The following is a 55,074-nucleotide window of genomic DNA, read 5'->3' as shown; positions in this document are numbered from 1 at the left end:
GACGGGGGGCCAGCGCGGTCATCGGGTCTCCTTGTGCACAACCTGTCGTTACAGGTTCGGATTCGGCTAATGTAATGACAGCCGCGGAGGATGTCAAAGCACCCCGCATCGACGACGATCAGGAGTGCCATGACAGCCGCCACCTCGCCCGATCGCACCGGCGTCGTCATCGTCGGCAGCGTGACCGCAGACGTGACGACCTTCTCGACCAGGCTCCCCGCCCGCGGAGAGACCATCCTCGGCGACGAGTTCACCCTGATGCTCGGCGGCAAGGGCGCGAATCAGGCGGTCGCCGCCGGACGATCGGGGGCCCGCACGAGCTTCGTCGGATGCGTGGGAGACGACCTCTTCCACGACCTCGTCGTCGACGGGCTGAGCGAGGCCGGAGTCGACCTCACGCACCTCCGCACGGTGCCGGGGCCGACGGGCATCGCGCACATCCGCGTCGACGCCTCGGCGCAGAACGACATCGTCATGGTGCCTCTGGCCAACGCCGCGCTCAGCACCGAGCAGATCGACGCGGCGCTCGAAGCCCTCGCGCCGACCACGTCGGTGCTGCTCACCCAGCTCGAGACGCCCTCGGCGCTCACCGCGCACATCACGTCACGAGGACGCGAGCACGGCATGACCGTCATCCTCGACCCCGCCCCCGCCGCTCCGCTGGATGACGCCGTGTGGGCGAGCATCGACATCGTCACCCCGAACGAGACCGAGGCCTCGGTGCTCAGCGGCGTCGAGGTGACGGATGCCGCGTCGGCGGAGATCGCCGGACGCTGGTTCCTCGACCGGGGCGTCGGCGCCGCCGTGATCACGCTCGCGGGTCAGGGCTCGTGCGTCGTGACCGCAGCGGGAGCATCCGTCATCCCGCCCTTCCCGGTCGAGGCCGTCGACACCACCGCGGCCGGCGACGCCTACGCCGGGTATCTCGGCGCCGCCCTCGCCAACGGCTGGGAGCTGACGGATGCCGTTCGCCTGGCGACCGCCGCCGGAGCCCTCGCCGTCACGAAGCAGGGCGCGTCGCCCAGCCTGCCGCTGCGGGCCGAGGTCGACGCCTTCCTGGCCGCCCGAGAAGCCCACTGACATCCCCGAGGAGACATCATGCGCAAGACAGCGACGACCATCAACCCCGCACTCTCGCGCGTGATCAGCGAGACCGGCCACACCGATCTGCTGGTGGTCACCGATGCCGGCCTGCCCATCCCGCCCGGATCCGAGCGCATCGACCTCGCCTATCGTCCCGGCGCTCCGGCCTTCTTCGACGTGCTCGACACCGTGCTCGCCGAGCTCGTCGTGGAGGGAGCGACGGTGTCGGCCGAGGTCGCCGAGAAGAGCCCCGAGGTGCTGGCCGCGCTGCGCGAGCGCTTCGCCGACCAGGACTTCGAGATCGAGCTCATCCCGCACGTCGACTTCAAGAAGCTGACCCACTCGGCGCGCGCGTTCGTGCGCTCGGGAGAGTTCACCCCCTACGCGAACGTGATCCTGCACGCGGGAGTGGCGTACTGATATGAACGACACGATCGACCGCCACTCCGCCGCGCCCATGTACGACCAGCTGCGTCAGCTGATCGTCGACGGCATCTCGAGAGACGGCCTGCAGCCCGGCGACCCGCTGCCCGGCGAGCACCGCCTCTGCGAGCGGTACGGCATCTCGCGCACCGTGGTGCGCCAGGCGTTGGCCCAGCTCGAGCACGAGGGGCTCGTCGAACGCGTCAAGGGCAAGGGCACGTTCGTGTCGCGCCCCCGCACGAGCGAGAGCCTGGTGCACACGCTGATCGGCCTCTACGACGACGTCGAGCGCCGCGGCGGGCACGTGCACAGCGACGTCCTGCGCCACGAGCAGACTCTCGCCGACGACGAGATCGCGGCGGCACTCGAGGTCGACCCTGGCGCACCGGTCGTGGTGCTCGACCGTCTGCGTCACGTCGACGGCGAACCCTGGTCGCTCTCGACCACCTGGATGCCGGATGCCGTCGGCGGAGTCACGCTCGGCGTCGACCTCTCGGAGCGGTCCCTGTACCGCCTGCTCGCCGATCACGACATCGTGGCGACCAGCGGCGTCCGCTCGGCCGAGGCCACCGTCGCGACCCACGAGCAGGCGCAGCATCTGGGGGTGAGCGCCGGCTCCGCCCTGCTGCGACTGCGCAGCGTGAGCCGTTCCTCCGACGGCACGCCGATCGAGTACTTCGTGGCGCACCACCGCGGCGACCGCTCGCGCTTCGAGTTCCAGCTGCAGCAGGAGCAGTCGCAGGCGTCGCTGCTGCACGTCGACGGCGACGGCAGCACCTCGCGCGCTGGCACCGTCCGCTAGCCGCATCCGCATGCGGCATCCACTCACAGGTGGGTCGGCCGAGCACGGGTCGCGGACTAGCCTGGAACGAGAGCACGCATCGCACGGGGCGATGCGATCGGGGGGAAGACACGATGGTCGACGACGCGCATCCACCGGCATCCGACTCCGACCCGGTCATCCCTCCGCCGCCCGCCGCGGCGCCGGGACAGCTCGGATCCTCCGTCCCGCTGGCCCCGCCGCTGGGCGGGATCCCCGGGCCGCCCGCGCCGCTGCCGCCGTACGCCTCTGCCTCCCAGCCGGGGCAGCATCCGCAGATGGCCGCGTACCCGCCGCCGCACCCGGGGCAGCCGTCGCCTCCCTACGGCGCCGCATATCCTTCCCCGTCCGCGCCTCCTCCTCCGCGTTCAGGACGGACCGTCGGCATCGTCATCGCAGCGGTCGCGGCGTTCGTGCTGATCGTCGTCGTGGGCATCGCGGTGGCCGTGAGCCTGCTGCTGAGCTCGCGCACCGAACCGGCGACCGCGCCTCCGGCCACGAGCGTCACGGAAGAGCCCGCAGCGCCTTCCGAGGCACCGCAGGGCGACCCGGACTCCGACGGCTCGGGCGACGCCGATGCCTCCGCCATCGCCGACGCGCTCCAGGCGAAGATCGACGAGTACAAGCGCCTGCGCGACAGCGGCGCGCTCTGGCAGAGCATCCCCGACACCGAGTTCAACCGCACGGCCGTCTCCGCCTTCCTCTACTTCCTCACCGACATGAAGGTCGCCACCATCTGGGGTGTCGACGATGCGCAGGCGCAGGAGTACGAGGAGCGCATGACGATGCTCGAGGAGCGTCTGCTCGCCGAGCAGCCCCTCGGCGACGACATCCAGATCACCCTCGAGGACGAGGTCTTCACGTACGACGGCGAGACGGGCGAGGGCGGCTACACGCCCCGCTAGAGGAGCGTTACGCTCGAAGCATGAGCGACTGGACCAGCACCGCGATCGCCCTGCTGGAAGCCGACGCCAACCGCAGCGCCGACACCCATCTGCACCTCTTCCCGCTGCCACCCGAGTGGGGCATCGACCTGTACCTGAAAGACGAGTCGGTGCATCCGACCGGGTCGCTCAAGCACCGTCTCGCGCGCTCGCTGATCCTGTACGGACTCGTCAACGGACGCATCACCGAGGACTCCACTCTCGTCGAGTCGTCCAGCGGATCGACGGCCGTCTCCGAGGCGTACTTCGCGCGGATGCTGGGGCTGCCCTTCGTCACCGTCGTACCGCGCTCGACCAGCCAGGAGAAGATCGACCTCATCGAGTTCTACGGCGGACGCTGTCACTTCGTCGACCGCGCCGAGGACATGTCTCCTGAGGCTCAGCGCCTGGCCTCCGAATGCCATGGCCACTACCTCGACCAGTTCACGTTCGCCGAGCGGGCGACCGACTGGCGCGGCAACAACAACATCGCCGAGAGCGTGTTCAGCCAGCTGTCGCAGGAACGCCACCCGATCCCCCGCTGGATCGTCGTGGGCGCAGGCACCGGCGGCACGAGCGCCACCTTCGGCCGGTACGTGAAGTACCGCCGCCACGAGACGCAGATCGCGGTCGTCGACCCCGAGGGTTCGGCGTTCTACGACGGATGGGCGGGCACCGTCGACGCGCCGGCCGGACGCCCCAGTCGCATCGAGGGCATCGGCCGTCCGCGCGTCGAGGCCTCGTTCGTGCCCAGCGTGATCGACGAGATGATCCGCGTTCCCGACGCGGGGTCGATCGCCGCGATCCGGATGCTGCGCGAGCGCACCCTGCACTGGGCCGGAGGTTCGACCGGCACCAACCTGTACGGCGCATTCCAGCTGATCGCGCGCATGCGCGCGGCGGGCGAGACCGGCAGCATCGTCACGCTCATCTGCGACAGCGGCATCCGCTACGCCGGCACGTACTTCAACGATGAGTGGGTCGCCGAGCAGGGCTGGGACCTCGACCCGCATCGCACCCGCCTCGATCACTTCCTCGAGACCGGGGTCTGGGTCGACTGACCCTCGTTCCGCTTCCATGACTCCGGAGATCCGGGCAGGTCACCCGGGAGAACACGCTTCCTCGGGTTCGAGCCGCCACATTCTCCGGAGTCACGGCACGTCGCGGGCCGAGGCGCTCCGGCTACGCTGGCCGCATGACTACTCTCATCCTCACTGTCGCGGGTGCCGATCGCCCCGGACTCGTCGCAGCCGTCGCCGATGTCGTCGATGCCCACGGCGGAAACTGGGAGAACAGCTCGCTGGCCGAGCTCGCGGGCACCTTCGCCGGAGTGATCGAGGTCTCGGTCGCCGCCGACCGTTCCGACGAGCTGCAGACGGCGCTCCGCGGACTTCAGGGACAGGGGCTCCTGACGCTCGCCGTCCTCACCGGAACGCCTGATGACGACGCGGAGGACGAGCAGCGACTCGAGATCCGGGTGCTGGGCAACGACCGATCCGGCATCGTCCGCGAGGTCTCGAACGTGCTGAACGCGCACGAACTCAGCATCGAGGAGCTCGCGACCGAGACCCGGGATGCCGCGATGGCCGGCGGCCGTCTGTTCGAGGCCTCCGTGATCGCACGGGTTCCGTCGTCGGTCGACATCGATGCCCTGCGTCGCGACCTCGAGCGCATCGCCACGGAGATCCAGGTCGACATCACCCTCGCCTGACCGCAGCGTCCCCTCCGCCCGATACGCACACAGCGCCCCGCACGGCCCACGGGGCGACCGCACGCCTGTGCAGACCGAGGCGAACTGTGCAGAACGGGAGAAATGAGAGGGCGATCGTCGTCACTCAGGGCGACTCGACGGACGATCCTTCGGCGCGCAGATCCGTATCGGTGTACCGGCGCACCCAGTACTCGGTCTGAGCCACGTGGGCGGATGCCGCAGCCGACGCCGCGACCGGGTCCGCCGCCGCGAGTCCGCGGAGGATCGCCCGGTGCCCGGCATCCGAGTGGAGCTTGAGTTCGGCGGCGTCGCCGGCATCCGGGATCCGATAGGCCCGCGAGCGAGAGCGCAGCACGTCGATCAGGCTCGTGAGCGCGTCGTTGCCGGCGACCTCCGAGATCGTCATGTGGAAGGCGTGGTCGAGGCGGGAGTGGTCCTCGAAGTCGTCGCTCGCCTCGATCTCATCGAGCACGCCACTGAGCGTCTCGATCGTGGCGGCGTCGATGCGGGCCGCGGCGAGCGCAGCCGCGTGGGGCTCGAGCACCCGGCGAAGCTCCGTCAGTTCGAGCACCCCGGCCATGGGCAGGAGTCCGACCGTGAGAGAGAGGCTGCCGATCAGGTCGGCGGCGCGCAGCTCGCTGACGTAGCTGCCCGAGCCGTGCCGGGTCTCGAGCACACCGAGGGCGGCCAGCATGCGGATGGCTTCGCGCAGCGATCCGCGTGAGACGCCGAGCGTCTCGCACAGCTCACCCTCGCTCGGCAGACGGTCGCCGGGACGCAGCTCGCCGTCCGCGATCAGCGCACGCAGCCCGTGCAGCGCTGTGTCCAGTGCGCTCATCGTCATCCTCCTGACACCGCCCGATCCCCTTGCTGAGTCTGTCGGACGCAGACCCTTCGTCAAATTCGTATGACAACTATGTTTCATCCTCGCCTTTTCGTAGCCATTTCGAAAGCCGTGTGGCAAAGTTGTGCAACAACTCCCCCACTGCACCGACGAGGACCGATGCCCGCACCACTCTTCCCCGCACCGCTCACGCTGAACTCCGGCATCCGAGCCCGTGATGCGTGGCCGCTCGATCCCGACGTGATCCACCTGAACCACGGCTCGTTCGGCGCGGTTCCCACGGCCGTCGTCGAGCAGCAGGATGCCCTGCGACGTCGCGCCGACCTCAGCCCGGTCGAGTGGTTCCCCCGCATCGCCGAGCGGGTGCGCGACGCTCGCGAGCGCACGGCTCCGTTCCTCGGCGCCCATGCCGAAGACAGCGTCTTCGTCCCGAACGCCTCCGCCGCTGCGACCGTCGTCTACAACGCCCTGCACCTCGAGCGCGGCGACGAGATCCTCGTCACCGACCAGGGCTACGGAGCGATCACCATGGGCGCGCAGCGCCTGGCCCGCCGCTTCGGAGCATCCGTCCGCGCCGTCGAGCTGCCGCTGCTCGCCTCCGACGACGAGGTCGTGCAGCGCTTCGCCGACGCACTCACTCCGGCCACCCGCCTGATCGTGGTCGACCAGATCACCTCGCCGACCGCGCGGATGCTGCCGACCCGGCGCATCGCCGAGCTCGCGGCGGAACGGGGCATCCGCACCCTCGTCGACGGCGCTCATGCTCCCGGTCTCGTCGCCGATGCCGCCGCGGTCGCCGGCGGCGACTGGTGGTTCGGCAACCTGCACAAGTGGCCCTGCGCCCCGCGCGGTTCCGCCCTGCTCGTCACCAACGCCCCCGACCGCGACGACCTGTGGCCGCTCATCGACTCGTGGGCGGCGAACGAGCCCTACCCCGAGCGCTTCGACACCCAGGGCACGATCGACGCGACGACCTACCTCGCCACCCCGGCATCGATCGAGTTCATCGAGTCCGAGTTCGGGTGGCACAACGCCCGTCAGGCGATGGCGCAGATGGCGGATGCCGGGGCCGAGATCATCGCCGAGGGCCTGCGCCCCTACGGCGACGAAGACCCCCTCACTCCGTTGCCCTCGCCCGTGCCGTCGATGCGACTCGTGCGTCTGCCGCTCGGACTCGGCTCGACCCGCGAAGAGGCCGATGCCCTGCGCATGGACCTGCTCGACGAGACCGGCGTCGAGACCGCGTTCACCAGCTTCCGCGGCGTCGGCTACTTCCGCCTGTCGGCGCACCTCTACACAGAGGCGTCCGACTTCGAGGCCTTCGTCGAGCGCTGCATCCCGCAGATCCTCCGCCGTGCCGGCATCCGCACCGCCGACTCCATCATCGTCTCCTGACCCGACCCACCCCTCCACCCACCACCCGACCCACCACCATCACCAACTGAGAGGCACCTCGTGAAGAAGAACAGAATCTTGACGACCGCCGCGGGAATCGGCACCGTCGCCGCACTCGCGCTCACCGGCTGTTCCGCAGGCGGCGGCGAGTCCGCCGACGGCACCGTCACCCTGCAGATGGTCGAGAGCCTGACCAATCCTGCCCGCACCGACCTGCTGCGCGGACTCCTCGACGACTTCGAGAAGGAGAACCCCGACATCAAGGTCAAGCTCGTCTCGCCGCCCACCGAGCAGGCCGACGCGAAGATCCAGCAGATGCTGCAGTCGGGCAAGGGCGTCGACGTCCTCGAGGTCCGCGACATCACCGTCGGACCGTTCGCGAACAACGGCTGGCTGCACGACATCTCGGCCGACCTCGAGAAGTGGGACGGCTGGGATGCCCTCACCGACAACGCGCAGTCGGCGTCCGTGGCCGCAGACGGCAAGAGCTACTTCGTGCCGTACGGCTTCTACGGCCTCTCGCTGTTCTATCGCACCGACCTCGTCGAGGAGGCGGGCTTCGACGGCCCGCCGCACAGCTGGAAGGATCTGCTCGAGCAGGCCAGCGCCATCCAGGACCCCGCGAACAACATCTACGGCTACGCGTTCCGCGGTGGCCAGAACGCGAACAGCAATGTGGTCGCGGCTATCGAGGCCTACACGATCGACGGCCTCGACGTCGATGACGCCTTCCTGATGGAGGACGGGTCGACGATCTTCGCCGCTCCCGAGGCGCAGGAAGCCGTCGACGACTACTTCGACCTCTTCAAGGAGGCGTCGCCGCCGTCCGCCGTGTCGTGGGGCTACCCCGAGATGGTCGCCGGTTTCACCAACGGCACCACGGCGTTCCTGCTGCAGGACCCCGAGGTCATCGCGACCGTGCAGGACTCCTCTCTGACCGAGGATCAGTGGGACACCGCCCCGCTGCTCGTCGGGCCGTCGGGCAAGGCCGCGCAGCCGCTGGCCGTCGCCGGCTGGGGCGTCGCGGAGAACAGCGAGCACCAGGATGCCGCGGTCAAGCTCGTCGAGTTCCTCTCGTCGGCCGAGCCGGCCACCGAGTTCGCGCAGGCCAACAGCCTCGTGCCGATCATCTCCGAGGCAGCCGATGACGAGTTCTACTCCTCGGGCCCGTGGACGAGCTACGTCACGATGACCGAGGATCCCGAGACCTACGTCAACGTCAAGCAGCCTCGCGGCGTCAGCTGGTGGACCGAGTGGATCCAGAAGTCCGACCAGGACGTGCAGAACGTGCTGCTCGGCAACATGTCGACCACCGAGCTGCTCGAGTCGTGGGACACCTTCTGGACCGAGAAGTACGCTGCGGAAAAGGGCTGATCCGTGACCCGGACCACTCTCGAAGGGGGCTCCGTCGGCACCGCCGGCGGGGCCTCCCCGGCATCCCGCCGGCGCCGCCCCTTCCGTGGCCGCCACGCGCTGACGCTGCTGGCCTTCATGGCCCCGGCGATCGTGTTCGTGTGCTGGTTCACCTACTGGCCGATGCTGCAGGGCGCACGCATGGCCTTCCACGACTGGAACCTGTGGGATCTCACCTCCACCCCGTGGGTGGGTTTCGACAACTTCGTCACCGTCTTCCAGGACCCCGCCTTCCCGATCGTCGCCTGGAACTCCGTCCTGTGGGTCGTCGGCTCGCTCGTGCCTCAGCTCGTGATCGGCTTCCTGATCGCGCTCGCCCTGCGCAAGCGCTTCCGCTTCCGCGGCCTCTACCAGGCGCTCGTGTTCTTCCCGTGGGCCGTCTCGGGCTTCCTGATCGGGATGCTGTTCCGCTGGATGTTCAACGCCGAGTTCGGCGTCGTGAACGACCTGCTCATGAAGGCCGGCCTGATCGACGCCCCGCTGCCCTGGCTGGCGGATCCGAAGCTCGCGATGTTCGCGGTCATCGTCGCCAACATCTGGTACGGCGTGACCTTCTTCGCGATCATGATCCTCGCGGCTCTGCAGTCCGTGCCCGATGAGATGCTCGAGGCCGCGAGCCTCGACGGCGCAGGCAAGGTGCGTCAGCTGTTCTCGATCATCATCCCGTACATCTCGATGACGCTGCTGCTGACGATCCTGCTGCGCATCATCTGGATCTTCAACTTCCCCGACATCATCTACGCGATGACCAACGGCGGGCCGGCGAACCAGACCCACATCATCACGACGTGGATGATCAACTACACGCAGCAGGGCAACTACGGCATCGCGAGCGCCATCGGACTCATCGTCGTCGCGTTCCTGTTCGTGTTCTGCGCGTTCTACCTCATGGCGATGCGGAGGGTCCAGCGATGACCATCACCGGAACCACGGTCACCGAGACCCGGCGTCTCACCGTCCCCGACATCGCGAAGGCACCGCGTCCGAAGCGCAAGGTCTCGGCCGGCGGCGTCGTGCGCGTCGTCGGTCTCGCCCTCTGGCTCGTCATCACGCTCTTCCCGCTGTACTGGATCGCGCTGACGTCGTTCAAGTCGCCGGGAACGATCAACTCCTTCCCGATCGAGTACTGGCCCAGCGAGCCGTCGCTCGACAACTACGTGAGCCTGTTCGAGCAGAGCTCGTTCGGGGTCTTCCTCGGCAACTCGGCTCTGGTGGCGACGATCGCGGGTGCGGTCGCGACGCTCATCGCTCTGCTCAGCGCCTATGTGATCGCGCGCTTCGAGTTCCGCGGCAAGGGGACGGTGCTGGTGGCGTTCCTGCTCACGCAGATGATCCCCGCGTTCATCGCGCTGGGGCCGCTGTACTCGATGATGACCGACCTGGGCCTCGTCGACACCAAGCCCGGCCTGATCCTCGTGTACATCGCGGTCTGCATCCCGTTCTCCACGGTCATGCTGCGCGGTTTCTTCGAGAACGTGCCGGACGCGCTCGAAGAGGCGGCGATGATCGACGGATGCTCGCGCTTCGGCGCGCTGTTCCGGGTGCTCGTGCCGGTGATGACCCCGGGCATCATCGCGGCCTTCATCTTCAACTTCGTCAACTGCTGGAACGAGCTGTTCCTGTCGGTCGTGCTGATGAACACCGACGAGAACCGCACCGTGCCGTCGGCGCTGAACGGGTTCATCTCGACCTTCAACATCGACTGGGGCTCGATGAGCGCCGCAGCCGTGCTGACGATCCTGCCGACCATGGTGATGTTCGCACTCGCGAGCCGCTGGATCGTGCAGGGCCTGACCGCCGGCGCCGTCAAGGAGTAGGCGCATCCGGACATGACGAAGGCCGCCGCCTCTCAGGGACGGCGGCCTTCGTCAAGCATCCGTCAGACCAGGCGGGCCTTCGGCGACACCGAGTACGTGGCCTCTGCATCGCGGTTGACCGTGTCGCCCAGTGCGGTGTCGATCGCCGCGAGCGTGTCGGCGTCGAGCGTCACTCCCGAGGCCTTGACCGTCTCGGCGAGCTGCTCGGGGCGCGAGGCCCCGACGAGAGCTGCGGCGACGTTCGGGTTCTGCAGCACCCAGGCGATCGCGAGCTGCGGCATCGACAGGCCGGCCTGCTCGGCGATCGGCTTGAGCTTCTGCACGGCGGTGAGGATGTCGTCCTGCAGGAACCCCTTGATGAAGTCGGAGCCGCTGTGCGGATCCGTCGCGCGGGAGCCCTCGGGAACCGGCTGACCCGGCAGGTACTTGCCCGACAGCACGCCCTGCGCCATCGGCGACCAGACGATCTGCGAGATGCCGAGCTCCTCCGATGCGGGCACGACCTTGCCCTCGATCACACGGTGCAGCATCGAGTACTGCGGCTGGTTCGAGATCAGCTGCACGCCGAGCTGCTTCGCGAGGGCGTGCCCCTCGCGCAGCTGCTCGGCCGTCCACTCCGAGACGCCGATGTAGAGGGCCTTGCCCTGGCGCACGACGTCGGCGAACGCCTGGAACGTCTCCTCGAGCGGGGTCTCGTAGTCGAAGCGGTGCGCCTGGTAGAGGTCGACGTAGTCGGTGCCGAGGCGCGTCAGCGAGCCGTTGATCGATTCGAGGATGTGCTTGCGGCTCAGCCCGGTGTCGTTCGGACCCTTGGGGCCGGTCGGGAAGTAGACCTTCGTGAAGATCTCGAGACCCTCGCGGCGCTGACCCTCGAGCGCCTTGCCAAGCACGACCTCTGCCGCGGTGTTCGCGTAGGTGTCTGCGGTGTCGAATGTGGTGATGCCGGCGTCGAGCGCCGCGTGCACCGTCTTGACGGCGGCGTCGTCGCCGACCTGCGAAGCGTGCGTGACCCAGTTGCCGTAGGTGATCTCAGAGACCTTGAGACCGCTGTTGCCGAGATAGCGATAGTTGACCATGCCATAACGCTACCGGCCGTGGCAGACGCCGGGCCCGGATCAGACGCGCGGTTCGACCAGCTGCTCCTGCTCGGCGAGCGTCTGCGCCTGGGCGCGCTTCTCGGCGAGCTCGCGCTCCTGCGCCGCGTCACGCGCTTCGGCGGCCTGGGCGGCCTCCTTGCGCTCGGCGCGGGTCTGCGGCTCGCCTGATCCGGCATCCGCCTGGATCCCCTGCGACTGCACGGTGACGATCGCCGCGCGGTCGCGGAACCCCTCGGCGGTCACCTTGTCGAGCGCGACCTGCTTGCGGATCGCGACGGCCTTCTCGTAGAGCGACGGGTCGCCGTAGGAGGTGAGCACCTTCACGAGCACGGGCAGCAGCTCGATCATGAAGAACAGTGCGGCGATGAGGATGTGCGCCCACAGGATCGTCGGCTCCTTCTCGCTGAGCCTGTTCAGAGCGCTGATCTGGCTGAGCAGACCGATCGCGCCGGCGTTGCCGGATGCCACCGATTCGGCGCGCGCGTTGTACGCGGCGAGCGCGGTGTCATAGCTGTCGCGCGCGGCGGGCAGCTGAGACTGCGCCTCTTCACGGTTCTGCGACTCCGACGTGCTGGTGTTCTCCTTCGCGGCGGTGCCCGCGGCTGCCAGCTCTTCGTTGGCGGTGCGCAGCTGCGCGGCGAGCGCGTCGTAGGTCTGCTGCGCCTCGGCGAGCTGGGCCTGGGCGGCATCCGAGCTCGCACCCTCGCCGTTCACGCCGGTGCAGCCGGGAACCGTGCCTGCACCTTCGCCGGTGAGCTCGCACTGGTAGAGGACGCGGGCCTGGTCGATCACGGCCTGCTGCTCGGTCATCTTGGCCGTGAGGTCGTCGACCGTGGCCTGCGCGGCCGATTCGGTCGCCGACGACGAGTCGGTGCCGGCGACGATTCCGGTCGCCGCCTGGTTCTCGAGCTCGGCGACGCGGTCCGATGCGGCGTCGAGCGCCTTCTTCTCGGGGCCGGTCTCGAGTGCATCCTGGTCGGCCTGCGCCTGGGTGATGTTCGTCGAGGCGACCTCGCGCGCGATGTCGTTGTGGAAGATCTGCAGCACGAGCGGCTCGGCGACGACGAAGCCGATGATCGCGGCCATGATCACACGTGGAATCGCGAGGCCGATGAGCTTCCAGACGTTGCGGGTCGACGTCATGGTCGAGGTGAGGAAGCGATCGAGGTTGAAGATGATGAGCGCCCAGACGACCGCCAGCGGCACGGCCAGCCAGATCGCGGCCTGCACGCCCGTGGTCAGTGCGAACAGCATGGAGATCGCCGAGACCAGTGCGGTTCCGGCCAGCACGAAGAACATCTGCACGAAGCGCGGGGTCTCGCCGGGGACGCGGTCGAGGATCTCGCCCTCGGCTCCGCCGAGGATGGCGAGCTTGCGCAGACGCGAACCCGGCACGCGCGGTGCGCGCTCGCGCGGCTGACGCCGGGGCTTGGGCTCACGCACGGGACGGGCGGATGCCGCGGCATCCTGCTCCTGCTCCGGCGCATCGGGCACCTCGGGTGCCTGCTGCGGTTGCGGCAGATCGGCGCCCGTGGGCTCGTACGCGCGCAGGAAGTCGAGGTCGTCCGTGTCAGCGTTCGGGTCGCTGTCGAGGATGATCCGACCCTGCGAATCGAACCGTCCTGGGCGGTGAGCGGAATAGGGCATTCCGACAATCTACGAAATGTCGCCTGTGGAAAACGTGCACGAACCCTGTGTTTCCGCCTCCGCGGGCCTCGTCAGGGTCAGCGCGGCAGCATGCGGACGAGCGCATCGGCGCTCGCGGCGAGCGCGTCATCGAGCGAGAAATGCCCGGCGGCGCACAGCGTTCCGAGTCCGTGCACGAGGCCCCACACTCCGGTGACGCTCTGCGCGTCGAGGCCCGCGGCCACGGACGCCTCCGACAGCAGCTGCTCGAGTTCATCGATCAGGGGGGCCATGGTCTCGCTCGGCTCACCGGGGATGCACACCGTCGGGTCGTAGATCACGTCGAAGCCGTGCGGATGCTCGACCGCGTAGCGGATGTACGCGGCACCGCCTTCGATCACGGCGGATGCGGAGTCCGGCGCCTGACCGATCCCGCCGCGCACCGCGTCCACCAGGTCGGCCATGCTGCGCTCGGCGAGGACCTTGAGCAGACCGCGCCGGTCGGAGAAGTGGTGGTACGGGGCGTTATGGCTCACGTCGGCGGCGCGGGCGACCTCGCGCAGGCTGATCTCCCCCGCGGGCTTCTCGGCGAGCAGCTGCATCGCCGCCGCCTCGAGGGCGTGGGCGAGGTCACCGTGGTGATAGCCGGATCGGGAACTTGACACAAGCAACATTGTTGCTTATCTTGACAGTGTCCACCATTGCTTGACACTGTCAACATAGGAGCGCACATGTCATCCGCACTGATCATCGACGGCCACCCCGATGCCGGATCCCTCACCGCAGAACTGGCCCGACGCTATGCCGCCGCGCATGGCGACGCCCGTGTCCTCGCTCTGCGCGATCTCGACTTCGATCCGTCGCTGCGCTTCGGCTACCGCCGGCGCATGCAGCTCGAGCCCGACCTGATCGACGCGAAGCGCGCACTGGCCGAAGCGCGGACGGTCGTGGTGTTCACCCCGCTCTGGTGGGGGTCGGTGCCCGCGCTGCTGAAGGGGTTCTTCGATCGGTCGCTGCTGCCGCAGCAGGAGTACCGGTACTCGAAGCTCGGGATGCCCGAAGGCCTGTTGACGGCCGCGAACGGACGCCTGTTCCTGCTGGCGGACACCCCGTGGTTCCTCACGCCCTTCACCGGGCTCCCCGCACAGACGCACGTCGCCCGCGGGACGATGAGGTTCTGCGGCATCCGCTCGGTGCGCACCACGCGGATGCTGGGAATCAAGGACGCGAGTCCCGCGCGCATCGAGTCCTGGCTGTCGCGCGCCGAGACTCTCGGTCGCCGCGACGGCCTTCGCGATCGCGGCACCGGCCCTCAGGCCATGGCGGCGGAGGCAGCCTCGTCTTCGGTCGTCGCGACGAGCTGACCGCAGGCACCGTCGATCTCCTTGCCGCGAGTGTCGCGGAGGGTCGTCGGGATGCCTGCGTCGTTGAGGCGGCGCACGAACTCGTTCTGCACCGAGGGCTCGGACGACGTCCAGATCGAGCCGGGCGTCGGGTTCAGCGGGATCGGGTTGACGTGCACCCAGCCGCGGCCGCGCTCGTTGAGCTTGTCGGCGAGCAGGTCGGCGCGCCAGGCGTGGTCGTTCATGTCCTTGATCAGCGCGTACTCGATCGAGACACGGCGGCCGGTCTTGGCGTAGTAGTCGTAGGCGGCGTCGAGCGCCTCGTCGACCTTCCAGCGGGAGTTCACCGGGATGAGCTCGTCACGCAGGTGGTCATCCGGTGCGTGCAGCGACAGCGCGAAGGTGACGGGGATGCCCTCGTCGGCCAGCTTCTTGATGGCCGGCACGAGTCCGACAGTAGACACCGTGATGCCGCGCGCGCTCATGCCCAGGCCGTCGGGCTGGGGCGCGACCATCGAGCGCACCGCGTCCATCACGCGCTTGTAGTTGGCGAGCGGCTCACCCATGCCCATGAAGACGATGTTCGACACGCGCTCCATCGAGTGGTCGTCGGCCTTCTTGCCGCCGAGACCGCCCTCGGCGATCAGGCGGTTGGCGCGGACGATCTGCTCGATGATCTCGGCGGTCGACATGTTGCGGGTGAGACCCGCCTGGCCGGTGGCGCAGAACGGGCAGTTCATGCCGCACCCGGCCTGCGACGAGACGCACAGGGTGATGCGGCCCGGGTAGCGCATGAGCACCGACTCGACCAGCGCGCCGTCGTGCAGACGCCAGAGGAACTTGATCGTGTCGCCGCGGTCGGTCTCCAGGCGGCGCACCTCGGTGAGCAGCGGCGGCAGCATGCCGGCGACGAGCTGCTCCCGGGTGTCGGCCGGAAGATCCGTCATCTCCGCAGCGTCCGACGTGTAGTGCCGGAAATAGTGGGTCGAGAGCTGCTTCGCGCGGAAGCCGGGCAGGCCGAGCTCCTTGACCTTCTCGACGCGCTCGGCGGGCGTGAGGTCGGCGAGATGCACCGGCGGCTTGCCGCGCTTCGGGCTCGCGAACTGCAGCAGCGGCCGCCCCTCGGCATCCTTCTGCTGCGTCCACCCCTCGGTCGCAGGACGCACCTGCGGGGTGCCGGTCGAGCGGACTGCCCCCGAACGGGACGACGCGGGTGCCGTGGCGGGGCGCGTCTCGCGCGTGCGGGGAGTCTCGGTCATACCTCCAGGGTACGCGGTGCCGGGTGGGAAGCGCCTGGGGCGCCGGCCCCGGCGTCCCTAGACTGACCCCATGGACATCATCATCGCTGTCGGCGCGGTCATCGCAGCTGTCGTCGTGGGCGTGGTGATCATCGGCGCCGCCCTGCGATCGATGCGCCCGAAGGCACCGGAGCCGCACGTGTTCACCCCGTCGCCGACGATGGCCCGATCCGTGGCATCCGCTTCGACGTCGACCGCCTCGGCATCGCAGCTGACGCCTGCGGCGATCGCCGAGATCGATCGTCTCGTCGCCGCCGGGCAGAAGATCCACGCGATCAAGCTCTACCGGCAGCACACGGGCGTGCGCCTGCAGGAGGCCAAGGACCGGATCGACCACTGGTCCGTCAGCACCACGGCACCGCACCTCGCGGCCGTCTCGAACGCCTCGGCCGCCCACTCGTCGATCACGGCGACGCCGTCGTCGGTGCGGGGTGCGCTGCCGGCATCCGTCGCCTCCGAGGTCGACCGGCTCATCGCCGCCGAGCAGAAGATCCAGGCGATCAAGCTGGTCAGGGAGCACACCGGGCTCGGCCTCAAGCAGGCGAAGGACGTCGTCGAGGCCTGGCCACACCCGCGCCACTTGTAGTTACAGGCTGCGGTCGGGGAGAATGGAGCCGATCCCCTATCGAAGGAGTCTTCGCCATGCCCGACCGCCTCTCCCGCGCCCGTTCCGCCGGCGTCCTCGCCGTCTTGCGCGCACCCTCGCCCGAGCTCGCACTCGAGGCGTCCGAGGCGATCATCCGCGGTGGCGTGACCGGCATCGAGGTCACCTTCTCGACCCCCGACGCCCCCTCGGTGATCCGCGAACTCATCGCGCGCCACGGCGACGCGGCCTACATCGGCGCGGGCACAGTGACGACTGCCGAGCAGGCCGCCCTCGCCGCCGATGCCGGTGCGGAGTTCCTCGTCAGCCCCGGAACCCTGCCCGCTCTGACCCGAGCGATGCTCGAGACCGGCCGCGTCGTGATGACAGGTGCCATGACCCCGACCGAGGTCATGGGCGCGCTCGAGCTCGGCGTCGACGTGGTCAAGATCTTCCCCGCGTCCCTCGGCGGGCCCTCGTACCTCGGCGCGCTGCGCGGACCGTTCCCGGATGCTCCGCTGATGCCGACCGGAGGCGTCAGCCCCGACAACCTCGCCGACTGGTTCCGCGCCGGAGCCGTGGCGGTCGGAGCGGGCGGCGACCTCGCGAACGGCGCCTCGCTCGCTGCATCCGACTGGGCCGACATCGAACAGCGCTCGGCCCGCTTCGCCGCGGCGCTCGCTGCGACCCGCCGCTGAGTCGGCCGATGACCCGGTGATCGAACTCGCACCCCTCGCCTGGGCGGCGCTCGGCCTCGCCGCCGTCACGATCGGCATCTCGAAGACCGCGCTCCCCGGCGGCAGCATCCTGGCCATCGCACTGTTCGCGACCGTGCTCCCCGCGCGCACGTCGACCGCCGCGATGCTCCTGCTGCTCATCGTCGGCGACGTGTTCGCGTTGATCACCTATCGCCGCCACGCGCACTGGCCGACGCTGCTGCGCCTCGCGCCCGCCGTGCTCGCGGGACTGCTGGCCGGCTTCGCGTTCCTCGCGCTCGCGGGCGACGGCATCGTACGTCGGGCGATCGGCGTGATCCTGCTGGCGATGATCGCAGTCACCCTGTGGCGGCGATGGCGGCAGGACCGGGCGGATGCCGCGTCGCCCGCACCGGGAGGCATCGTGCTCTCGGGCGTCTACGGCACTCTCGGTGGCTTCACGACCATGGTCGCCAATGCGGGCGGACCCGTGATGTCGATGTACTTCCTCGCCACCCGCACGCCCGTGCAGGTGTTCCTCGGCACCTCGGCCTGGTTCTTCGCGATCATCAACCTCGTGAAGATCCCGTTCCTCGCGGGCCTCGGCCTCTTCGAGGGCCACGTGCTGCTCATGGATGCCGTGCTCGCGCCGCTCGTGGTGCTCGGCGCTCTGGGCGGCATCCGCCTCGCGAAGCGCATGAACCAGGTGCTGTTCGACCGCATCGTGATCGTGCTGACGATCGCCGGCGCCGTCTACCTGCTGTTCTGACCGTCTGCTCCCCGCGGCAGGACCGCCTCAGTCGAGGAAGATGTCGGGGAACAGCCGGTCGTCGGGAGTGCCAGGGACGGCGGCGTAATGCGAGAAGTCGGTCACGCCGTCGGCCTCGAGCACGTCCTCGACGATCAGGGTCTGACCGCTGTACTCGGCCGCGGGCTTGAGCAGCACCGCGTAGGCGGCGTCGGCGTAGATGTCGGGCGTGCGGCTCGCCGCCATGACCTTGTCGCCGCCGAGCAGGTTCTGCACCGCGGCGGTGGCGATGGTGGTGCGCGGCCACAGGGTGTTGGCGGCGATGCCGTCGCGGGCGAACTCCGCGGCAAGGCCGAGCGTGACCATCGTCATGCCGAACTTCGCGAGCGTGTATCCGGTGTGCGCACCGAGCCACTTCGGCGTCGGGTTCAGGGGCGGCGACAGCGACAGGATGTGGGGGTTCTCGGCGTCCTTGAGGATCGGCACCGCCGCGCGCGAGAGCATGAAGGTGCCGCGGACGTTCACGTCCTGCATCAGGTCATACTTCTTCGCGCCGAGGTCGAGCGAGCGCGAGAGGTCGATGACGCTGGCGTTGTTGATGACGATGTCGATGCCGCCGAACTCGCCCTGCGTCTTGAGCACGGCCTCGGTGATGTCGTCGTCGTCGCGCACGTCCCCGACGATCGGCAGCGCCTGACCGCCCGCCGCCCTGATCTGGTCGGCGGCCGTGTGCACCGTTCCCTCGAGCTTCGGATGCGGGGTGTCGGTCTTCGCCAGCATCGCGATGTTCGCGCCGTCAGCCGCGGCACGCAGCGCGATCGCGAGTCCGATGCCGCGGCTGCCGCCGGACATCAGGATGGTCTTGCCTGCCAGTGACATGGATTCTCCTTGGAGCGTCGGGGCTTCGGGACTTCGGGGTTCGGGCTTACTTCGGTGCCATGCGGATCGCGCCGTCGAGGCGGATCGTCTCGCCGTTGAGGTAGCCGTTCTCGACGATCTGCTGCACGAGAGAGGCGTACTCGTCGGGGCGTCCGAGACGCGAGGGGAACGGCACCTGCTGGCCCAGCGAGTCCTGCGCCGCCTGCGGCAGGCCCATCAGCATCGGGGTCTCCATGATGCCGGGAGCGATCGTGCAGACGCGGATGCCGTAACGCGCGAGCTCGCGAGCGACGGGAAGCGTCATGGCGTGTACGCCGCCCTTCGAGGCCGAGTATGCCGGCTGGCCGATCTGCCCGTCGAAAGCGGCCACGCTCGCGGTGTTCACGATGACGCCACGGTCGCCGGTGTCGGTCACGTCGTTCTTCGTGATCACGGCGGAGGCCTGGGACAGGACATTGAAGGTGCCGACGAGGTTGATGCGGACGACGCGCTCGAAGTCGGCGAGCACGGCCGGGTTGCCCTCGCGGTCGAGCACCTTCGCCGGCGGGGCGATGCCCGCGCAGTTGACGACGATCCGCAGCGGAGCGGCGGCCTGCGCTGCGGCCACGGCGGCAGCGGCATCCTCGGCGCTCGTGACGTCTCCGGCCGAGAACACCCCGCCGAGGTCTGCGGCGATCTCGGCCCCGGCCGACGAGGGCAGGTCGAGGATGGTGACGACGGCGCCGGCGGCGGCGAGCGTTCGCGCGGTGGCGAGGCCCAGACCGGACGCACCGCCGGTGATGAGAGCACTCGAGCCCTGGATCTGCATGCGGTTCTCCTTCGAAACGTGTGCGACTCAGTGTCAGTTTAGCTGATTCCGAGTTTCAGGCGACACATCGCCAGAGGCCTCGCGACGGTGTCGACCCCGAGCCTACGCCGCGCACGTCGAAGGGGCGGGGCCATGACGGCCCCGCCCCTTCGGAATGACTCGCGAGATCAGACCTGGATCTGCGCGGCGATGCCCTTCAGCTTGTGGCGTGCGAGCGCGAGGTTCGCCGACGCACTGTTGAGCACGAGGTAGATGAAGAGCCCGCTCGCACCGGTCGTGTTGAGCACGTTGATCAGGTGATACTGCGAGCTCAGGGTGATGAGGATGTCGTCGATCTCATCCGTGATGCCGAGGTCGCGCATCGTCGCCAGCTTGGCGCGCACGACGTTCGAGTTGCCCGCGGCGGCGATCCCCAGGTCGAATGAGGGGTTGCCGCCCTGGGCGAGTGCCATTCCGCTGCCGTAGTCGACGATCGCGGCGCCGGTGGCGCCCTCGATGGCCAGCAGCTGCGGCAGGGCGTCGTCAAGTGAACTCATGTTGTACTGCTCCTCTATGGTGATGCGTGTGCGCTCGACGCTGGCGTCAGGTGCCTGTGCGGATGCCGGGGCGTCGCCGCTCCAGATCCACTCGACGAACTGGTCGAGATCCCGTTCGCCGGATTCCTGCGACGAGATCGCCGGAGCCTTCGGCAGCCCGACCGCGGTAGCGTGAGCGGCATCGGAATCGGCACCGGGTGCGACCTCGGGAGCCGCGGATGCGGACGAGGAGGCATCGGCATCGCTGCCCTGCCGCCGCCACCACTGTGACCGGGACGAAACGCGCACGAAGACCTCTGATGTGTCGAGTGGGATGGATGATGCGGCCGCCGACGGCGACCGCGACTGAGACTAACCGCGTCCCGCCGCCCGGAGCCGGAAAAATACACGCATACCGATATACGTTCGAACATGAGATGAGCGCCCCATGAGCATCCCCTCCACGACGACGGAGATCCCGCCGATCGTGCGGTCACTGGCCGCGGGCGCCACGCTCACGCCGGTATGGCTGAACGGCATCGGCGGGCTCACCTTTCGCACCGACGACGGGCGCTACATCAAGTGGGGCCCGCATGACGCCGAGGCGAACATGCGGGACGAAGCGGAGCGGATGCGGTGGGCACGGCGTTGGATCGCGGTTCCCGAGGTGATCGATCAGGGTGAGGACGCCACGCACGAGTGGCTCGTCACGGCTGCACTCCCGGGCCGCAGCGCTGTGGACCCCCGATGGATCGACGACCCCGAGACCGCCGTACGCGCGGTCGGAACCGCGCTGCGCGCGATGCACGACTCGCTGCCCGTCGAGCAGTGCCCCTGGACCTGGAGCTCCGCATGGAGGATCGCGAACGCGGTCGAGCGCGGCGTCACGGTGCCGGCCGACCTGCACGAGCCGCCTCGGCTCGAGTACTACCGCCGACTCTGGAACGAGACCTGAGACTCGACTCAGTCGGTCGGCGAGGCGTCCTCGTGCACGGCCACTCGGATCTCCGAGATCCGGCGACGATCGACGGCCGTCACGCGGATCGTCGCACCGGGCACCTCGACCGAATCACCGACCACCGCGAGGCGGCCGAGCATCTCGGTGACGAAGCCCGCGACCGTGTCCGATGCGCCACGGGGCAGCGCGATCCCGGTGATCTCGGCGAAGTCCTGCAGATTGAGGCGGCCGTCGAGTGCGCCGCCGGCGTCCGGCATCCGGTCCTCCGTGTCGTACTCGTCGAAGATCTCGCCCACGACCTCTTCGACGAGGTCCTCGAGCGTCACGATGCCGTCGGTGCCGCCGTACTCGTCGACCACGACGGCGATCTGGTGACCGGCCGCCCGCATGCGGGTCAGGGTGGGTAGCACGCCCGCGGTCGAGGGCACGTACTCGACGGGACGCATGAGTCCGAGCACCGCGCGCGTCGCGTCGTCGGCGGCGGCCTCGAAGAGGTCGCGCACATGCACGAAGCCCACGATGTCGTCGAGCGAGGCGTCGATCACCGGGTACCGCGAGAACGGCAGCTCGCGCACGTCCGCGATGGCCTCGGCGAGCGTCGCGGCGCCGTCGAGCGCGACGACCTCGGGACGGGGCCGCATGACCTCGCTCACCTGACGTCCGCGCAGCGACAGCACGTCGTCGAGGATGCGTCGCTCGTCGTCGGGGAGGCTCTGATGCGTCGCGACGATGTCGCGCAGCTCCTCCTCGCTGAGCTCGTCCGCCGCCTTGTGCGGGTCGCCGCCCAGCAGACGCACGACCGCATTCGTCGACACCGACAGCAGCCAGATGACCGGCCTCATGACCACGGCGAAGCCGTCGAGCACCGGCGCGACGGCATACGCGAACTGGGCGTTGCGCTGGATGGCGAGCCGCTTGGGCACGAGCTCGCCGAGCACGAGCGACAGGTAGGCGATCACGAGCGTCAGCAGCACGGTCGAGAGGGTGAGAGCCAGCGGAGCGGCGACCCCGAGGCTCTCGAGCAGAGGCGCGACCGACGGGGCGATCGAGGTCGCACCGTAGGCGGCCGAGGCGAAGCCGGCGACCGTCACGCCGATCTGCACCGCCGAGAGGAAGGTGTTCGGGTTGCGAGCCAGGCTCGCGACCTTCTCGCCTCGTCTGCCACGAGCAGCGATCGCATTGATCTGACTCTCACGCAACGTGACGAGGGCCATCTCCGTCGCGGCGAACACGCCGCCGACGAGGACGAACACGAACACCAGAGCGATGTTCACCGCGAGGTCGCCCATCAGCGGGCCACCTCACGAGGTGCGGGGGTGCCCGAGGTCATTCGGGCGCCGGGTCTGTCGGGGTCTGCGGACGCGTCGGAGCGGCGCGACTGGTTCACGAGTGTTCCTTCTGGGTGTCGGTGGTGAGCGGTGCAGAGCTGGACGGATCAGGAGTGTCGAGCGCGTCGCGCTTGTCGTCGCGTCGCGTCTTCATGAGGCTCGCGACCGTGGCGACGGCGATCGTCGCGCCGATGAAGACGAGCGAGAACCAGATCGGGATCTCAGGCGCCCACAGCATCGGCTCTCCGCCGTTGATGAACGGAAGCTCGTTGACGTGCATCGCGTGCAGCACGAGCTTGACGCCGATGAACGCGAGGATGACCGCGAGGCCCTGCGCGAGGTACACGAGGCGCTGCAGCAGGCCGCCGATGAGGAAGTACAGCTGGCGCAGGCCCATGAGGGCGAAGGCGTTGGCCGTGAAGACGATGTAGGCCTCTTCGGTCAGACCGTAGATGGCGGGGATCGAGTCGACCGCGAAGATCAGGTCGACGAAGCCGATCGCGATGATCACGAGGAACATCGGCGTGAAGAATCGCTTGCCGTCACGCTGCACGGTCAGGCGGTCGCCGTTGTACTCGTCGCTCACCGGCAGGATACGGCGCACGAAGCGCATGAATCGGCCGTTGGCCGGGTTGTGGTCGCCCTGTGCGAACGCCTGGCGGTAGGCCAGGAACAGCAGCAGCGCACCGAAGAGGTAGAAGATCCAGGAGAAGTTCTCGATCAGCGTGGCGCCGAGCGCGATGAATCCACCGCGCATGATGAGCGCGATGACGATGCCGATCATCAGCACCTTCTGCTGATAGATGCGCGGCACGGCGAAGCCGGTCATCACGATGAGGAACACGAAGAGGTTGTCGATCGACAGCGCCTTCTCGGTCAGGTACCCGGCGAAGTACTCACCGCCGTACGTCCAGCCCGACACGGTGCCGATGCCGACGCCGAACAGCAGGGCCAGACCGATGTAGAACGCCGACCAGCGGGCGGACTCGCCGATGGTGGGCTCATGGGGCTTTCGCACGTGGGCGAAGAACTCGTACACGAAGAAGGCGATCGTGACGGCGATCGTGATGATCCACACGAGGGGGGTGATGTTCAAGGAGGTCTCCAGAAGACGAGGCGTGACGAGGTCGACGCCAAGGTCTTCTCCATCCTCGAGAACGAGGACCGGGGACCCGGGATGCAGGGACATCCGTAATGACGAGCCGCCCGTGGTGGAGTACTCCCCTTGGGTTCACTCGATGCTAGCGAATACATCGGCATTCCAGCTATGAGAAAGCTGAGTGGATGCTTCCGGTTCCGGTGGTTCGGGCGGGCGTCCGGTCGTGGGCTCGTCAGGCGGTCGGGCCGAGGATGAAGTTCCACGCACCCGTGAGCACCGCCGCCGCGATCGCCACCGCCGGGATCACCGCCGCGACGATGACCAGCGCCGTGTCGCGTCGGTCCCACCTCGACTCCCGCGCCCACGAACGCGGTGCCGCACCGCCGAAGCCGCGAGCCTCCATGGCCGTCGCCAGCGACGATCCACGACGGATCGCCAGCACGAACAGCGCGAACGCCATGCCGAGCGCACGACGGACCCGCCCCTCGTCGGCCACCCCGCGCGCACGCCGCGCGAGAGAGAGCGCCCGCCAGTCGTCGACGAGCAGGCCCAGCATCCGCATCCCCGCGAGCGCGCCGACGACGAATCGCGCCGGCAGCCTCACCCGCTGCGCCAGGTCGTCGGCGAGGTCGGTGGGGTCGACCGTGATGAAGAGCACCACCGCGGGGAGTCCGATCGCGAGCACGCGCACGGCGGTCGCCGCAGCGAGCGCGAGCGACCCGTCACTGATGCGCATGACGAGCCACTCGACATGCACGGTGCCGCTGGTCGCGCCGTAGAGAGCGATCGTGACCGCGCTGAGCGGCGCCGCGATCCACAGCACCGCGGTGCGGGTCCAGAACTCCTTCGCGCGCAGGCCTGCGAGCACGAGCAGAGGGATCTCGAGCAGCAGGGCGACGGATGCCGACACCGCGTCGATCGTCAGCACGAGGGGCAGGGCGATCAGAAGCGCCGCGATGAGTTTCGCGAGGGCCGAGCGCGGGGCGATCGGACCGGATCGTTCGACGCGGGCGGTCAGCGGATCGATCATCGTCCCACCTCGATGCGCCGAGCGTGCAGAGCCGCGAGCACGGCCTCGTCATGACTGATCGCCACGATCGCCGTGCCCTCGTCGCGCAGACGTGCGATCAGGCCGACGAGTTCGGCCCAGGTCGTCGCATCCTGCCCGAAGGTGGGCTCGTCGAGCACCAGCATCCGGGGTCGCGTGGCGAGGGCGGCGGCGACCGTGAGCCGCCGCTTCTCTCCGCCCGACAGGGTGTAGGGATTGGCTGCGGCGAGCGAGGTGAGCCGCAGTCTTTCGAGCAGGTCGTCGACTCGGGAGGCGATCTCGGCGTCCGGCAGCTTCAGCGCCCGCGGCCCGACCGACAGCTCGTCGCGCACGGTCTTGGCGAGCAGCTGGTGCTCGGGCGTCTGCATGACCGACGCGATGCGCGTGAGCAGGGCGCGCGACGACCAGTGGATGGGATCGGGCTTCTCTCCGGCGGCGAGGGGCGGCAGAGCGGCGACCCGACCTTCTTCGGCCGGGATCAATCCCGCGAGCGTGAGCCCGAGCGTCGATTTGCCTGCGCCGTTCGCGCCGGTGACCCCGAGCACCTCTCCGGCGCGCACATCGACGTCGAACGGACCGGCGACGGCGAGCCCGCGCCTGCGAGACACGGTGAGACCACGGGCCTCCAGCAGCGTCGCTCCCGGCCGCTGCGCCGGTGCGGGCGGGACGGCGGGCGGGTGCCCGGGAACCCAGACACCGGATGCCGCGAGCTCCGCGCCCCGAGCGCCGAGGACCGCGTCCGGGCTGCCGTCGGCGAGCACGACCGTTCCATCCGGCTCGGCGCCGAGCACGATCACCCGGGTCACGAGCGGCAGCCAGATGTCGATGCGATGCTCGATGACCACGAGGGTCGCACTCGTCGCATCGAGGGCGGCGGCCACGGCATCCCGTACGTCCCGCACCCCCTCGGGGTCGAGGTTCGCCGTCGGTTCGTCGAGCAGGATGGCACCCGGTCGCATCGCGAGCACGCCGGCGAGGGCGAGGCGCTGCTTCTGGCCGCCCGACAGCGCGGCCGTGGATCGATCGAGGGCGACGTCGAGCTCTACGGCGTCCAGCGCCGCGCGCACCCGCTGCCAGATCTCGTCTCGGGGTACGCCGAGGTTCTCGCAGCCGAAGGCGACGTCGTCGCCGACCCTCGCGAGGATCGTCTGCGTATCGGGATCCTGCAGGACCATCCCGACCCGTCCCCGGGCATCGGTGGGCGGCACGCCGTCGACGAGCAGCGCACCGTGCGTCTCGCCCTCATCCGCACCGCCGAGCACCCCACCGAACCCCTGGAGCAGCGTCGACTTGCCCGAGCCGGAGGCGCCGAGCAGCAGCACCCGCTCCCCCGGCTCGATGCGCAGGTCGACGTCGCGCACCGCCCAGCGCCGTCGCGTCGCGTACCGCCACCCCCAGCCACGGGCTTCGAGGGTGGCGGGCGTCGTGAGCGAGCTCACACCCGTGCGGTGACCTCGCGGCCGGCGGCGAACCGGCTGAGGGCGCCCGTGGCGGCGAGGCCTCGTGCGATCAACCACGCCCCGAGTCCGGCGATGACCGCGCCCGAGATGGTCGTCGAGACGATGTAGACGCTCGTGAAGAGCGTGTCGGCACCGGCGTACCAGAGGATGCGGTCGTTGATGCCGCAGGCGAGACCCGCACCGGCACCAGCCAGCATCGCGACAGGCAGCCGCCAGACGCCGTACAGGAAGATCAGGAACACCAGCTCTGCGCCGAGGCCCTGTACGAGGCCCGAGACGATCGTGAGCGGGCCCCACGCGTTGCCGACGAGTGCTGAGATGATCGCGGCGACCAGCTCGGTGTACAGAGCGGCACCGGGCTTGCGGATGATCAGGCCGCCGAGCACTCCGGCGATCAGCCAGGGGCCGGCGAGCAGGCCCTGCACACCGGGGAGCAGCGGCGTCAGGATGCTGCTCGGCACCTCGTAGCCGACGTTCCAGAGCAGGAAGATCATCGCGCATGCGACGGCGATGACACTCGCCACGACGATGTCGACGACCCGCCAGCGCCAGAGCTGCGGGCGACCGAGGCCCGTCGACGACTGCGTGGCCGATGCCGATCCCGTGGTGGATCCGGACGTGGATGTACTCATCTGTGACTCCTCCCTGCGCTGGCATGACCCAGATCAGGTTCGACGGTCGAAGCGCGATTCGCTCCCTCTCAGCCCGGCTCGCCGGACTCCCGTGGTTGTACCCACGATCTTACCCAGAGGCGACACCCCTCGTCCTCTCCCGATGCAGCGACACGGATCCCCGCACGAGTTCGGTACCGTGAGGAGGTGACCGCTCCCGATTCCGCCGAGGCCACCGCCTCCGCCGTTCCTGCGGATGACGACGTCTCTGCGATCTTCACCCCTGAGGCGACTCCCCCCGCGCAGTGGGCGGAGGAAGACAGCGGCGGCACTCCCCTGACGTGGGTCGACCCGGTCGACGTGGCCCAGCACCCGGCGACCGACGCGCTCGATGACGCGCCGGCCGTGGAGAGCGGCGGTGCGCTGCTGACCGGAGCGCACCTGCGCCCGGCGATCGCCCGGCCCGGCGTGCTGGTGCCGCTCGGCGTCCTCGTCGGCTTGCTCGGCACCTACGCCGGATCGGCCATGCTGTGGCCGTTGCACGAGGTCGCGCCGACGGTTCAGGCCGTCGAGCTCGCCCCCGTCGCAGCGCCCGCTGCCGCGATCACCTTCCCTGCCCAGGGGAGCGCTGCCGTGGGGATCGGCGGCATCGGCACGACGTCGTCGTCGCTCGACGCTGCCGCGATCGCAAGCGTCACCAAGGTCGTCTCGAGCTTGATGGTGCTCGAGCGGATGCCCCTCGCCGTGGGCGAGCAGGGCCCCGAGTTCTCGTTCACGCGAGCCGACAACCTGGCCTACTGGGACTACCGCCGCTCCGACCAGTCCGCGCTCGACGTGCCCGTGGGCGGCACTCTCACCGAGTTCCAGCTCCTCCAGGGAACGCTGCTCGGATCGGCCAACAACTACATCGACCGGCTCTCCGCGGAGATCTGGGGTTCCCCGTCGTCGTTCACCGCCGCAGCAGCTGTGTGGCTGCGCGACCGTGGTCTCGACGACATCACGATCATCACTCCGTCGGGCTTCGACGACCGCAACCGGGCCACACCCGAGTCGCTCGTCGCGTTGGCCGAGATCGCGATGCAGAACCCCGTCTTCGCCGGCATCGTCGGAACTCCGTCGGTCGATCTTCCGGGTGCGGGCACGGTGGTGAACACGAACGGGATGCTGGCGGACCCCGGCGTCGTCGGCGTCAAGACCGGCACGCTCGGCGACAGCTGGAACCTGTTGACCGCGAAGGTCGTCACCGTCGACGACACGACTGTGCATCTGTACGCGTCGGTTCTCGGTCAGGCCGACGACGCGCAGCGCCTCACGGAGACCCGTTCGCTGTTCACGCAGGTCGAGACGGCGCTGGAGCAGCAGACTCCCGCCGTCGCCGAGGGCACGGTCGTCGGCACCGTCACCACGGCGTGGGGCGCGAGCACCGATGTCGTGACGGATGCGGATGCCGATGTGGTTCTGTGGAACGGCGCCGTCGCCGAGGCCTCGACGGACTTCTCACTCGGCGACAGCCGCGAAGCGGGCGACGAGGTCGGCACGATGACGAGCGTCGGGCCGTTGAACACGGTGACCACGTCGCTGTCGCTCGCCGACGATGTCGATGCCCCGAGCCCGTGGTGGCGGCTGACCCACCCCCTCGAACTCCTCGGCATCACGGCCGACCAGCGCTGACGCGTCGTCCCTCCAGCGAAAGCTCACGGACGCAGAACGCCTCGCCGCCCGGGATCGGGAGGCGAGGCGTTCTGGCGCTTCAGGCGCTCTGGCGCTTCAGGCGCTCTGGCGCTTCAGGCGCTCTGGCGCTTCAGGCGCGTGAGGAGCCTCCGGCATCCGGCCGTTCGACCACTGCCTGCGCGGCCGCTGCCTCGGCAGCGGGAGTCTGCGCCCCCACCGAGACGCCGACCTGTGCCGACGCAGCCGCGTCTTCGGCGTCGCCGCTCATGACGACCGGAGTCGAGCCGGTGAGCGCGTCCTCTGCGTCGATGTCGGTCGCCGCCTGTTCGAACTGCGACTGGTAGAGGCGCCAGTAGGCGCCCTGCGCGGCGATGAGCTCGTCGTGCGTGCCCTTCTCGACGATGTCTCCGTGCTCCATCACGAGGATGAGGTCGGCATCGCGGATGGTCGACAGGCGGTGCGCGATCACGAACGAGGTGCGTCCCTGTCGAAGCGCCGCCATCGCGTGCTGCAGCAGCAGCTCGGTGCGGGTGTCGACCGCCGACGTGGCCTCATCGAGGATCAGGATCGACGGCTGGGCCACGAACGCTCGCGCGATCGTGATCAGCTGACGCTCGCCCGCCGAGACGTTCGACGCGTCTTCGTCGAGCACGGTGTCGTAGCCCTCGGGGAGGGCATGCACGAAGCGATCCACATAGGTCGCCTTCGCCGCTTCGAGAACCTCGTCGTCGGTCGCGGTCGAGCGTCCGTACCGGATGTTCTCGCGGATGCTCCCGGCGAACAGCCACGGGTCCTGCAGGACCATGCCGGTGCGAGAGCGCAGCTGGTCACGCGTGACCTCGGAGATGTCCTGACCGTCGAGCAGGATGCGCCCGCCGTTCAGTTCGTAGAACCGCATGATGAGGTTGACGAGAGTGGTCTTGCCCGCTCCCGTCGGACCGACGATCGCGACCGTCTGACCGGGCTCGACCCGGAACGAGAGGTCGGTGATCAGCGGACGGTCGGGAGTGTACGAGAACGCGACGTTCTCGAACTCCACGACGCCCTTGCCGTCGGCGAGCTTCGGAGCATCCGCGTCGTCCGCTTCCTGCTCTTCGGTGTCAAGGAGCTCGAACACCCGCTCGGCCGATGCCGTGCCGGACTGCACGACGGCCGCCATCCCACCGAGCTCGGACAGCGGCTGCGTGAACTGCTGCGAGTACTGGATGAACGCCTGCACGTCTCCGAGACGCAGCTGCCCGTTGGCGACCATGAGACCGCCGAGCACCGCGATGCCCACGTAGGTGAGGCTGCCGACGAAGGTCATCGCCGGCATGATGATGCCGGAGAGGAACTGCGCCTTGAAGCTGGCCTGGAACAGCTCCTCGTTCTCGCCCTGGAACTTCTCCAGCGCGTCCTGCTCGCGACCGAAGACCTTGACCAGCGCGTGACCGGAGAAGGCCTCTTCGACGCGAGCGTTCAGACGGCCGACCTTGCGCCACTGCGTGCCGAAGGCCTTCTGCGAGCGAGGGCCGATGACGCCGAAGATCACACCCATGAGCGGGAGCGCCACGAGCGCGACGAGAGCGAGCTGCCAGGAGATCGAGAACATCAGGACCAGCACGCCCACGACCGTGAGTACGGCCGTGATCGCGCCGGACAGCGACTGCTGCATGGTCTGGGTGATGTTGTCGATGTCGTTCGTCACGCGCGAGATCAGATCACCGCGCTGCACCTTGTCGAAGTACGACAGCGGCAGACGGTTGATCTTCGCCTCGACCTGCTCGCGCAGACGCCACATGGTGCGGACCATGATGACGTTGATGACGTAACCCTGGATCCAGCTGAGGAAGGCGGCGGTGACATAGATCGCCAGCACGGCGATGATGATCCACCGCAGCGCGTCGAAGTCGACACCGTCACCGACACGGAAGGCGCCGAGGGCCTCGACCTGGTTGGCGAAGTCGTCCTGCCCTCCCTGGCGGAGTGCCGCGACGACATCGTCCTGCGGAGTGCCGGCGGGGAACCCGGGGAAGTCCCCGTTCGCCTGCGCGAGCTGCACGGAGATGAAGCCCTTGTAGATGAGGTTCGTGGCCTCACCGAGCACCTTCGGCGCCGCGACCGTGAGCACGACGCCGACGGCGCCGGCGATCGACACCAGGATGAACCAGACGGCCGACGGCTTGAGCAGCCCGATCATCCGGCTGAAGCTCTTGCCGAAGTTGTCGGCCTTTCCGGGAGCGACGCTGTCCCAGCCGCCGCCGTCCTGGCGCGCCTTCTCGGCGAGCTCGGCCTCGTACTTCTCTTCGTCTGTCAGCGCCGGCTCGACCGCAGTGGTCGTGTCCGCAGCCTTGGCCGCGCGACCGCGGCGGGTCCGGGGAGCGTCCTGCTCGCTCATGCGTCCACCCCCAGCTGCGATTCGACGATCTCTCGGTAGGTCGTGCTGGTCTCGAGAAGCTCCTCGTGCGTGCCGACGCCGACCATGGTGCCCCCTTCGAGGACGACGATGCGGTCCGCATCGGTGATGGATGAGACGCGCTGCGCGACCACGATCTTGGTCACGTGCGGCAGTTCACGCCACAGCGCCTGCCTCAGTCGGGCGTCGGTGGTGAGGTCGAGCGCGGAGAACGAGTCGTCGAAGACCAGGATCTGCGGCTGACGGACGATCGCGCGGGCGATCGCCAGGCGCTGACGCTGACCGCCCGAGACGTTGGTGCCGCCCTGGGTGATCCTCGAGTCGAGCCCCTGGGGCATCTCCTCGACGAAGTCGCGTCCCTGAGCGATCTCCAGCGCATGCCAGAGCTCTTCATCGGTCGCGTCCTCGCGGCCGTACCGGAGGTTCGAGGCCACCGTTCCGGTGAAGAGGAACGGACGCTGCGGAACGAGGCCGATGGTCGCCCACAGCGACTCGACGTCGGCATCGCGCACATCGGCGCCGCCGACGAAGACGGCTCCGCCGGAGACGTCGAAGAGTCGTGGGATCAACGACACGAGGGTCGTCTTGCCGGCACCGGTCGATCCGACGATCGCCACCGTCTCGCCGGGCTCGGCCGCGAAGCTGATGCCCTTGAGAACGGGAGAGTCGGCGCCCGGGTAGGTGAACTCGACGCCGTCGAAGGCGACCGAACCGGGTGTCGGGAAGTCGGTCACGCCGTCGGCCGGCCGCACCATGCTCGACTGCGTCTCGAGCACCTCGCCGATGCGCTCGGCCGACACTGCCGCGCGCGGGATCATGATCGCCATGAAGCTGGCCATGATGACGCCGCCCATGATCTGGCCGATGTACTGCATGAAGGCGAAGATCGTGCCGACCTGCACCGTGCCGCTGTTGACCTCGATGCCGCCGAACCACACGACCGCCACGATCGTGACGTTGAGGATGAGCATGAACAGCGGGAACAGCAGGACGAACAGCGAGCCGACCTTGCGGCCGACCACCATGATGTCGGTGTTGGCACCGCGGAAGCGCTCTTCTTCGATGCCCTCTCGGACGAAGGCACGGACCACGCGCACGCCGGTGAGCTGCTCGCGCAGCACGCGGTTCACGGTGTCGAGCTTTCCCTGATAGCTGCGGAACAGCGGAACCATGCGGCTGACGACGAGACCGGCGACGATCAGCAGCAGCGGGACGGACACGGCGATGAGCCAGCTCAGGCCGATGTTCGTCTGCACGGCGAAGATGATGCCGCCGATCGCGAGCAGCGGCGCGGTGACGAGCATCGTCGCGCCCATCATCGCGAGCATCTGCACCTGCTGCACGTCGTTCGTGTTGCGGGTGATGAGCGAGCCGGCGCCGAACTGCGACACCTCTCGCTCGGAGAATCCGCTGACCTTGGCGAAGACGTCGGCACGGATGTCGCGCCCCGCACCCATCGACGCGCGAGCCGCGAAGTAGGTCGCGATGACCGACGCGATGATCTGGCCGAGCGAGACGGCGAGCATGAAGAGCCCGGTGCGCCAGATGTAGGCGGTGTCGGACTGGGCCACGCCCTTGTTGATGATGTCTTCGTTCAGGCGCGGGAGGTAGAGGGTGGCCAGAGCGCTGGCGAATTGGAACACCAGCACGGCGACGAGCAGCCACTTATAGCGGGCGAGATAACGGAGGAGGATTTTTCCCAGCACAGGCGGACTTTCTAGGAAGGATGAATCGGCGGATCTCCCGACGGGCGGACGCAGGCCGACGATCGCGCACATGCAAGGGTGGCACGAACTCCGGACATTCGTATCCCCCTGTGGGCGGACCTTCGCTCACAGCGAACCATTTCGGGCGCGGCCAGCGGTTTATGCACCGCGGCGAACAACCGCGGATATATCGAAATGCTCTAGAAGAGGGGGTCTTCGGGCGTGAAGTGTCGCGCGTCGGCGCCGGGGTCTGCAGGCAGTTCGGAGATCGTCGCCGGGTTCCACTTCGGATTGCGGTCCTTGTCGATCAGCTGCGCCCGGATCCCCTCCACGAGGTCGGGATGCCGCAGGACGAACCACATGACGCGGCGGTACTCACCCTCCAGGGCGGCACGCAGGTTCGGCAGCGCACGTGCTTCCCGCACGGCGTCGAGCGTGACGGCCAGCCCGGTGGGCGCCAGGCTCTCGAGCAGATCCGCGGTCGCCGCGGCATCCGGGGCCTCGTCCGCGCGCAGCCGCGACACGATCTCCGCGACCGTGCCGGCGGAGAACGCGTGGTCGATCCATCCCCGAGAGGCCGGAAGCGTCGACGGATCGGGAGTCTCGTCGAACAGCAGCACGATCTCGGCCGGTCCTGTCGGATCGGCACGATACGCGAGCGCCTCGCGCAGCGCGTCGAGGCGATCGGAGGGCACGAAATGGTCGGCGAAGCCGAGCAGTACAGCGTCCGCTCCGTTCATCGACGCCCCCGTGAGCCCGAAGTACTCGCCGAACCGCCCAGGAGCGCGTGACAGCAGCCACGTGCCGCCCACGTCGGGCGTGAAGCCGATCCGCGTCTCCGGCATCGCGAGCTTCGATCGCTCGGTCACGATGCGGATGGCCGCGTGGCCCGACAGTCCGACGCCTCCGCCCATCGTGATGCCGTCGGCGACGGTGACCACGGGCTTCGAGTACTCGGCGATCATCGCGTTCAGCGCGTACTCCGCGCGGAAGAACTCCGCCGTCTCATCGGATCGCCCCTCCACGATCTGCGCGTGCAGTCCCCGCACATCGCCGCCGGCGCACATGCCTCGGTCACCTTCGCCGTCGATCAGCACGATCTGCACATCGGTGTCGTACCGCCACCGCTCCAGCGTGCGCGTGATCTCCTGCACCATGCCGAAGTCGAGCGCGTTGATCGCTTCCGGTCGGTTCAGGGTCAGCCTGCCGAGGGCTCCCTCGGTACGGACGAGGACCCGGGAAGCGGCGCTGGATTCGGTCACGATTGCCAGGCTACCCGGTGGATTGAGCCTTGCATCCGGCCGTGTCTGTACGGTAAATGCACGATCCGGCGGCTTTTCCGGCAGGATAGACAGAACTGCCCACTGCAACGAGAGGTCGCAGATGCCCGACGGACAGGTGCTCGAGTTCACGCACGTCACGAAGCGGTTCAACGACGTGACGGCGGTGTCCGACTTCTCCGCGCGGGTCGAGCCCGGCGTCGTGACCGCTTTCCTCGGCCCGAACGGTGCCGGAAAGACCACCACGCTGCGCATCCTCCTCGGTCAGGTGCGCGCCACGAGCGGCACCGCCACGATCGGCGGAGTCGCACATCCTGAACTGCGTCACCCGCTGCGCACCATCGGCTCCGTCCTCGAGGAGACCGCCTACCGCCCGCGGCGTTCGGCAGCCCGCCAGCTGACCATCGCGGCCAAGGCCAACGGCATCCCGCTCTCGCGTGTCGACGAGGTCCTCTCTCTGGTCGGGCTCGAGCACGAAGCGGAAGGACGCATCGGCAGCTTCTCGCTCGGGATGCGGCAGCGGCTGAGCGTCGCGCACGCGCTGCTGGGCGACCCTGGCGCGCTCGTCTTCGACGAGCCGGCGAACGGGCTCGACCCCGAGGGCATCCGGTGGATCCGACTCCTCCTGCGCCGGCTCGCCGATGAGGGCCGCACGGTTCTCGTCTCCTCACACGTGCTGAGCGAGATCGAGCAGGTCGCAGACCACGTGCTCGTGCTCTCGAAGGGCCAGCTGGTCCTCTCGAGCGGCATCGAGAAGTTGGCCGACCCGTCCGCCGGATCCGTGGTCGTCGACGCCGAAGATCGCGCGGCCTTGAAGGCGGCGCTCTCGGCCGCCGGCCTCGAGGTCGAGGTGCTCCGCTCGGGTCTCACGGTCCGCGGCAGCAATGCCGGCGCCGTCGGCGCCATCGCCGCATCGGCCGGCATCGCTCTGGCGACCCTGGTGCAGCGCGGCCCGACGCTCGAAGACGTCTTCATCGAGCTCGTGCGCGGCGGGAGACTCGCCCCGCAGGCCATCACGGCTGCACCGGTCATCGAGTCGGAGACGCCGGTCGCGGATGCGACAGCGCCGCTCGCGGCGGTCCCTGCGACGCCCGACGCTCAGGACGTGTCCGGTCCGAGTGCCCCCGATTCTGCTGCGTCCGACGCCGCTGCCTCCGATGCCGACGCGTCCGAAGCCGACTCGTCCGAAGCCGACTCGTCCGATTCCGACTCGTCCGATTCCGACGCCGAACGCGCGGAGGCCGATGCGGCCGACGTCGAGGCTGACGCCGCCGCGGATGCAGCGGATGCGGCTCGCGACATCGAGTACGCCGCGGCGGAGCTCGGCTACGCAGCGGACGCCTCGGATGCGAACGACGCCGAGGATGCGGCTGATGTGGCCTCCGATGCCGCGCATGCGGGCGGTGACGAGGTCTCCGGCGACGACGACTCGACGGGGGAATCGACCCAGCACGAGACCACGGCCGAGGAGCGCCCTCAGCCCTCCTTCGACGACATCCTCTTCGGCACGACCCCTGTCGATGCTCCCACCGATCCCGATGTGCCCTCGGCGGCCGAGAGCGGCGCGGAGGAGCACTCCGGCGTCGAGTTCTTCGGCGAGGCGCACGACTCCGAAGACGCGTCGGAGTCGTCGGATGACGTCGCCGCGCCGTCTGACGATGACCCCCGATCCGCGGCCGTCACCTCGATGCTCGCTGCAGCAGCGCGCGCGTACTACGAGGACGAGCCGAAGGACTATCCGCTCGGAGACGCCGACGCATCAGCCGACGCGCAGGCGACGACGGATGCTGAAGGCGAGCACCACGAGGGCGAGCACCACGACGGCGATCACCACGAGCACCACGAAGGTGAGCACCACGAACGTGAGCACCACGAGGGCGAGCACCACGAGCACCACGAAGGTGAGCACCACGAAGGTGAGCACGACCGCTCCTGAGGTCGCTCCCCCATTGCGAACGCCCTCCGCGCCATAAGGCTGCGGAGGGCGTTTCCCGTTCCGTGACGGTCAGGCGGGACGCGGGCGGATCACTGGGCGGCGGCTGCCCTTCGAGACCGGCGTGGGCGAGGTCGCCACGATCTCCTCGACGTCCGCCGGCTCATCCGACACATCGAGTCGGAGCGCTTGGGTCAGGGCGAGGCCGTGCCTCGTCGTGAGGATCAGACGCCGGTACTGCGCATCCCCGGAGAGATCGATGACCACGCTGGGACGACGTTTGCGGATGAGGACGAAGTCGACGCTGCCTGCGGCCTTCCACGTGCCTGCGGCGAGCACTCCGGGGATGTGCGTCCCCGGGTTCGGCACGCCACGCAACCAGGTCCACGCATCATCGATGAGCTGGACCTTGGTGATGGTGTCGCGCACGAGCCGCACGTTGTCCCGGTGGAAGCTCGCCGCACGCTCGATCGGCGAGAGCACGATCTCAAGTTGCGTCTGGTCCAGCAGCAACGTCACCATGCGTCCAGTCTGCCAGCGGCACCCTTCCAGATGTCTGTGTCTTGTTCACAGGAAGGCAACGATCCGTTGTCGGTTCCCACGATTCCACCCCTTTTCCATTCCGATGTTCCGCTCGACTTTCGAACAAATCTACTAGATTCGGAACATGACATTCGCCACCGACCTCGGCCTCGAGCAGCGTGCAGAGCTTCTCGACTCCTGGGTCGAGAAGCGGCGGCAGATTGTCCGGCTGAAGGACGAACAGCCGGTCGCATCGCTCAGGGCAGCCTCGAGTATGCCTTCACGGGTGCGGCATTCCTCGAGCGGGGCCACCCGCGCGTCCTGGAGGCCTTCCGCGAGGGAGCCGTCACGGCGGCTGGGGGTGGGTCAGCTCCGCTCAGGCAGTCGCGGCGGCATCAGCTGCGGCGCGCGCAGCCACGGGCAGAGCTGCCTCGATGCGCTGCAGCTCTTCCTCACCGTGAGCGGCGGTGAGGAACCACGCCTCGAACACGCTCGGAGGGAGCGCCACGCCCTGCTCGCGCATCGCATGGAAGAACGGGGCGTACCGGAACGACTCCTGCGCCTGAGCCTCGGTGTAGTCGCGAGGTGCAGATCCGCGGAAGGAGGCGCTGAAGAGGTTGCCGGCATGGGCGACGGCGTGGGTCGCACCGGCCTCCGTGAGCGCCTCATCCAGGGCGCGGGAGACTCGCGCTGCGGCCGCGTCGACGGTCGCGTACACCTCCGGCGTGGCGAGGCGCAGCGTCGCGAGACCCGCGGCGACCGACAGCGGGTTACCCGACAGCGTGCCCGCCTGGTAGACGGGTCCCAGAGGAGCGAGAAGGTCCATGATCTCCGCACGGCCTCCGAGCGCAGCCAGCGGCATCCCTCCGCCGACGACCTTGCCGAAGGTGATGATGTCGGGCAGATAGTCCTCGCCGGCGGCCGCCTGGAGCCCCCAGAAGCCCGCCGGGTGCACGCGGAAGCCCGTCAGCACCTCGTCGAGGATCAGCAGGGCGCCATGCGCGTGAGCGGTCTCGGCGAGCAGGCGGTTGAACCCCGGCAGCGGCGGAACGACACCCATGTTCGCCGCTGCGGCCTCGACGATCACCGCTGCGATGCGCGGGCCGTGCTCGGCGAACACAGCTGCGAGAGCGTCGGGATCGTTGTAGTCGATCACCAGCGTCTGAGCCGCGATAGGCGCAGGCACACCTGCGGAACCCGGAAGCGCGAGCGTCGCGACACCGGAGCCCGCCGCAGCGAGCAGACCGTCGGAGTGCCCGTGATAGTGCCCGGCGAACTTCACCAGCAGGTCGCGTCCGGTGGCGCCGCGGGCGAGCCGGATCGCCGTCATCGTCGCTTCGGTTCCGGTCGACACGAGCCGCACCCGCTCCACCGGCCGAACCTCCCCGAACCGCACGCGGTCGGCGATCAACTGAGCGAGCTCGACTTCGCCCTCCGTGGGAGCGCCGAACGAAAGGCCTCGGGTGGCCGCTTCCTGCACGGCGGCGACGACCTCCGGGTGCGCGTGGCCGAGCAACGCCGGCCCCCAGGATGCCACGAGGTCGACGTAGCGGTTGCCTGCGGCATCCGTGACCGTCGCGCCGCTCGCCGAGGCGAGGAAGCGCGGCGTGCCGCCGACCGAGCCGTACGCGCGCACCGGCGAGTTCACACCTCCGGGGATCACCGTGCGGGCAGCGGAGAACAGGTCGTCATTGCGGTCGGTCACAGCACACTCCTCAACGATGCGCGGACCTCTCCCGGCATCCCATCCAGGCTAATGCGCCGACCTGAGGGCGGGCCTCAGATCGACGGGGGTCTCAGCGAAGGTGTGCGCGACTCAGTCGCGCAGCCAGCGGGCGGCCTCGGTCGCCCAGTAGGTCAGGACGACGTCAGCACCAGCACGGCGGATCGAGAGCAGCGACTCGAGGACCGATGCACGACGATCGATCCAGCCGTTCGCAGCGGCCGCCTCGATCATCGCGTACTCACCGGAGACCTGATATGCCCACACAGGAATGTGGACGGTGTCGCGCACCTCTCGCAGCACATCGAGGAACGCCATCGCCGGCTTCACCATGACGATGTCGGCGCCTTCCTCCTCGTCGACGACGGCCTCGCGCACACCCTCGCGACGATTGCCCGGGTCGAGCTGATAGGTACGACGGTCGCCCGTGAGCTGCGAGTCGACGGCTTCACGGAACGGGCCGTAGAACGCGCTCGCGTACTTGGCGGCATACGCGAGCAGCAGCACGTCGGTGTAGCCGTCCGAGTCGAGCGCCTCGCGGATGACCGCGACCTGGCCGTCCATCATCCCCGACAGACCGAGCAGCTGCGAGCCGGCGCGGGCCTGCGAGAGCGCCATGGAGGCGTACCGCTCGAGGGTCGCATCGTTGTCGACCGACCCGTCAGCTGCGAGAACGCCGCAGTGACCGTGATCGGTGAACTCGTCGAGGCAGAGATCCGTCTGCACCACGAGTGCATCGCCCACCTCGGCGGCCAGCGCCTCGGTCGCGACGTTGAGGATGCCCTGGGGGTCGTCGGCACCCGAGCCCTGAGCGTCGCGCACGGCGGGCACGCCGAACAGCATCACACCGCCCACACCCGCCTCGGCCGCCTCGGTCGCGGCGGCTCGCAGAGAGTCGAGCGAATGCTGCGCGACTCCCGGCATCGATCCGATGGGCGCGGCCTCGGTGAGTCCCTCGCGGACGAACAGTGGAAGCACCAGCTGACGGGGCTCGATCGAGGTCTCGCGCACCAGTCCACGGACTGCAGCAGACTGGCGGAGACGGCGCAGTCGTACGTCGGGGAAGCTCACGGTGCCAACTCGTCCGCCGCGTGCGGGAGGGTGTAGCTCGACACCGCGTCGATCAGCGCGTCCACAGTCTGACGGTCGGCGACGACGGTGATCGGCAGACCTGCCCGATCGGCATCCTTCGCGGTGCGCGGACCGATGGCCGCCAGCAGCGTGTCGTCCGGGATCAGCGGGAACTGCTCGCGCACCTGTTCGGCGACTGAACCGCTCGTGATCAGGATCGCGTTGATCCGTCCGTTCTCGACATCACGCTTGATGCGCTCCGTGACCGGGACGCCGACCGTGCGATATGCCACAACGCTGTCGACATCGTGACCGGCCTCCTGTAGGAGGACGCTGAGCACGGGCTTCGCGATCTCGCTGCGCAGCGCCAGGATGCGTCGAGGCTCGGTCTCGAGGGCGATGAGCTGCTCGGCCATGCCCGCTGCCGAATTGTCTTCGTCCGGCACCATCGCGACTTCGTAGCCGACCGCCTGCAGGGCGGCGGCGGTCGTCTCGCCGACGGCCGCGATCTTCGTGCGGCGCGGGACGATCGCGCGGTGCGCGAACATCACGTCGACGGTGGTCGCACTCGTCACCGTCAGCCAGTCGTACTCTCCATCCGCGAGCCGGGTGAGAGCGACGTCGAGGGCTGCCTGGTCGGTGGTGGCGGCGAAATTGATCAGCGGTGCCACGACGGGCACCGCGCCACGGGAGCGCAGACTGGCGGCGACACCGTCGCCCCACGGCCCTCCGCGGGGTACGAGGATGCGCCAGCCGTCCAGCGGTCGGTCCTGCTTCGAATTGGTCATGATGAGGAATGCTCTCGGGAGACGAGGTCGGCCGCCCCTTGCTCGAGCAGCCGATGGGCGACAGACAACCCGATCTCGCGTGCTGCGTGCATCGGGTCTGCACCACCGGCAGCATCCGCTCCATTGCCGCTGCCGTTCCGACGAATATACTCCCCGTTCACGGCTTCGGTGACGTCGAGGCCGATACGGCGCCCACCGTCGGTGGCGTAGACGACTGTCCTGATGCGGATCTCGTCGCCCTCGACGACCGCATGTGCGGCCATCGGCGCCTGGCATCCGGCATCCAGCCCCTCGAGAACGGCACGCTCTACGGTCACCGCCAGACGCGTGTCGAAGTCGTCGAGCTCGGCGAGCGCGGCGAGCAGCTCTGCGGGGGCATCCGTGCGCGTCTCCACGGCGAGCGATCCCTGCCCCGGCGCTGTCGGCCATTCGGAGAGGCCCAGCTCTTCGCGGCGCAGCGGGGAGTCCGTGCCGAGGCGCGACAGACCGGCCGCAGCCAGGATCACCGCATCCAGTTCGCCGGACGCTACTCGCTGCAGACGAGAATCGACGTTGCCGCGGATGTCCACGACCTCCGCGTGCGGAGCCCTCCGGTGCACCTGCGCGATGCGCCGGGGGGATCCCGTGCCCACCTTGCTGCCGGAACGGAGCTGGTGCAGCGGTGTGCCGCCGCGAGTGATCGCGACGTCGCGCGCGTCCTCACGCACCGGGGTCGCTGCGATGACGAGACCGTCGGGGATCGCGGTGGGAAGGTCCTTGAGCGAATGCACGAGGAAGTCGCACTCGCCGGCGAGCAGGGCCTCTCGCAGACGCGTGGCGAAGATGCCCTGACCGCCGATCTCCGACAGAGACGCACGATTCGTGTCGCCCTCACTGGTGATCGGCACGAGCTCGACGGGCCGCCCCGAGATCTTCTCGAGCGCGGCGGCGACGTGCCCCGACTGCGCCTGGGCGAGCGCGCTGCGGCGGGTGCCCAATCGGATCGGGGAGGAGGTCTGACTCTGAGTGTTCATCGTCGACCTACTGCAGCACGTCCGCGATCTCGTCGAACCGGAGACGTCGACCCGTGTAGAACGGGACCTCCTCCTTCACGTACAGGCGCGCGTCGGTGTAGCGCAGGTCGCGCATGAGATCGACCAGCTCGGTGACCTCGTCGGCTTCGAGCGGCAGGATCCACTCGTAGTCGCCCAGGGCGAACGCGGCGACCGTGTTCGCGATGACCCCGGTGAACGCCGCTCCCTTGCGTCCGTGATCGGCGAGCATCTTCCGGCGCTCCTCTTCGGGCGCGAGATACCACTCCGGCGTGCGGACGAACGGGTACAGGCACAGCCAGTCCTTCGGCTCCACGCCGCGAAGGAATCCCGGGACGTGAGCCCGGTTGAACTCGGCATCGCGGTGCACGCCCATGACGTTCCAGACCGGCAGCAGGGTGCGCAGCAACTCGGTGCGGCGGAGGCGGCGGAGAGCCTTCTGCAGGTCTTCGGCAGTGTCGCCGTGCAGCCACACGAGCAGATCGGCGTCCGCCTTCAGGCCCGAGACGTCGTAGAAGCCGCGGACCGTGACGCCGGAGTCCTCGATGTACGAGACGATCGTCTCGAGCTCCGTGGAGTCGGACTCGGTGACAGCCACATCGGGGTTTCGTCGCCAGACTGCCCAGAGGGTGAAGCCGGACGGGTTCTCTTCGCGCGCATCGGACATGGATCCAGTCTGCCCCCTTTGTGAAGCACTCGCGAACGCGAGTCAGGATGCGAGGAATTCGGCCTGCGGTCAGCGTGAGAGCGCGCGGGCGATCGCCCAGACGGCACCGCCGACGATCACCGCGACGCCCACGGCTCCCGCGATCGCGGCAGCCGGGTTGCGGTCGGCGAAGACCCTCGCCTTCGCCGCGGCGCGCTTGGAGGCCGTGTCGATGCGCCGGGGGAAGTTGCCCTTGACCTCGATCGCCGCGAGAGCGGCCTTCAGCTCCGCCCGAGCCGACTGGACCGGGTCGACGATGCCCGCCGGAACCGCCGTCTTGGGCAGAGGCCTCGTGATCTCAGAGTTCGTCATTGCCGGCTTCCTTCACGAGTCTGATGTCTTCGCCCACCGCTTGCGCGGGGTTCTTACGAGCGAGCACCTTGCGGAACTTCAGGATGCCGAGCAGCGCGAACAGCAGCACGGCGAGGATCAGGATGCCGAGCACCGCCAGGGCGGACAGCCAGACCGGCCACCACGACGACAGCCCGGCGATCGCGAACACCAGGATCACCGGCACGGCCCAGAACAGGAAGAAGAGAGCGACGAGGAACCAGACGGAGCCGATCCCCGCGTCCTTCGCCGTCTTCGAGATCCAGGTCTTGGCCGCGTTGATCTCGGCTTTGACGAGGCTGCTGATGAGCTCGGGAAGATCGCCGATCAGGGACAGCAGGCTGTCCTCGGCGCGATCGCGGTATCCGCGGGGCATGTCAGCTGCCAGACTTCGCGGCGGTGGAGCCGGGCGTTGCCGGCTTCTTGGCCGCGGGCTTCTTCGCGTCGTCCTTCTTCGCGGCGTCCTTGACCTCTTCGACGGCGTCCTCGGTGGCGTCGACGATGTCGTCAGCGGCCTTGCGCCCCGCAGCCACGGCGGAGTCGAGTCGCTGCCCAGCGGTCTTGTCGCCACCGCCGGCCGACTTGACGACCTTCTGCACGCCGGTCCAGATCGCACCGGGCACTGCCGCCGCCTTGTCGCCGACGTAGCCCTTGACCTTGTCGACCTGCTCCTGCACCGGGTCGAGGTTCCAGACCTTCAGCCACTGCGTCTTGATCTGCTCGTACCTCTCGCGGCCCGCGCGGGTTCCGAGCACGTATCCCACGCCGATTCCTACGACGAGTCCGATCTTCCCCTTCATGGGGTCTCCTCACGTTGTTCCGGTGTGAACGCCTGGGGCGAACCGACGACTCGGAGCCGCCTGCAGGTGTCCAGCGTAGCCCCGTATGCCGATTTCGGCATCTGTCACGCAGAGGGTTGACAGCGGAGCGACTTTCGGGTTCGTGCGACGGCGTCAGTCCCAGAGCAGCGCCCGACGAAGCCGGTCCGCCTCTTCGCGCGCGTCGGGGATCACCTGGGCGAGACCCGTGCCGGCCAGCCACGCGCCGACGGCGGCGAGCCCGTGCACGCCCTGCACAGCCGACCTCGCGGCCTCTCGGCGCGCACCGGAGCCGATGATCGATGCAGGCTGCGACTGCACGTACCTCGCGCGGTGAGACGCCACGAGGTCGCCCGCCGCGAGCGGCACGCCGAGGAGAGCGGATGCTTCGCTCAGCGCCAGTCGAGCCGCGGCGTCGTCGTCGAGCGCGGTGGTGGCGGCGGGTTCGCCCTGGGCTCCGAACGAGACCCGCACGACGTGCCGGGGGCCGGCCGCGGCGCGCACCCAGTCCCACTTCGCACTGGAGTGGGTGAGCGCCTTCGCTGTGTGACTGCCGGGGACGGTCAGCACGCCGGTGCCCCGTGGAGCACCCGCCAGTGCCGACGGCTCCAGCAGCAGTGTGACGATCTCGATCTCCGGAGCATCCGCCGGCGCGGTCTCCGCCAGTGCGGGCACGCTCTTCTCGAGAAGTCGCCTCGCGGCGGCCTCGGAGGTCGCGACCACCACGCCATCTGCGGCGAACTCGATCTCCTCCGCGTGAGCGTCGCCGAGAACGGCGTCTGCCACGGGAGCGACGTCGGCGTGAGCCTTCACCATCCACGCCTCGGCGGTGCGCGTCACCTGCGTCACCTGCGCGCCGGTGTGCACGACGCCACCGAGCTTCTCGATGTCCGCGACCAGCGCCTCGATCAGCACCGTCATACCGCCGTCGAGCCCTTCCACGGCCGCGCCGGGCGCGAGCGCGGCACCCTCGCGACTCGCGGCTCCGCGCGCCTTCGCAGCTCTGTCCGCGCTCTCCTGCCGCATCGTCTGCACCGCCCCCGAGAGCGATCCGACGCGGGTGAGAGCTGCGTTGAGTCCGGGGGCCGCGATGTCGACATCGACGTCGTCAGGCGAGGCTGAGTACACACCGGTCGTGACCGGGGCGACGAGACGATCGCGCACCCTGGCTCCCATGCGCGACGACACCAGTCTGCCGAGGCTCTGACTGTGGCCGATCGTCAGCGGCGGGCGAACGCGATCCAGGTACGCACGCCATGCGCCCGACCACCCGATGATGCGGCGGACGTCCTCCTGGAACGGATTGCCGGGGATTCCGAGAATCCCGCCGACGGGCAGCGGTGCCGCGCCGATGCCGGGGATGCCAGCGAGCCAGGCGCTCCCTGCCGCGGGCGCGACGATGCGGTCGGCGAGGCCGAGCTCCTCGATCAGAGCGCGCACACGGCCGCCCCTCGTCGCGTAGCTCTCCGCGCCGGCATCCAGCACCACGCCGTCGAGCTCAGCGCGACGGATGGCGCCGCCGACGGCATCCGTCGCCTCGAGCAGGGTGACGCGCATGCCGACCTTGACGCACTCCCGGGCAGCGATCAGGCCGCCGATGCCCCCGCCGATGACGACGATGTGCCTCTCCGCCGCCCTCGAGGCGAGGTCGGCCGGTTCGGCGCGGGGCGTCTCACTGTTCGCTGGCTTCGACGTCATGCGTCAATCCTTCCATCCGCCGGGGAAACGGCTTCCAGCATTCGGCCGGACAAACCCGTCACGCCTCGGTCTGCACCGCGGATTCCCGCCCGGTGCCGCGCTTGCGCACCTCACGGAGCACGATCTGCTCGGGGCACACGGTCGACAGGAAGTCGCCTACGGAGAGGGCCAGCCGCTCGCCGACGAGGGAGTACAGGATGCGATTGGCATCACGACGCTCGCTCACGAGACCCGCCTGACGGAGAACGCCGAGGTGCCGCGAGATCGTCGGCCCGCTCGACGAGAACCGCGAGGCTATCTCACCCGCTGCGAGCTCGCCCTCTTTCAGATCCTGCAGGATCTGGCGCCTCGTCGGGTGCGCCAGAGCCGCGAAGACGTCCGACGCACTATCTGTCATGGGTGCAATCTAGCACTGACGCTATATTGCATCCTCGTGAAGCTCGGCCGTGAAGCGCCCTGGGACTCAGATCGAACGGACCAGCTCGACGATACGGGTGAGCTGATCGGGGTCCGCCTCGGGCGGCACGCCGTGCCCGAGGTTGACGATGTGTCCCCTGGCGGCACGCCCGCGCTCGACGACGTCGCGCACATGCGCCTCGAGCACCGGCCACGGAGCCGACAGCAGTGCCGGATCGATGTTGCCCTGCACCGAGACGTCGGGGCCGAGGATCGCGGCGGCCTCGTCGAGCGGCATCCGCCAGTCGACACCGACGCCGTCGGCGATGCCGTCCAGGCGCATGTCGGCGAGGAAGGGCCCGGTGCCCACGCCGAAGTGGATGCTCGGCACGCCGATGGCATCGAGGGCGACACGCGAATGCGGTGCCACGTACGCGCGATAGTCGGCGGTGCTCAGCGACCCGGCCCAGGAGTCGAACAACTGCACGACGGATGCTCCGGCATCCCGCTGGATCTCGAGGAACCGGCGTGAGACCTGCGCGAGCCAGCCCGCGAGGCGGTTCCACGACTCCGGATCGGCGTGCATCATGGCCCGCGCCCGCAGGTGCTCCTTCGACGGGCCGCCTTCGACGAGGTACGCGGCGAGAGTGAAGGGAGCACCCGCGAATCCGATCAGGGGGGTGTCGCCGAGCTCGGCCGTGACGATGCCGACGGCCTCGGCGATCGCGGTGCCGTCGAGCGACAGCGGGTCGATCGCTGTGATGCGATCGACATCGGCGGCAGACCGCACGGGGTCGGCGAACACGGGGCCGCGTCCGGGCTCGATCTCGACGTCCACCCCGGCGAGACGCAGCGGGATGACGATGTCACTGAAGAACACGGCGGCGTCCACGCCGTGACGACGCACGGGCTGCAGCGTGATCTCGGCCGCGAGATCGGGGGTCAGGCAGGCGTCCAGCATGCGCGTGCCGACGCGCAGCTCGCGGTACTCGGGCAGCGACCTGCCGGCCTGGCGCATGAACCACACGGGAGCATGTTCGGGGCGGGGGCCGGTGAGGGCGCGCAGCAGCGGAGCGTCGGAGAGGACCATGCGACCATCCTCCCATCCGCCGCCGGGCCGACCTGCATGAAGCCTCAGGTAGAATCGTCATGTGCTGCTGGTTGTCACGGCGAGTCACAAGACCGCCTCCTTCGAATTGCTCGAACGCCTGAGCCGCACCCCCGATGACGTCGCCTCCACGGTCGTGGACATGGCGTCCTGCGTGCAGGGTGCGGTCGTTCTTGCTACCTGCAACCGCTTCGAGGCCTACGTCGAGATGGACGAGCCCGTCACGGCAGCGGGTGCGATCGGTGTCGAGGCGGTGCTCGAGGCTGTCGAAGCATCGACCGGCATCCGCGCGTCCGAACTCGACGGCGCCTACGAGGTGCACTCCGGTCGTCGAGTGGCGGAGCACCTCTTCTCCGTCGCATCGGGACTCGAATCCGTCGTCTCCGGCGAAGGCGAGATCGCCGGTCAGGTGCGTCGCGCCCTCAAGTCCGCGCGCAAGGAGGGCACCACCTCGCCCGAGCTCGAGCGGCTTTTCCAGCGCGCGAGCCAGGCGCAGCGCAAGGTCAAGAACGTCACAGCCCTCGGCCGGGCCGGCCGCTCGCTCGTGCGCCTCGCCCTCGAACTCGCTGACAGCCGCATCGCCGACTGGTCGACGGAGCGCGTGCTGCTCGTCGGCACCGGTGCCTACGCAGCCGTCACCCTCGCGACACTGCGCGAACGGGGAGCCGTCAACATCTCGGTGTACTCACCCTCGGGCCGCGCCGAGAAGTTCGCCGCGAAGCACGGCATCCGCCCGGTCGCCGCAGAGGACTACGCGCGCGTCGCCTCGCGATCGAGCCTGCTGATCACCTGCACGACGGCGACCGCTCCGGTGCTGACACCTGAGCACCTGCAGGCGCCGACCGGCATCGCACCCGAGGGATGCCCCGTCGCGTCGCACAGCCAGATGGTCGTCGACCTGGGCATGCCGCGCAACGTCGACCCCGCCGTCGCAGCGCTCGAAGGCGTCGCGCTGCTCGACCTCGAGACCATCAGCCTGCACGCACCGCTCGAAGAGCTGCAGGCGACGGATGCCGCACGCACCGTGGTGCGCGAAGCAGCTGACACGTTCCACGTCGTCGGCAGCCGACAGAGCGTCACGCCGTCGGTCGTCGCCCTGCGGTCGCATATGTTCGCGCTGCTCGAGGCCGAGATCGGCCGCGCTCGCGCACGCGGCGATGAGGACGGCAGGGTCGAGCAGGCCCTTCGCCACCTGACCGGCGTGCTGCTGCACGTGCCGACCACCCGCGCCCACGAGCTGGCCGCTGCCGGCCGCGCGGACGATTTCGCGACTGCACTCTCGACGCTGTACGGCATCGAGCCGGTCGAGTCCGCGATGTCGTCCGATACCGACGGCGCCGCGACCGCCTGAGCAGCGCTCCTTTTGCACAGGAGCCCTCTGCGGTGGTCTTTCCACAGCGCTCGGGAGAAGCACGGCGGTCGCCCTGGCGGCCACTTCGATGCTTCATATCGTCGAACCCCTGACAGCGTCGATCACGCGGCGCAGACTGGGGGAATGCTCGTGGATCCGAACCTGATCGGCATCATCGTCGCCCTCTTCGGCGTCACCGCCACCGTGCTCGGCGGCGTCTCTCGGATGCTTGCAAAGCAGGCCAAAGGGCTCGAAGTACGGTTCGACAGGATCGACGAGCGATTCGACAGGGTCGATGAACGGTTCGCGAGGGTCGAAGGCGACATCGCGGAGCTTCGCACCGAGCTCAAAGGCGACATCGCCGAACTCCGCAACGAACTCAAGGGCGACATCGCCGAAATCCGCACCGAGCTCAAGGGCGACATCGCCGAACTCCGCACCGAACTCAAGACCGAGATCGCCGAGCTCCGGTCGGAACTGAAGCAGGACATCTACGACGTCAAGACAGAGCTCAAGGCCGATATCGCCGATGTCCGAATCTCGGTCGCGCGTCTCGAGGGCCCCCTTCCCAAGCTCCAGCGCATCTGACTCCGGCATCGGAGCGAGTCGGTGCCAGACTGGATGCATGGCCCTTCACATCACCGGAAACACCGCCGCAGACGCGCTGCTCACCGACAATCCGCTGGCCCTGCTGGTCGGGATGCTGCTCGATCAGCAGGTTCCGATGGAGACGGCCTTCGCCGGTCCCCTGAAGATCGAGCAGCGCACAGGCGCGTCCGACGCCACCACGATCGCGGCCATGGACCCGAACGAGTTCCTCGAGGCGTTCAAGACGACGCCCGCCGTGCACCGGTTCCCGGGTTCGATGGCGGCACGCGTGCAGACCCTGTGCCAGGAGATCGTCGATCAGTGGGACGGAGACGCCTCGGCGATCTGGACCGACGGTGATCCGTCGGGCGCCGAAGTCCGGAAGCGACTCAAGGCCCTTCCCGGCTTCGGCGAACAGAAGGCGAAGATCTTCCTGGCTCTGCTCGGCAAGCAGTACGGCTTCACCGGCGCGGGATGGCGGGAGGCCGCCGGCGACTACGGCACCGAGGGTTCGTACCGCAGCGTCGCCGACATCGTCTCGCCCGAATCGCTCACCAGAGTACGAGAGCACAAGAAGGCCATGAAAGCTGCGGCGAAGGCGAACGCATGAAGCCCACGGGCGATGACGTCGCAGGTCTCATCGCCCGCTCCACTCCGGCGGTCCGCCGCCGGGATGCCGAGACGCTGACCGCGATCATGCAGGAGATCACGGGCCGCGACCCTCAGACCTGGGGCACGATCATCGGATTCGGAAGTTGCCACTACCGGTACCCGACCGGCACCGAGGGCGACAGCGGCCTGCTCGGCTTCGCCCCGCGCAAAGCGGCGACCACCATCTATCTGTTCGACGGCGTCGATGCTCACTCGGGCGCGCTCGAGAACCTCGGCCCGCACAGCACCGGCGTCGGATGCCTCTACATCAAGGACCTGGAACAGATCGACCTCGACGTGCTCCGCGGCATCCTCGAGCGCTCGCTCGCCTGGGTAGAGGCGGGCGGCACCGATCAGGTGCAGCTGACCGTCACCGGCTGACGCGAGAGGCCCGCCGTCCTCTCGGACAGCGGGCCTCTCGTTCCGGTGGTCCGCGCGTCAGGCGCCCTTGAGACGCTCGGCCAGGTACTCGTGCAGATCGTCGATCGAGACGCGCTCCTGCGCCATCGTGTCGCGGTCGCGCACAGTGACCGCACGGTCGTCGAGCGAGTCGAAGTCGATCGTGACGCAGAACGGTGTGCCGATCTCGTCCTGACGGCGGTAGCGACGGCCGATCGCGCCCGCGTCGTCGAAGTCGACGGCCCACGAGCTGCGCAGTGTGTCAGCGACCTCGCGCGCCAGCGGCGACAGGCGCTCGTTGCGGCTCAGCGGCAACACGGCGGCTTTGACAGGGGCGAGACGCGGGTCGAGCTTGAGCACGGTGCGCACATCGGTGCCGCCCTTGGCGTTCGGCACCTCTTCTTCGCGATACGCGTCCACGAGGAACGCCATCATGGCGCGAGTGAGGCCGAATGAGGGCTCGATCACGTAGGGCGTGTAACGGTCGCCGGTGGCCTGGTCGAAGTAGGTCAGGCTCTGGCCCGAGGCTTCGCTGTGGCTCGACAGGTCGTAATCGGTGCGGTTCGCGACGCCCATGAGCTCACCCCACTCCTTGCCCGTGAACCCGAAGCGGTACTCGACGTCGATGGTGCCGGCCGAATAGTGCGCGCGGTCATCTTCGGGAACGTCGAACTGGCGCATGTTCTCGGGGTCGATGCCCAGATCGATGAACCAGTTCCAGCACGCCTCGACCCAGTGGTCGAACCACTCCTGAGCTTCTGCCGGCGGCGTGAAGAACTCGATCTCCATCTGCTCGAACTCACGGGTGCGGAAGATGAAGTTTCCGGGCGTGATCTCGTTGCGGAACGCCTTGCCGACCTGGCCGATGCCGAACGGCGGCTTCTTGCGGCTGGCGGTGAGCACGTTCGAGAAGTTCACGAAGATGCCCTGAGCCGTCTCGGGGCGCAGGAAGTGCAGCCCGGACTCGTCGTCGACGACTCCCAGGTAGGTCTTGACGAGACCCGAGAACGACTTGGGCTCGGTGTACTGTCCCTTCGTGCCGCAGTTCGGGCACGGCACATCGGCGAGGCCGTTCTCCGCCTTGCGGCCCTTGCGCGCCTCGAAGTCCTCGATCAGGTTGTCGGCACGGAAGCGCTTGTGGCAGCTGAGGCACTCGACCAGCGGATCGGTGAAGGTCGCGACGTGACCGGACGCCTCCCACACGCGCTTGGGCAGGATGATGCTCGAGTCGAGGCCGACCATATCGCCGCGGCCGCGCACGAACGTCTGCCACCACTGGCGGCGGATGTTCTCCTTGAGCTCGGTGCCGAGGGGCCCGTAATCCCATGCGGACCGCGAACCGCCGTAGATCTCACCCGCCTGGAAGACGAACCCGCGGTGGCGGGCAAGGGCGATGACCTTGTCTAGACGGGACTGTTCGGCCACGGTGGCTCCAATGGTCGGCGGTGGGAAAGCCCGTGATCACGGGCACCTCAATCTTATCCGCGACCGCTTCGCGTCAGGACCCCGGCGAGGCCAGGTGTGCGGCGCTCAGGCCGTGAAGAGGTAGCCCTTCTCGACATCGAACCCCGAGAGAGCGAGGCCGCTGCCCAGCAGCCCCTCCATCTGCGCGCGCAGCCGCGTGCGCCACTCGTGCGCCGCCTCCGGATCCTGCATGCGCATGGTCTCGATGTCCGAGGGGATCTCGAGCGTCTCGACGATCGCGTCGGATGCCGGTGGCTTGGCGATGTCGGCGAGAGCCCACTCGACGTCGAGTCGGTCGCTCTCGTCCCCGGCATCCCCGCCGCCGAAGATGCCGTAGCGGTTGACGGAGTATCCGGTGACACGTGCGCCGAGAACGGTGAGGAAGAAGTGCGCGTTGCGGGCGACGAGCGGATCGAACGTCCAGGTGATGCGGCCGACATCGCGCGAGAACGCCCACTGGCGCTGGTGCTCCTTGAGCTCGCGCCCCCACCCGCGTCCGCGGTAGTCGGGCAGCAGTGCCGTGATGTGCGAGTGCATCGCCCGGCGTCCGGGTGCACCGAAGAACGCGATCGACGCGCCCACCATCCGCTCTTCGCCGCTCTCGGCGTCGAAGAGGCCGACGACGTAGTTGCCGGATTGCTGCAGGGCGCGCAGCGTGCCGGCGTCGATCACGCGCTCGGGGCCCCGGATGGAGTCGAGCAGGCCCTGCGCGTCGATGATGAGTTCAACGGTGTCCAGATCACGGATGGTTCGCACGCCCCCAGTCTGCCCCTCCGGTCGCCGTTTTCGGAATCGAGCGACGCGAACGGTCTGGGAACCATGCCGCGAGCGGGCGTACCGTGGAGGGATGTCAACCAGCGATACGACCGCCGAGAAGTCCGACACCAGGTTCTTCGGGCAGCCCTGGGCGCTCGTCCACATCTTCGGAGTCGAGATGTGGGAGCGCTTCAGCTTCTACGGCATGCAGGGAATCCTGCTGATCTACCTGTACTTCTCGGTCACCGAGGGCGGCCTCGGACTCTCGCAGGCCGTCGCGGGCGGCATCGTCGGCGCCTATGGAGGGTCGGTCTACCTCTCGACCATCCTCGGCGCGTGGATCGCCGACCGGATGCTGGGGTCGGAGCGAGTGCTGTTCATCAGTGCGATCGTGATCGTCGGCGGGCACGTCGCCCTGGCCCTGCTTCCCGGGTTCATCGGAGTCGGCGTCGGGCTCGTGCTCGTCGCCCTCGGATCCGGTGGCCTCAAGGCGAACGCCACGTCGGTCGTCGGAACTCTCTACAGCGCCGACGACACCCGCCGGGATGCCGGATTCTCGCTGTTCTACCTCGGCATCAACCTCGGGGCCTTCCTGGGCCCGATCCTCACCGGCATCCTGCAGTCGTCGCTCGGATTCCACTATGGCTTCGGCCTCGCCGCGATCGGGATGACGCTGGGGTTGGTGCAGTACTCCTTCGGCCGCAAGGCGCTGCCGGACGAGGCGCGCCGCGTGCCGAACCCGCTCCCCCGGTCGCGCTATCCGCTGGTCGCGATCGTCGCGGTCGCAGCCGTCGCGCTCATCGCGGTGCTGGTGCTCATCGGCGTGATCCAGGCCGACAACCTGGCGGACATCGTCATCATCGGAACCATCATCGCGACGGTCGCGTACTTCGCCGTCATCCTCAGCAGTCGGCGGATCGACGGCACCGAGCGCTCCCGCGTGTGGGGGTTCCTGCCGCTCTTCATCACGAGCGTCGCGTTCTGGTCGCTGTACCAGCAGCAGTTCACCGTGCTCACGGTCTATTCCGACGAGCGCCTCGACCGCAACATCTTCGGATTCGAGATGCCCGTCTCGTGGGTCCAGTCGATCAACCCCGTGTTCATCATCATCCTCTCCGGCGTCTTCGCGGCGATCTGGACGCGCCTCGGCCCGCGCCAGCCCTCCACCCCGGTGAAGTTCGCACTGGGAGCGATCATCATGGGTGCGGCGTTCCTGCTGTTCCTGCCGTTCGCAGGCGGCGGCGCCAACTCCACGCCCCTGCTCGCGATCGTCGGCATCCTCTTCGTGTTCACCGTGGCCGAGCTGCTCATCTCTCCCGTGGGGCTGTCGGTCACGACGAAGCTCGCGCCGAAGGTGTTCCACACCCAGATGGTGGCGCTGTTCTTCCTGTCGATCGCACTCGGCACCGCGATCTCGGGCTGGCTCGTGCAGTTCTACGACCCGAAGAACGAGGTGCCGTACTTCTCGATCCTCGGCGCGATAGCGATCGTGGTCGGCCTCGGTCTGCTGTTCGCCGTCAAGCCGGTGCTGCGACTGATGAAGGGCGTGAGCTGACGATCGCATCGTCCTCGCGCCTCCGGTGTCGCAGACGCCGATAGCCTGAAGCGATGGGAGAGAACGAAGATCGCGCGCGCAGAAGACTCTCCCGAACACCACCCAAGTGGGCCATCGTCGCCGTCCTGGCCTTCGCGGGCCTCTGCTCGTCGTTCATGTTCACGCTCGTCGTGCCCCTGCAGGCCGAGCTGCCGCGCCTGCTGAACGCGTCTCGCGAGGACACCACCTGGGTCGTCACGATCACGCTGCTCGTCGCCGCCGTCGCTACTCCGATCTCGGGCCGGCTCGGCGACATGTACGGCAAGCGCCGAGTGGTGATCGTGCTGCTCGGGCTGCTCATTCTCGGCTCCCTGATCGCCGCACTGTCGGGCTCGATCATCGGAGTCATCATCGGTCGAGCGCTCCAAGGCGCGGTGACGGGCGTGGTACCGCTCGGCATCGCGATCATGCGCGACGTGCTGCCTCCCGAACGCCTGGGCACGGCCGTCGCCCTGATGAGCGCGACCATGGGCGTCGGAGGCGCGATCGGGATGCCGGTCGCCGCGCTGCTGGCCGTGAACGCGGACTGGCACTGGCTGTTCTGGCTCGCCGCGGCTCTCGGCGTCGTGGGTCTCGCACTGGTGCTGCTCGTGATCCCCGAGGATGTGCTGCGGTTCCCCGGACGCCTCGATGTGCTCGGCGCCATCGGACTCGCGATCGGACTCACCGGCATCCTGCTGTTCGTGTCTCGCGGTGCCGAGTGGGGCTGGACGGCACCGCTGACCCTCACCTGCATCATCGGCGGCGTGGGCGTGCTGCTCGTCTGGGGCTGGTACCAGCTGCGGACAAACGATCCGCTCCTCGATCTGCGGGTCGCCGCGCGCCCCGCCGTGCTCTTCACCAACATCGCCGCGATCGGGATGGGCTTCGCGCTGTTCGCGTCGAACGTGACGTTCCCGCAGCTGCTCGAGGGCCCCGCGGCCTCGGGTGCGGGCTTCGGGCTCGACATGGTCTCGGCGTCGCTGATCATCATGCCCGCCGGCCTCGTGATGATGGTGATCTCACCCTTGTCGGGATGGCTCGAGCGCACCGTCGGACCTCGTCCGCTGTTCACCGTCGGCGCGGGAGCCATCGTGCTCGCCTACGTCTTCGTGCTCCTGTGGTCGAGCGAGGTGTGGCACATCCTGGTGGGCAACCTGCTGATCGGCGTCGGCATCGGCTTCACATTCGCCGCCATGCCGATGATCATCATGCGGTCGGTGCCCGCGAACGAGACCGGCGCCTCGAACGGACTCAACGCCCTCTTCCGCTCGGTCGGCACGTCGAGCGCGTCTGCCGTGATGGGCGGCGTGCTGGCCGCGATGAGCATCGACGTCGGCGGGGTATCCGTGCCGACGAGGGCGGCGTTCGACGTGTGCTTCTGGCTCGCGATCGCCGCCGGAATCGTCGCTCTCGTCCTGTCGCTGTTCATCCCCCGCCAGCGCTCGTCCGAGCAGCACCCCTCGCTGCCGGGCTGACCGCGCACGCACACCGCGCACGCCGGCGCCCGCAGTCCACGAACGGTCGGGTCAGAACGCCCGCGGATCGGGATCCGTCGGCGATGGCGTCCGCAGCCGATCAGGGGCGGGCCAGGAGAGCACGTACTGCTGCGTGGCGGGACGAGTGATGTCGCCGAAGTCGTCGACCTTCACCACGATGCGCCCCGATCTCCCCTCGCCATCGGGCGTGACCTCGACGATGCGCACGCGCAGGGGGCGCTCGGCCTCGCCCTCGAGCATCCACGGGTCGGCGAGCCACGCGATCCCGTGGTCCTCCAGGGCCGCCTCGGCGTCGAGCCACTCCGTCGGCCCGGACACCGCGCGCCCGAGCACATCGATCGCGACCCAGGCCTCGCCTTCCGGATGGATCCAACCGAGCAGTTCTCCGTCATCACGACGATGCGGGGTCCAGTCTGTACGGGGCATTGCTCGATGCTAACCGCGGCCGACGTCGCGTCGGGCGTGGAATGCGATCAGTGGGTGTACTCCATGAGCTCGACCCCGAGGACGCGGAAGGCGTCGTGCGCGCGGAGTCGGTGCGTGATCGACAGATCGTCGAAGCAGACGATCAGGGAGTAGGCCACACCCGCGCGCGGACCGGCGAGCACTCCCGCTTCGGCACGCACGCCGCGGTCGCGGCCGGTCTTGTTGATGAACAGCAGGCCGTGCGCGTCGTGGTCGTGTGCGAACGGGTCGAGGCCGGTCGCGGATGCCACCAGGCTCAGATCCTGATTGAGGCTCAGCCACTCGGACACCTGAGCGCTCACCGACGTCCCCACCACCTGGGAATTCACGAGTGCCGAGAAGAGACCCGCGAACTCGCGTGCAGAGCCCACAGCGACGTGCGGAGCATCATCGGGGCCGCGCTCGTCACGGAATCGGTCGAGAACCGCGGTGCGGCGCAGTCCGAGAGTCTCGATGCGCTCGCGCACCCGGTCGTGACCGACCCGCTGCAGCAGAGCGTTGACCGCGATGGGGTCGCCGGCCGTGGCCGCGAGCACGGCGAGGTCTTCGAGCGGCAGGGCGGGCGCGTGCAGGTGGCGCCAGAGCCCCGACGTCGACACCGGATCGACGGCGGTGCGCTCGACGATC

The 55,074-nt window shown here is 68.8% G+C and carries 56 protein-coding genes and 1 riboswitch (2 of these 57 only partly in view); of the genes, 23 read left to right on the top strand and 33 right to left on the bottom strand.

Translation table 11 applies throughout. The features are described from left to right. On the bottom strand, positions 1-22 hold the start of the coding sequence (locus AB0P11_RS14465; RefSeq protein WP_363522633.1) for a transaldolase family protein. Its footprint begins 641 nt before the window's first position; only the first 22 of its 663 coding nucleotides appear in the window; its start codon is at positions 20-22; its stop codon lies beyond the left edge, outside the window. A 107-nt stretch (positions 23-129) separates the two neighbouring features. Between AB0P11_RS14465 and AB0P11_RS14460 the strand changes: the two genes are divergently transcribed. From AB0P11_RS14460 to AB0P11_RS14435, 6 genes are all read left to right on the top strand, one after another. Next, positions 130-1,080 carry a ribokinase gene (locus AB0P11_RS14460; RefSeq protein WP_053097963.1) on the top strand — a complete coding sequence of 317 codons (951 nt, stop codon included), beginning with the start codon at positions 130-132 and terminating at the stop codon, positions 1,078-1,080. Between the two features lie 18 nt (positions 1,081-1,098). After that, positions 1,099-1,503 carry a D-ribose pyranase gene (rbsD, locus tag AB0P11_RS14455; protein ID WP_053097964.1) on the top strand — a complete coding sequence of 135 codons (405 nt, stop codon included), beginning with the start codon at positions 1,099-1,101 and terminating at the stop codon, positions 1,501-1,503. Position 1,504: 1 nt separating this feature from the next. Next, positions 1,505-2,308, top strand: coding sequence for a GntR family transcriptional regulator (locus AB0P11_RS14450; RefSeq protein WP_053097965.1), 804 nt, complete (start codon positions 1,505-1,507; stop codon positions 2,306-2,308). A gap of 113 nt (positions 2,309-2,421) precedes the next feature. Then, entirely contained in the window at positions 2,422-3,231 is an 810-nt protein-coding gene (locus AB0P11_RS14445) for a hypothetical protein (RefSeq protein ID WP_363522630.1), read from the top strand. Between the two features lie 20 nt (positions 3,232-3,251). Beyond that, positions 3,252-4,310 (top strand): PLP-dependent cysteine synthase family protein, encoded by a 1,059-nt coding sequence (locus AB0P11_RS14440; RefSeq protein ID WP_072591991.1) that lies wholly within the window; start codon positions 3,252-3,254, stop codon positions 4,308-4,310. A gap of 134 nt (positions 4,311-4,444) precedes the next feature. Further along, the gene (locus tag AB0P11_RS14435) at positions 4,445-4,960 is read left to right on the top strand and encodes an ACT domain-containing protein (RefSeq protein ID WP_053097968.1); all 516 of its coding nucleotides are present in this window, start codon (positions 4,445-4,447) and stop codon (positions 4,958-4,960) included. A 124-nt stretch (positions 4,961-5,084) separates the two neighbouring features. Here the strand turns inward: AB0P11_RS14435 and AB0P11_RS14430 are convergent, their stop codons facing one another. Further along, positions 5,085-5,798: an FCD domain-containing protein gene (locus tag AB0P11_RS14430; protein ID WP_053099265.1), complete on the bottom strand. Its 714-nt coding sequence runs from the start codon at positions 5,796-5,798 to the stop codon at positions 5,085-5,087. 165 nt (positions 5,799-5,963) lie between these two features. Here AB0P11_RS14430 and AB0P11_RS14425 point away from each other — a divergent pair, with 165 nt between their 5' ends. The 4 genes from AB0P11_RS14425 to AB0P11_RS14410 are packed head-to-tail and all read left to right on the top strand — an operon-like array spanning position 5,964 to position 10,429. Next, a complete protein-coding gene (locus AB0P11_RS14425) occupies positions 5,964-7,199 on the top strand; it encodes an aminotransferase class V-fold PLP-dependent enzyme (protein ID WP_053097969.1) in 1,236 nt (411 codons plus the stop codon). 60 nt (positions 7,200-7,259) lie between these two features. Next, a complete protein-coding gene (locus AB0P11_RS14420; RefSeq protein WP_053097970.1) occupies positions 7,260-8,573 on the top strand; it encodes a sugar ABC transporter substrate-binding protein in 1,314 nt (437 codons plus the stop codon). Between the two features lie 3 nt (positions 8,574-8,576). Beyond that, positions 8,577-9,527, top strand: coding sequence for a sugar ABC transporter permease (locus tag AB0P11_RS14415; RefSeq protein WP_053097971.1), 951 nt, complete (start codon positions 8,577-8,579; stop codon positions 9,525-9,527). Continuing rightward, a complete protein-coding gene (locus AB0P11_RS14410; RefSeq protein WP_200955193.1) occupies positions 9,524-10,429 on the top strand; it encodes a carbohydrate ABC transporter permease in 906 nt (301 codons plus the stop codon). The genes AB0P11_RS14415 and AB0P11_RS14410 overlap by 4 nt, the downstream gene beginning before the upstream one ends. A gap of 62 nt (positions 10,430-10,491) precedes the next feature. Here AB0P11_RS14410 and AB0P11_RS14405 read toward each other — a convergent pair whose 3' ends face one another. The 3 genes from AB0P11_RS14405 to AB0P11_RS14395 form a co-directional block, all read right to left on the bottom strand. After that, a complete protein-coding gene (locus tag AB0P11_RS14405; RefSeq protein ID WP_053097972.1) occupies positions 10,492-11,505 on the bottom strand; it encodes an aldo/keto reductase family protein in 1,014 nt (337 codons plus the stop codon). 39 nt (positions 11,506-11,544) lie between these two features. Continuing rightward, entirely contained in the window at positions 11,545-13,173 is a 1,629-nt protein-coding gene (locus AB0P11_RS14400) for a DUF4407 domain-containing protein (protein WP_363522625.1), read from the bottom strand. 77 nt (positions 13,174-13,250) lie between these two features. Next, positions 13,251-13,817 (bottom strand): TetR/AcrR family transcriptional regulator, encoded by a 567-nt coding sequence (locus AB0P11_RS14395; protein WP_363522623.1) that lies wholly within the window; start codon positions 13,815-13,817, stop codon positions 13,251-13,253. A gap of 66 nt (positions 13,818-13,883) precedes the next feature. Here AB0P11_RS14395 and AB0P11_RS14390 point away from each other — a divergent pair, with 66 nt between their 5' ends. After that, a complete protein-coding gene (locus tag AB0P11_RS14390; RefSeq protein WP_363522621.1) occupies positions 13,884-14,516 on the top strand; it encodes an NAD(P)H-dependent oxidoreductase in 633 nt (210 codons plus the stop codon). On the opposite strand, the gene rlmN is transcribed toward AB0P11_RS14390, so the two are convergent. Then, on the bottom strand, positions 14,465-15,754 hold the full coding sequence (rlmN, locus tag AB0P11_RS14385) for a 23S rRNA (adenine(2503)-C(2))-methyltransferase RlmN (protein WP_171821948.1): 1,290 nt from the start codon (positions 15,752-15,754) through the stop codon (positions 14,465-14,467). The genes AB0P11_RS14390 and rlmN overlap by 52 nt on opposite strands. A gap of 70 nt (positions 15,755-15,824) precedes the next feature. Between rlmN and AB0P11_RS14380 the strand changes: the two genes are divergently transcribed. From AB0P11_RS14380 to AB0P11_RS14370, 3 genes are read left to right on the top strand one after another with little or no spacing between them, the layout of a single operon-like run. Further along, positions 15,825-16,379: a ribosomal protein L7/L12 gene (locus tag AB0P11_RS14380; RefSeq protein WP_053097977.1), complete on the top strand. Its 555-nt coding sequence runs from the start codon at positions 15,825-15,827 to the stop codon at positions 16,377-16,379. Between the two features lie 56 nt (positions 16,380-16,435). Then, positions 16,436-17,074, top strand: coding sequence for a bifunctional 4-hydroxy-2-oxoglutarate aldolase/2-dehydro-3-deoxy-phosphogluconate aldolase (locus tag AB0P11_RS14375; protein WP_295104680.1), 639 nt, complete (start codon positions 16,436-16,438; stop codon positions 17,072-17,074). 16 nt (positions 17,075-17,090) lie between these two features. Then, on the top strand, positions 17,091-17,840 hold the full coding sequence (locus AB0P11_RS14370) for a sulfite exporter TauE/SafE family protein (protein ID WP_053097979.1): 750 nt from the start codon (positions 17,091-17,093) through the stop codon (positions 17,838-17,840). Between the two features lie 27 nt (positions 17,841-17,867). On the opposite strand, the gene AB0P11_RS14365 is transcribed toward AB0P11_RS14370, so the two are convergent. The 3 genes from AB0P11_RS14365 to AB0P11_RS14355 all read right to left on the bottom strand — a co-directional run bounded on the left by AB0P11_RS14365 (position 17,868) and on the right by AB0P11_RS14355 (position 20,330). Further along, entirely contained in the window at positions 17,868-18,698 is an 831-nt protein-coding gene (locus AB0P11_RS14365) for an NAD(P)-dependent oxidoreductase (RefSeq protein WP_056280486.1), read from the bottom strand. A 46-nt stretch (positions 18,699-18,744) separates the two neighbouring features. Continuing rightward, a complete protein-coding gene (locus AB0P11_RS14360; RefSeq protein WP_363522617.1) occupies positions 18,745-19,506 on the bottom strand; it encodes an SDR family NAD(P)-dependent oxidoreductase in 762 nt (253 codons plus the stop codon). A 167-nt stretch (positions 19,507-19,673) separates the two neighbouring features. Next, positions 19,674-20,330 carry a hypothetical protein gene (locus AB0P11_RS14355; RefSeq protein ID WP_363522615.1) on the bottom strand — a complete coding sequence of 219 codons (657 nt, stop codon included), beginning with the start codon at positions 20,328-20,330 and terminating at the stop codon, positions 19,674-19,676. Positions 20,331-20,469: 139 nt separating this feature from the next. On the opposite strand from AB0P11_RS14355, the gene AB0P11_RS14350 reads away from it, so the two are divergent. Beyond that, on the top strand, positions 20,470-20,976 hold the full coding sequence (locus AB0P11_RS14350; RefSeq protein ID WP_363522613.1) for a phosphotransferase: 507 nt from the start codon (positions 20,470-20,472) through the stop codon (positions 20,974-20,976). An 8-nt stretch (positions 20,977-20,984) separates the two neighbouring features. Here the strand turns inward: AB0P11_RS14350 and AB0P11_RS14345 are convergent, their stop codons facing one another. From AB0P11_RS14345 to AB0P11_RS14325, 5 genes are all read right to left on the bottom strand, one after another. Then, entirely contained in the window at positions 20,985-22,268 is a 1,284-nt protein-coding gene (locus AB0P11_RS14345) for a hemolysin family protein (protein ID WP_285363391.1), read from the bottom strand. Between the two features lie 94 nt (positions 22,269-22,362). Then, complete coding sequence (locus AB0P11_RS14340) at positions 22,363-23,403, bottom strand: TerC family protein (RefSeq protein ID WP_053099269.1); 1,041 nt, start codon at positions 23,401-23,403, stop codon at positions 22,363-22,365. 235 nt (positions 23,404-23,638) lie between these two features. Next, on the bottom strand, positions 23,639-24,436 hold the full coding sequence (locus tag AB0P11_RS14335; protein ID WP_363522610.1) for an energy-coupling factor transporter transmembrane component T: 798 nt from the start codon (positions 24,434-24,436) through the stop codon (positions 23,639-23,641). After that, entirely contained in the window at positions 24,433-25,893 is a 1,461-nt protein-coding gene (locus AB0P11_RS14330; RefSeq protein ID WP_363522608.1) for an ATP-binding cassette domain-containing protein, read from the bottom strand. Before AB0P11_RS14330 ends, AB0P11_RS14335 begins: the two co-directional genes overlap by 4 nt. Continuing rightward, positions 25,890-26,546 (bottom strand): ECF transporter S component, encoded by a 657-nt coding sequence (locus tag AB0P11_RS14325; RefSeq protein WP_053097984.1) that lies wholly within the window; start codon positions 26,544-26,546, stop codon positions 25,890-25,892. The genes AB0P11_RS14330 and AB0P11_RS14325 overlap by 4 nt, the downstream gene beginning before the upstream one ends. Next, positions 26,540-26,649: riboswitch (TPP riboswitch) on the bottom strand. Its footprint overlaps the gene before it by 7 nt. Before the next feature lie 83 nt (positions 26,650-26,732). Here AB0P11_RS14325 and AB0P11_RS14320 point away from each other — a divergent pair. Continuing rightward, positions 26,733-28,196 (top strand): D-alanyl-D-alanine carboxypeptidase, encoded by a 1,464-nt coding sequence (locus AB0P11_RS14320; protein WP_363522606.1) that lies wholly within the window; start codon positions 26,733-26,735, stop codon positions 28,194-28,196. 130 nt (positions 28,197-28,326) lie between these two features. Here AB0P11_RS14320 and AB0P11_RS14315 read toward each other — a convergent pair whose 3' ends face one another. The 3 genes from AB0P11_RS14315 to AB0P11_RS14305 form a co-directional block, all read right to left on the bottom strand. After that, positions 28,327-30,573 carry an ABC transporter ATP-binding protein gene (locus tag AB0P11_RS14315; protein ID WP_320488966.1) on the bottom strand — a complete coding sequence of 749 codons (2,247 nt, stop codon included), beginning with the start codon at positions 30,571-30,573 and terminating at the stop codon, positions 28,327-28,329. Continuing rightward, entirely contained in the window at positions 30,570-32,297 is a 1,728-nt protein-coding gene (locus AB0P11_RS14310) for an ABC transporter ATP-binding protein (RefSeq protein ID WP_056280467.1), read from the bottom strand. The genes AB0P11_RS14315 and AB0P11_RS14310 overlap by 4 nt, the downstream gene beginning before the upstream one ends. A gap of 200 nt (positions 32,298-32,497) precedes the next feature. Next, positions 32,498-33,559: an enoyl-CoA hydratase/isomerase family protein gene (locus AB0P11_RS14305; protein WP_053097988.1), complete on the bottom strand. Its 1,062-nt coding sequence runs from the start codon at positions 33,557-33,559 to the stop codon at positions 32,498-32,500. A 121-nt stretch (positions 33,560-33,680) separates the two neighbouring features. Between AB0P11_RS14305 and AB0P11_RS14300 the strand changes: the two genes are divergently transcribed. After that, the gene (locus AB0P11_RS14300; RefSeq protein WP_363522603.1) at positions 33,681-35,513 is read left to right on the top strand and encodes an ATP-binding cassette domain-containing protein; all 1,833 of its coding nucleotides are present in this window, start codon (positions 33,681-33,683) and stop codon (positions 35,511-35,513) included. A gap of 69 nt (positions 35,514-35,582) precedes the next feature. Here the strand turns inward: AB0P11_RS14300 and AB0P11_RS14295 are convergent, their stop codons facing one another. The 12 genes from AB0P11_RS14295 to hemE all read right to left on the bottom strand — a co-directional run bounded on the left by AB0P11_RS14295 (position 35,583) and on the right by hemE (position 45,683). Beyond that, positions 35,583-36,032, bottom strand: coding sequence for a hypothetical protein (locus tag AB0P11_RS14295; RefSeq protein WP_053097989.1), 450 nt, complete (start codon positions 36,030-36,032; stop codon positions 35,583-35,585). Positions 36,033-36,408: 376 nt separating this feature from the next. Then, positions 36,409-37,737, bottom strand: coding sequence for a glutamate-1-semialdehyde 2,1-aminomutase (locus tag AB0P11_RS14290; RefSeq protein WP_363522601.1), 1,329 nt, complete (start codon positions 37,735-37,737; stop codon positions 36,409-36,411). 111 nt (positions 37,738-37,848) lie between these two features. After that, entirely contained in the window at positions 37,849-38,826 is a 978-nt protein-coding gene (hemB, locus tag AB0P11_RS14285) for a porphobilinogen synthase (RefSeq protein ID WP_363522599.1), read from the bottom strand. Then, positions 38,823-39,614 carry a uroporphyrinogen-III synthase gene (locus AB0P11_RS14280; RefSeq protein WP_053097992.1) on the bottom strand — a complete coding sequence of 264 codons (792 nt, stop codon included), beginning with the start codon at positions 39,612-39,614 and terminating at the stop codon, positions 38,823-38,825. The genes hemB and AB0P11_RS14280 overlap by 4 nt, the downstream gene beginning before the upstream one ends. After that, a complete protein-coding gene (gene hemC / locus AB0P11_RS14275; RefSeq protein WP_056280459.1) occupies positions 39,611-40,627 on the bottom strand; it encodes a hydroxymethylbilane synthase in 1,017 nt (338 codons plus the stop codon). The genes AB0P11_RS14280 and hemC overlap by 4 nt, the downstream gene beginning before the upstream one ends. 7 nt (positions 40,628-40,634) lie before the next feature. Further along, positions 40,635-41,312, bottom strand: coding sequence for a hydrogen peroxide-dependent heme synthase (gene hemQ / locus AB0P11_RS14270; protein WP_053097994.1), 678 nt, complete (start codon positions 41,310-41,312; stop codon positions 40,635-40,637). A gap of 69 nt (positions 41,313-41,381) precedes the next feature. Next, complete coding sequence (locus AB0P11_RS14265; RefSeq protein ID WP_072592006.1) at positions 41,382-41,663, bottom strand: hypothetical protein; 282 nt, start codon at positions 41,661-41,663, stop codon at positions 41,382-41,384. After that, on the bottom strand, positions 41,650-42,057 hold the full coding sequence (locus AB0P11_RS14260; protein WP_053097996.1) for a phage holin family protein: 408 nt from the start codon (positions 42,055-42,057) through the stop codon (positions 41,650-41,652). The genes AB0P11_RS14265 and AB0P11_RS14260 overlap by 14 nt, the downstream gene beginning before the upstream one ends. Before the next feature lies 1 nt (position 42,058). Further along, positions 42,059-42,481 carry a hypothetical protein gene (locus AB0P11_RS14255; RefSeq protein WP_072592007.1) on the bottom strand — a complete coding sequence of 141 codons (423 nt, stop codon included), beginning with the start codon at positions 42,479-42,481 and terminating at the stop codon, positions 42,059-42,061. A 153-nt stretch (positions 42,482-42,634) separates the two neighbouring features. Then, on the bottom strand, positions 42,635-44,197 hold the full coding sequence (locus tag AB0P11_RS14250) for an FAD-dependent oxidoreductase (RefSeq protein ID WP_363522595.1): 1,563 nt from the start codon (positions 44,195-44,197) through the stop codon (positions 42,635-42,637). A 58-nt stretch (positions 44,198-44,255) separates the two neighbouring features. Further along, complete coding sequence (locus tag AB0P11_RS14245; RefSeq protein ID WP_053097999.1) at positions 44,256-44,594, bottom strand: metalloregulator ArsR/SmtB family transcription factor; 339 nt, start codon at positions 44,592-44,594, stop codon at positions 44,256-44,258. A 66-nt stretch (positions 44,595-44,660) separates the two neighbouring features. After that, complete coding sequence (gene hemE, locus AB0P11_RS14240) at positions 44,661-45,683, bottom strand: uroporphyrinogen decarboxylase (RefSeq protein ID WP_363522593.1); 1,023 nt, start codon at positions 45,681-45,683, stop codon at positions 44,661-44,663. A 61-nt stretch (positions 45,684-45,744) separates the two neighbouring features. On the opposite strand from hemE, the gene AB0P11_RS14235 reads away from it, so the two are divergent. The 4 genes from AB0P11_RS14235 (at position 45,745) to AB0P11_RS14220 (ending at position 48,672) form a co-directional block, all read left to right on the top strand. Further along, positions 45,745-47,052, top strand: coding sequence for a glutamyl-tRNA reductase (locus tag AB0P11_RS14235; RefSeq protein WP_363522591.1), 1,308 nt, complete (start codon positions 45,745-45,747; stop codon positions 47,050-47,052). Between the two features lie 144 nt (positions 47,053-47,196). Continuing rightward, on the top strand, positions 47,197-47,640 hold the full coding sequence (locus AB0P11_RS14230; protein WP_363522589.1) for a hypothetical protein: 444 nt from the start codon (positions 47,197-47,199) through the stop codon (positions 47,638-47,640). A 37-nt stretch (positions 47,641-47,677) separates the two neighbouring features. After that, positions 47,678-48,250, top strand: a complete 573-nt coding sequence (locus AB0P11_RS14225) for an HhH-GPD-type base excision DNA repair protein (RefSeq protein ID WP_363522587.1) — start codon at positions 47,678-47,680, stop codon at positions 48,248-48,250. After that, the gene (locus AB0P11_RS14220) at positions 48,247-48,672 is read left to right on the top strand and encodes a DUF1801 domain-containing protein (RefSeq protein ID WP_053098004.1); all 426 of its coding nucleotides are present in this window, start codon (positions 48,247-48,249) and stop codon (positions 48,670-48,672) included. Before AB0P11_RS14225 ends, AB0P11_RS14220 begins: the two co-directional genes overlap by 4 nt. 57 nt (positions 48,673-48,729) lie before the next feature. Here AB0P11_RS14220 and AB0P11_RS14215 read toward each other — a convergent pair whose 3' ends face one another. Together AB0P11_RS14215 and AB0P11_RS14210 are read right to left on the bottom strand one after the other, a co-directional pair. Then, positions 48,730-50,115: a glycine--tRNA ligase gene (locus tag AB0P11_RS14215; protein ID WP_053098005.1), complete on the bottom strand. Its 1,386-nt coding sequence runs from the start codon at positions 50,113-50,115 to the stop codon at positions 48,730-48,732. Between the two features lie 105 nt (positions 50,116-50,220). Further along, complete coding sequence (locus AB0P11_RS14210) at positions 50,221-50,910, bottom strand: GNAT family N-acetyltransferase (RefSeq protein WP_363522584.1); 690 nt, start codon at positions 50,908-50,910, stop codon at positions 50,221-50,223. 91 nt (positions 50,911-51,001) lie between these two features. Between AB0P11_RS14210 and AB0P11_RS14205 the strand changes: the two genes are divergently transcribed. Together AB0P11_RS14205 and AB0P11_RS14200 are read left to right on the top strand one after the other, a co-directional pair. After that, positions 51,002-52,465 (top strand): peptide MFS transporter, encoded by a 1,464-nt coding sequence (locus tag AB0P11_RS14205; RefSeq protein WP_187250630.1) that lies wholly within the window; start codon positions 51,002-51,004, stop codon positions 52,463-52,465. A gap of 53 nt (positions 52,466-52,518) precedes the next feature. After that, complete coding sequence (locus AB0P11_RS14200) at positions 52,519-53,961, top strand: MFS transporter (protein ID WP_187250629.1); 1,443 nt, start codon at positions 52,519-52,521, stop codon at positions 53,959-53,961. Positions 53,962-54,012: 51 nt separating this feature from the next. On the opposite strand, the gene AB0P11_RS14195 is transcribed toward AB0P11_RS14200, so the two are convergent. Both AB0P11_RS14195 and AB0P11_RS14190 read right to left on the bottom strand, forming a co-directional pair. Next, entirely contained in the window at positions 54,013-54,408 is a 396-nt protein-coding gene (locus AB0P11_RS14195; RefSeq protein WP_187250628.1) for a hypothetical protein, read from the bottom strand. A 47-nt stretch (positions 54,409-54,455) separates the two neighbouring features. After that, positions 54,456-55,074 carry the 3' portion of a serine hydrolase gene (locus tag AB0P11_RS14190; protein ID WP_363522581.1) on the bottom strand. It continues 305 nt past the right edge of the window, so only the last 619 of its 924 coding nucleotides appear in the window; its start codon lies off the right edge, out of view — the gene reads right to left on this strand; it ends in the stop codon at positions 54,456-54,458.

The sequence above is a fragment of the Microbacterium sp. NPDC079176 genome (genome assembly GCF_040686675.1).
In the GTDB taxonomy this organism is placed as follows: domain Bacteria; phylum Actinomycetota; class Actinomycetes; order Actinomycetales; family Microbacteriaceae; genus Microbacterium.
Note: the sequence above shows the minus strand (reverse complement) of the source record. Positions and strands in the feature narration are given on the sequence as shown.

What these genes read in the sequence shown, in the direction of transcription:
- AB0P11_RS14460 (WP_053097963.1), top strand. Translation starts at nt 130, where the DNA reads ATGACAGCCGCCACCTCGCCCGATCGCACCGGCGTCGTCATCGTCGGC.
- rbsD (WP_053097964.1), top strand. Translation starts at nt 1,099, where the DNA reads ATGCGCAAGACAGCGACGACCATCAACCCCGCACTCTCGCGCGTGATC.
- AB0P11_RS14450 (WP_053097965.1), top strand. Translation starts at nt 1,505, where the DNA reads ATGAACGACACGATCGACCGCCACTCCGCCGCGCCCATGTACGACCAG.
- AB0P11_RS14445 (WP_363522630.1), top strand. Translation starts at nt 2,422, where the DNA reads ATGGTCGACGACGCGCATCCACCGGCATCCGACTCCGACCCGGTCATC.
- AB0P11_RS14440 (WP_072591991.1), top strand. Translation starts at nt 3,252, where the DNA reads ATGAGCGACTGGACCAGCACCGCGATCGCCCTGCTGGAAGCCGACGCC.
- AB0P11_RS14435 (WP_053097968.1), top strand. Translation starts at nt 4,445, where the DNA reads ATGACTACTCTCATCCTCACTGTCGCGGGTGCCGATCGCCCCGGACTC.
- AB0P11_RS14430 (WP_053099265.1), bottom strand. Translation starts at nt 5,798, where the DNA reads ATGAGCGCACTGGACACAGCGCTGCACGGGCTGCGTGCGCTGATCGCG.
- AB0P11_RS14425 (WP_053097969.1), top strand. Translation starts at nt 5,964, where the DNA reads ATGCCCGCACCACTCTTCCCCGCACCGCTCACGCTGAACTCCGGCATC.
- AB0P11_RS14410 (WP_200955193.1), top strand. Translation starts at nt 9,524, where the DNA reads ATGACCATCACCGGAACCACGGTCACCGAGACCCGGCGTCTCACCGTC.
- AB0P11_RS14405 (WP_053097972.1), bottom strand. Translation starts at nt 11,505, where the DNA reads ATGGTCAACTATCGCTATCTCGGCAACAGCGGTCTCAAGGTCTCTGAG.
- AB0P11_RS14400 (WP_363522625.1), bottom strand. Translation starts at nt 13,173, where the DNA reads ATGCCCTATTCCGCTCACCGCCCAGGACGGTTCGATTCGCAGGGTCGG.
- AB0P11_RS14390 (WP_363522621.1), top strand. Translation starts at nt 13,884, where the DNA reads ATGTCATCCGCACTGATCATCGACGGCCACCCCGATGCCGGATCCCTC.
- rlmN (WP_171821948.1), bottom strand. Translation starts at nt 15,754, where the DNA reads ATGACCGAGACTCCCCGCACGCGCGAGACGCGCCCCGCCACGGCACCC.
- AB0P11_RS14380 (WP_053097977.1), top strand. Translation starts at nt 15,825, where the DNA reads ATGGACATCATCATCGCTGTCGGCGCGGTCATCGCAGCTGTCGTCGTG.
- AB0P11_RS14375 (WP_295104680.1), top strand. Translation starts at nt 16,436, where the DNA reads ATGCCCGACCGCCTCTCCCGCGCCCGTTCCGCCGGCGTCCTCGCCGTC.
- AB0P11_RS14365 (WP_056280486.1), bottom strand. Translation starts at nt 18,698, where the DNA reads ATGTCACTGGCAGGCAAGACCATCCTGATGTCCGGCGGCAGCCGCGGC.
- AB0P11_RS14360 (WP_363522617.1), bottom strand. Translation starts at nt 19,506, where the DNA reads ATGCAGATCCAGGGCTCGAGTGCTCTCATCACCGGCGGTGCGTCCGGT.
- AB0P11_RS14350 (WP_363522613.1), top strand. Translation starts at nt 20,470, where the DNA reads ATGAGCATCCCCTCCACGACGACGGAGATCCCGCCGATCGTGCGGTCA.
- AB0P11_RS14345 (WP_285363391.1), bottom strand. Translation starts at nt 22,268, where the DNA reads ATGGGCGACCTCGCGGTGAACATCGCTCTGGTGTTCGTGTTCGTCCTC.
- AB0P11_RS14335 (WP_363522610.1), bottom strand. Translation starts at nt 24,436, where the DNA reads ATGATCGATCCGCTGACCGCCCGCGTCGAACGATCCGGTCCGATCGCC.
- AB0P11_RS14325 (WP_053097984.1), bottom strand. Translation starts at nt 26,546, where the DNA reads ATGAGTACATCCACGTCCGGATCCACCACGGGATCGGCATCGGCCACG.
- AB0P11_RS14315 (WP_320488966.1), bottom strand. Translation starts at nt 30,573, where the DNA reads ATGAGCGAGCAGGACGCTCCCCGGACCCGCCGCGGTCGCGCGGCCAAG.
- AB0P11_RS14300 (WP_363522603.1), top strand. Translation starts at nt 33,681, where the DNA reads ATGCCCGACGGACAGGTGCTCGAGTTCACGCACGTCACGAAGCGGTTC.
- AB0P11_RS14295 (WP_053097989.1), bottom strand. Translation starts at nt 36,032, where the DNA reads ATGGTGACGTTGCTGCTGGACCAGACGCAACTTGAGATCGTGCTCTCG.
- AB0P11_RS14280 (WP_053097992.1), bottom strand. Translation starts at nt 39,614, where the DNA reads ATGACCAATTCGAAGCAGGACCGACCGCTGGACGGCTGGCGCATCCTC.
- hemC (WP_056280459.1), bottom strand. Translation starts at nt 40,627, where the DNA reads ATGAACACTCAGAGTCAGACCTCCTCCCCGATCCGATTGGGCACCCGC.
- hemQ (WP_053097994.1), bottom strand. Translation starts at nt 41,312, where the DNA reads ATGTCCGATGCGCGCGAAGAGAACCCGTCCGGCTTCACCCTCTGGGCA.
- AB0P11_RS14265 (WP_072592006.1), bottom strand. Translation starts at nt 41,663, where the DNA reads ATGACGAACTCTGAGATCACGAGGCCTCTGCCCAAGACGGCGGTTCCG.
- AB0P11_RS14260 (WP_053097996.1), bottom strand. Translation starts at nt 42,057, where the DNA reads ATGCCCCGCGGATACCGCGATCGCGCCGAGGACAGCCTGCTGTCCCTG.
- AB0P11_RS14255 (WP_072592007.1), bottom strand. Translation starts at nt 42,481, where the DNA reads ATGAAGGGGAAGATCGGACTCGTCGTAGGAATCGGCGTGGGATACGTG.
- AB0P11_RS14250 (WP_363522595.1), bottom strand. Translation starts at nt 44,197, where the DNA reads ATGACGTCGAAGCCAGCGAACAGTGAGACGCCCCGCGCCGAACCGGCC.
- AB0P11_RS14245 (WP_053097999.1), bottom strand. Translation starts at nt 44,594, where the DNA reads ATGACAGATAGTGCGTCGGACGTCTTCGCGGCTCTGGCGCACCCGACG.
- hemE (WP_363522593.1), bottom strand. Translation starts at nt 45,683, where the DNA reads ATGGTCCTCTCCGACGCTCCGCTGCTGCGCGCCCTCACCGGCCCCCGC.
- AB0P11_RS14230 (WP_363522589.1), top strand. Translation starts at nt 47,197, where the DNA reads ATGCTCGTGGATCCGAACCTGATCGGCATCATCGTCGCCCTCTTCGGC.
- AB0P11_RS14225 (WP_363522587.1), top strand. Translation starts at nt 47,678, where the DNA reads ATGGCCCTTCACATCACCGGAAACACCGCCGCAGACGCGCTGCTCACC.
- AB0P11_RS14220 (WP_053098004.1), top strand. Translation starts at nt 48,247, where the DNA reads ATGAAGCCCACGGGCGATGACGTCGCAGGTCTCATCGCCCGCTCCACT.
- AB0P11_RS14205 (WP_187250630.1), top strand. Translation starts at nt 51,002, where the DNA reads ATGTCAACCAGCGATACGACCGCCGAGAAGTCCGACACCAGGTTCTTC.
- AB0P11_RS14200 (WP_187250629.1), top strand. Translation starts at nt 52,519, where the DNA reads ATGGGAGAGAACGAAGATCGCGCGCGCAGAAGACTCTCCCGAACACCA.
- AB0P11_RS14195 (WP_187250628.1), bottom strand. Translation starts at nt 54,408, where the DNA reads ATGCCCCGTACAGACTGGACCCCGCATCGTCGTGATGACGGAGAACTG.